We start from the raw sequence: 57,671 nt of genomic DNA on the forward strand, positions 1-57,671 counted from the left end.
TGGTCCGCGGTGTCGTCCTCGATCGCTGATGTCATGCTGATGCTGCCTTCCCAGCCGAAGGTGGGCGCCGGCCGGGTGGCGCAGACAGGACATTGAGGGGGCTTCTGACCAAGCTCCTATCAGGTCATGTTCCGCCCGGCCGGAGCCATGAGAACAGGTCCCGGCAGCCGGACAGAACAGCACGAGGACAGCCCAGCAGGGCGTCAGTCAGTGGTCGAGCCACGACCACCGGGACCTGAGTACCAGCATCAATGTCAGTGGTGAAACGTAAGGTCGCCCCTGATGCCCAAAAAGCCTGCAGAGCGCACGGACCGGTCCGCCGTGCGCTCCCTCCTGCGCCTGTGGCCCTATGTCCGACCCGTGCGGGCGCGCCTGTTCACGGCCGCCTTCGTGGCGATCCTGGCGTCCTGCCTGGGGCTGGTGATCCCGCTGGTACTGAAGTGGATGGTGGACGGTCCCGTCGCCGAACGCGATCCGGGCGGGGTGTGGCTGGGGGCGCTGTACCTGCTGCTGCTGGGTATCGCGGAGGCGCTGCTGTTCGGGCTCCGGCGATGGCTGGTGGCGCGCCCACTGGCCGGGGTCGAGGCGTCGATGCGGGCGGATCTGTTCCGCCATCTGCAACGGCTGCCGATCGCGTTCCACGACCGCTGGGCCTCGGGTCAGCTGCTGTCGCGCGGGACGACGGACCTGATGCTGCTCCGGATGTTCCTGGCGTTCCCGCTGACCTTCCTGGTCGTCAACACGGCCACGATCCTGGTCGGGTTCGTCATCCTGTTCGCCCAGGACTGGGCGCTCGGTCTGGTGCTGCTGGCGCCCGCGGTGCCGCTGGTGATCCTGTGCTCGCTGTTCGAGACGAAGTTCTCAGTGGTCGCGCGCCGGGCCCAGGACCAGGTCGGCGATCTCACCACGGTCGTCGAGGAGAGCGTGCTGGGCATCCGGATCGTCAAGGGCTTCGGCCGGCACCGCAGCCAGGCGCAGGCCTTCCGGGCGCTCTCGCACCGGCTGCGCACAACGGAGCTGGGCAAGGCCCGGCTGCTCGCCGGGATCTGGGCGCTGATCACCGCCCTCCCAGAGCTGGCGATCGGTGCGGCGCTGGTGCTGGGCACGATCCAGGTGGCGGACGGGACACTGTCCGCGGGCACGCTGGTGGCGTTCCTGTCCACGGCGCTCGCCCTGCGCTGGCCGGTGGAGTCGATCGGCTTCCTGCTGGCGATGAGCCAGGAGTCGGCGACCGCGACCGACCGGTATTTCGAGGTGCTGGACGTCGCGGAGGAGCCCGGGGCCGTCGCCGTACGGGAGAGCACGCCGGCCACCGCCCCGGGGATGGTGTTCGAGGGCGTCGAGTTCCGCTACCCGGACGCGGAGCCGGGCTCGCCGCCGGTCCTCGCCGGGATCGATCTGCACGTCCGGCCCGGTGAGACGCTGGCCTTGGTCGGGGGCACGGGGTCGGGCAAGACGACGCTGACCGCCCTGGTGCCCCGGCTGCACGAGGTGACCGGTGGGCGGATCACGCTGGACGGCGAGGACATCGCCACGATGGAGCGTTCGCGGCTGCGGGAGCTGGTCTCGGTGGCGTTCGAGGAGCCGACGCTGTTCTCCGCGACGGTCGGCGAGAACGTGACGATGGGCGCGGCCGAAACGGACGAGAAGCAGGTGCGCCGGGCCCTGTCGGTCGCCCAGGCCGACTTCGTGCACGAGCTGCCGCAGGGGCTGGACACCGAGGTCGGCGAGCAGGGCCTGAGCCTGTCCGGCGGCCAGCGCCAGCGCCTCGCGCTGGCCCGCGCGGTGGTCGGGGAGCCGCGCTTCCTGGTGCTGGACGACCCGCTCTCCGCGCTGGACGTGCACACGGAGACGCTGGTGGAGGCGGCGCTGCGGCAGGTCCTGGAGCGGACGACCGCGGTGGTCGTGGCGCACCGGCCCTCCACCGTGATGCTGGCCGACCGGGTGGCGCTGCTGTCCGGGGGCCGGATCGCCGCCGTCGGCACCCACCAGGAGCTGTTGCGCGACAACGCGGAGTACGCCTGGCTGATGTCGGGCGCGGGCAGCGAGCCCACCGCACGGCCTCCCGCCGGCCCGGTGGACACGTCCACAGCGCCGGTGCACGTGTCGGCCGCACCGGTGGACACGTCCGCAGCACCCGTGAACACGTCGGCCGCACCGGCGGACACGTCCGCGGCACCCGTGAACACGTCGACCGCACCGGCCCACACGTCCGCAGCACCCGTGAACACGTCAACCGCACCGGCCCACACGTCCGCAGCACCGGTGGACGAGCCTGCCGCACCGGTGGACGAGCCTGCCGCGCCGCACCCCGCCACTGCGGTGAGCGCCCCCGTACAGCAGGTCCCCGCCGAGGAGGGCAGTGCCCGATGACCACGACCACCGACAACGCCTCGCTCCCGGCCGCCGACGACGACGGGCCGCCGAAGAGCCGGGTCGCGCCCGCGCCCGGGCGCGTGGACGACCCGTTCGACCGGGACGACCTGCCCGCGCCGCCCGGGGCGACCAGGGCGCTGCTGTTCTCGCTGCTGGCCCCGATGCGGGGCCGGGTCGCGGTCTCGGCCCTGCTCCTGCTCGTCCAGCAGGTCGCGATGCAGGCGGGCCCGCTGCTGGTGGCGTACGCCATCGACAGGGGGGTTCCGGCGTTCCGGGACCACGACTACGGGCCGCTGATCGCGGTCGCCATCGCCTACACGCTCTGCTCCACCGCCGCGGGCGTCCTCCAGTACACCTTCGTCCGGGCCGCCGCACGGATCAACCAGGACGTGCTGCTCGATCTGCGCGGCCGGATCTTCCGGCACGCGCAGGCGCTCAGCGTCGACTTCCACGAGCGCTACACCTCGGGCCGGCTGATCTCGCGCTCCACGACGGATGTGGAGTCGCTGCGGGAGCTGCTGAGCGAGGGGCTCCAGGAACTGATCGGCGTGGTCCTGTCGTTCGTGTCGATCGCGTTGGTACTGCTCTGGCTGGACCTGGGGATCGGCGCGATCGCCACGCTCTCCTTCGTACCGCTGTATCTGATGGTGCGCCTGTACCGGCGGCGGGCGTCCGTCGCGTTCGCGGCGCGGTCGACGGCGATCGCCGCGGTGATCGTGAAGTTCGCGGAGACGATGAACGGCATCCGTCCGGTCCAGGCCTTCCGCCGCGAGCGGAGCAACGACACCGTGTTCACGGCGCTGAACACCCGCCACGAGCGGGCGAACGGCGACGCGATACTGGAGATGGCCCGCTATGTCATCGGTTCGCGGCTGATCGCGAACACGGCGGTGGCCGGCATGGTTCTGTGGGGCGCCTACCGGGTCGCGGACGGAACGCTGGCGCTCGGGGTGCTGGCGGCGGCGGTGCTGTACATGCGCCGACTGTACGACCCGATCGACCGGCTGGGCATGTTCCTCAACTCCTACGAGTCGGCGGCCGCTTCGCTGGCGAAGATCGCCGGTCTGCTGGCCCAGACGCCGAACGTCCCGGAGACCGACCGGCCGAAGGAACTGCCGCCGCGCCAGGGCGGGCTCCCGGGCCGGGAGGTCACGTTCGAGGGGGTGCGGTTCGCCTACCGTACGGGCGGCGAGGTGCTGCCCACGTTCGACCTGCGCATCCCGGCGGGCCGGACGGTGGCGGTCGTCGGATCGACGGGCGCGGGCAAGTCGACGCTGGCCAAGCTGCTGGCCCGCTTCTACGACCCGACCGAGGGCCGGGTCCTGCTGGACGGCACCGACCTGCGCGACCTGGACACCGCCGAGCTGCGCCGGGGCGTGGTGATGGTGACGCAGGAGGCGTTCCTGTTCTCCGGGACGGTCGCGGAGAACATCGCGATCGGCCGCCCGGACGCCACCCGCGAGGAGATCGAGCACGCCGCGAGGGCGATCGGCGCGCACGACTTCATCGCCGCCCTGCCGGACGGCTACGACACGGACGTACGCAAACGGGGCGGGCGCATCTCGGCGGGCCAGCGGCAGTTGGTGGCGTTCGCCCGGGCCCTGCTGGCGAACCCGGCGGTGCTGATCCTGGACGAGGCGACCAGTTCCCTGGACGTCCCCGGCGAGCGGGCCGTGCAGCGGGCCATGGACACGGTGCTGCACGGCCGCACGGCGGTGGTGATCGCCCACCGGCTCTCCACGGTGGAGATCGCGGACCGGGTGCTGGTGATGGAGCACGGCCGGATCGTGGAGGACGGCGCACCCGCCGAACTGATCGGCGGTACGGGGCGGTTCGCGGGGTTGCACCGGACGTGGAAGGACAGCCTGGCCTGAGCCGAGGATGCTCTCCTCAACTACCGAAAGGCGCTACTGCCGAAAGGCGTTGACGGCAAGTGGCGCTGTGGGGGGGAGCTGTTGTCTGCGTCCCCCTCCACGGGGCCCCGAACCGCGCCAGGTAGTGCCACACCTTCTTGACCGCCTGGGGGTCATGGAGGCCCGCGCGTGCTGAGTTTCCGACGATCCGGGGATCGAGCATGCCGTCGACCGCGATCCGCGTGCCCAGGTCGACGTATTCCTGGCCGCGGTAGTCGGGGTGACGTCGGAGTTCTTCCACCCCGAGTCGGAAGCCGGGGTGCCACTCCACCGGGCAGCCGAGACGCAGAGCCGCGTCCTCGACCGCCGTGCCTCGGTAGCAGGGGTCCAGTACCAGCGCCTCCACATCACATCGCAGGTGGACAGACGCGTGCACCTGCGCCTCGATGTAGTCGTCGAGCTCGTCCTGACGACCGGCGCGGGCAAGCTCGATAAGCCCCATGCGGGCCGCGACACCGAAATCCGACGGTTCGAGGAAACTGTCCGGGTAGCAGAACGTGCTCCGCGTCAGTGCCCGGGCCGTCAGCCGGAAGTGGGCCGAGCCGAACCGCGGCGCCCCGCCGACCGGCTTGCGGCGGAAGTTCAACGCCCCGTAGACGGGATGCTCATGAGCGGTCGCTTCGTCGTAGGCCCCGCCGAAGATCCGGCTCTCCCAGCGCCACCGGTCGCCGCCTGGACGCGCGGTCAGGCCGCCGTTGCTGGTCCCCGTGACGAACTGCGAGTGGTAGACGCCGGCCTCGGCCATAGCGTCCAGGATCGGCTTGCCGTGCAGCAGACGGTCCGGGTGGAAATTGAGGGTCACCCGCAGTGCCGGGTCCATCGGAGGGCCCGACGCCAGTTCCGCGACATGCCGAAGGGCCCGTTCCTGCACTGTCCGGAAGGCTGCGGAGCTCATCAGCACAGTGTTCCCCACCCCGATCAACCGGTGCACGCGGATTATCCACCGTCAGCCCGTTCCAGCGTGACGGAGCGTTGACCGATCACACCGGGGTCCGGGCGGCCTCGCGCTACTGCGGTGCGAGGGCTTTGAGCCAGTCCTCGACCGCGACGACATCCGCCCACTGCGGAAACAGCTTCTCGGTGAGCATCCGGTGCACCTCGGGGTCGGTGTCGAGGCAGCCGTCGGCCAGCACGGTGAGGCCGAAGTCCAGGTCGATGGCGTGCCACAGAGTGGACAGCACTACAGCACTGGTGGCGATGCCTGTGAGAACAAGGCTGTCGATAGCGCGGACCCTCAGTACCAGGTCGAGGTCACTGCCCGAGAACGCGCTCCCCCGCCTTTTGGTCACCACGACGTCGCCCGGCCGGGGCGCGACGTCGTCATGGATCTCGGTGCCAGGGGCACCCTCGCGGAAAAGCCCGGCCCGCACGACGTTGGCCATCACTCGGCTGCGAGGGCTGACCGGATCGCCGGGGCGCAAACCCATCACCACGTAGATCACGGGGATGCCGGCAGCCCGGGCACCGTCGATCGCCCTGCGCAAGCGCCGCAGATATCCGGAACCGTCGTCGGCGATGGCCACGACGTCCCGTTGGACGTCCATCACCAGAAGTGCGCTGTTCACCGTGCGTGCCACCTCTTCTCCGTCGGGAAACACGCGCAAGTCTGGTCGAGTATTCGGTATCCGCACCGCCTATGACGACAGCAGTTCCGGGGCGAGGTCACGCCAGGACTGGCGGGCGAAGACGTCGAGGCGGTCGGTGACCACCTGGACGGCGATGTGGTCGGCCCCGGCCCGGTGGTGCGCGGTGAGCCGGGCGGCGATCTCGTCCGGTTTCCCCCAGGCGAACAGCTCGTCGATCAGCCGGTCGCTGCCGCCACCGGCCAGGTCCTCCTCGGTGAACCCCCCGCGCAGCCAGGCCGTCCGGTAGTTGCGCAGGGCGAGGTAGGGAGCGAGCATGCCCCTGGCCATGGCACGTGCGGCCCCCGCGTCGGTGTGCGGAATGACCGTCTGTTCCAGCGCCAGCAGAGGCCCTTCGCCCAGCATCGACCTGGCCCAGGCGGTGTGGGCGGGGCTGACGAGGTAGGGGTGAACTCCCAGGGACCCGGCGGCTGCCAGCCGGGTCATCTGTGGCCCGTGCGCGCCGACGATGCGCGCGGTCGACGGCAGGGGAGGAGCCGCGGCGTCCAGCGCCTCCAGATAGGAGCGCAGCGCATGGTACGGATCGCGGTACCGGCCGGAGACCTCGGCGTGGCTCACGCCCAGGCCCACCAGCAGCCGGTTCCGCTGCCGCTCCGGCAGAGCGTGGTAGGCGGCGGCGAGTTGGCCGGGCGGCCTGTCCCAGATGGACACGCAGCCGGTCGCGACGGTGATGCGGCTCGTCGCGGACAGGACCACCGAAGCCGTGCGCAGGTCCCCGCGGGGGTTGCCGCCCGGGTTGCCGCCGAGCCAGATGGCCCCGTACCCGAGTTCCTCCAGCTCGGACGCGGCGTCCCGCGCCTCCTCGTGGTCCCCGTGCGTGAACGCCAGGCTCCAGATACCGATCGTCCCGAGACGCATGACGAAGCCTTCCCCCGAGTGTGGAAGCTCCGTTGTAGCCGTGCGGGCGGGCCCTGTCGCCCCGAAGGCCCTGCGCTGTCCGGAAGCCGACCGTCTGCGTCCGGCCACTCCGCCTTGACGGCGCCGCCCGACGGAAGGCGAAGGCCGGCCGGGACAGGTCGGTCGGGGCGCGGCCGCCCCCGGGCGAACGGATGCGCTGCCCGTGGAACTCACCCTGGCAGCAGCCGCACCGCCGCGTCCCGCAGCCGGGTGCGCTCCGTGCTCATGAAGCGGTGCAGTGTCCGCGAGCCGAAGGCCGTCCGCTGGGCGCTGCGGCGGCGTTCGGCGTCATAGGCGCGCAGGGCCCCGGCGATGCCCGCCGGGCCCGGGGGCGCGGCGGCGAGTGCGCGGCTCAGAGCCTCCGCGTCCAGGATCGCGGTGCACGCGCCCTGGCCGAGGTTGGGCGTCATGGCGTGGGCCGCGTCGCCGACCAGGGCGACGGGGACGGGCCGGTCCTCGGAGGACCCACGGAAGGCGGGCCGGGTGCCGGAGGAGGCACGCGACGCGGGCCAGGACCCGGAGGAGACACGGGAGTCAGGCCCGGCGTCGGAGGAGGCAGACGAGACGGGGCGGGTGCCGGTGGAGACGAAAGTGGGCAGCGCCGGGTAGAGGTGGAGCATCTCGTAGCGGATCCAGGTGGCCGGGTCGGTGGCGTCCAGGATGCGCGGGACCGGGTCGTGCCAGCCGGCGAAGGAGGCGCGCAGCTCCTCGGCGGTGGTGGCCTCGGGCACGGTGGCGTACCAGTTGGTGCGGCCCGGTTCGACCGGGGTCATCCCGAAGAAGCGTCCACTGCCCCAGGTCTCGCCGTGCACCGGGCTCTCGAAGTCGGCGACGCCGATCCAGGCGACGGTGCCGATCCGGCGGGGGCCGCTGCGGTCGCCGAAGCGGGCGGTGCGCACGGCGCTGCGGATGCCGTCGGCGCCGACCACCAGGCCCTGGCCGGCGGCGAGGGCTTCCACGTCGGTGACCCGCTCGCCGAGCTTGAGCGGTACGTCCCCGAAGGCGTCCAGGCCCGCCAGCAGGGCGTCCAGCAAGTAGGGCCGGGAGATGAGGAGTTCGGGGCGGCCCGCCTTGCGTTCGATGCGCTCCAGCGGGAGGCGGCCGATCGACGTCCCGTCCGGGGTGCGGATGTGCGCGTCGCGGTAGGGCACGGCGTGGTCGCGCAGCGCGTCACCCACGCCGAGCCGGTCGAGCGCGGACTGTGCGGTGGGGTGGATGCCGAAGGCCCCGCCGTACCGCTCCAGTTCGGTGCGCCGCTCCAGCACCGTCACCGTCCAGCCCGCGCGGCGGAGTCCGAGCGCGGTCGCCAGACCGCCGATGCCCGCGCCGACCACGGTCGCCGTTCCTGTCATGTCGCGCTCCCGAACTCGTTCGGACCGTACGGAGGAGGAACCGTATGGAGGAGAAACCGTACGGAGGAGGCCGCACGGAGAACCACCACATCCGTGGTACCACGGATGGGGTAGCCTCGACAAGGACAGACCGAGAACGCGGCAGCGGTACGGGAGTGAGGGAGCGCGCGTGAATCCGGATCGCCGGGACCGGCTGCGGGACGCGGCCGTCGAGGTGCTGGCCGGGGAAGGCGGGCGCGGGCTGACCCACCGGGCCGTGGACCGGGCCGCCGAGGTGCCGCCGGGGACTGCCAAGAACTACTTCCCGACCCGGGACGCGGTGCTCCGCGCGGCGGCCGAGCGGTGCCTGGAGCAGTACCTCGCACTCACCGCGCGGTTGGCGGCGACTCCGGGGCCGGTGGACCGCGAGGGGCTGACGACCCTCTTCCGCTCGCTCCTGGAGAACGTCGCGGGGCCGGGCCGCTCCCGGCTGCTGGCGGTGCTGGAGCTCCAGGCCGAGGCGGCCCGGCGCCCCTGGCTGTCCGCCATCCTCGACCCGATGGCGAGCGGGGACTTCGTGGGCATGGAGCTGGCCCAGCGCTCCGCCGGACTGCCCGTCACCCCGGAGCGGGCCGCCGTCGTCACCCTCGCGCTGCACGCGGCGATCCCGCACCTGCTGACGAACGGCCCGGCCACGCTCGCGGCGTCGGGGCTGGACGACGTGGACCGCTTCGTGCGCGACCTTCTGGACGCGGTGTACCCGCCGGGGGCCACCGACTGAGCACCTCGGCCACCCGCACCCCGCCCTGACGGGTCGGCGTGTTCCGGCGCGTGAATCTGGCCAGAACCCGACGCCGTCTCACCAGGCGGTCATCCCGCCCCTTCCCGCCCGCGGCGCTGTGGCGTCCTTCGCCCACGAAACCTGTGACCACCCTGTGAATACCGGGCTCCCCAACCCTTGGTAACACTGCGGCAATGATCGACGAAACGTCCGCTTAACGAACATGACCTTTCCGGCAACGAACGAAAACCGGCCAACTTATTGACGCGCTCCTGACAGGTGCGGTCATCTGCTGACACTCTTCACCCCGTTCTGCGCACCGCCTGCACCGTCCGGACGGCCCGTCCAGCGCCGCCGGTACCCCCCTCGCAGAAGGAGTCCGCGTGAGATCCACGCCCAGCCGTCGCGCCACCGCGACCGGCGCTCTGATCGCCGCAGCAGCCCTCATAGCCGTCGCCATTCCGTCCGGCGCCGCGACCGCCACCTCCGCTCCCTCCTCGGCCCCGCTCGGCGGCATCACCGCCGGCACGAAGGCCGACCCGGGCGCCCTGCCCGTCAAGCTCTCCCCCGCCCAGCGGGCCGAGCTGCTCAGCGAGGCGAACGCCACCAAGGCGGCCACCGCCGAGGAGCTCGGCCTCGGGTCCACGGAGAAGCTCGTGGTCCGCGACGTCGTCCAGGACCGCGACGGCACGACGCACACCCGCTACGAGCGCACCCTGAACGGGCTTCCCGTCCTCGGCGGCGACCTCGTGGTCAAGGCGTCCCCGGCCGGAGCGACCCAGGGCGTCAGCAAGGCGTCGAAGGCGACCAGCGCGCAGCTGAAGGCCGTCGGCCTCACCGCCGACGTGGCCCCTGCGGCGGCCGAGAAGCAGGCGCTCGGCGCGGCGAAGGCCGAGGGCTCGAAGGCGAAGAAGGCCAGCGAGGCCCCGCGCAAGGTGGTGTGGCTGGGCAGCGGCTCGCCGCAGCTCGCGTACGAGACCGTGGTCGGCGGACTCCAGCACGACGGCACCCCGAACGAGCTGCACGTCGTCACCGACGCCGCCTCCGGCGAGAAGCTCTACGAGTGGCAGGCCGTCCACAACGGCACGGGCAACACGCAGTACAACGGCCAGGTCACCCTGGGCACCGCGCCCTCGTACACCCTGACCGACACCACGCGCGGAAACCACAAGACGTACAACCTGAACCGGGGCAGCTCCGGCACCGGCACGCTGTTCTCGGGCCCGGACGACATCTGGGGCGACGGCACTCCGCAGAACGCCGAGACGGCCGGCGCGGACGCCCACTACGGCGCGGCCGAGACGTGGGACTACTACAAGAACGTGCACGGCCGCTCCGGCATCCGCGGTGACGGCGTCGGCGCGTACTCCCGCGTCCACTACGGCAACAACTACGTCAACGCGTTCTGGCAGGACAGCTGCTTCTGCATGACGTACGGCGACGGCAGCGGCAACGTCAAGCCGCTGACCTCCCTGGACGTGGCCGCCCACGAGATGACGCACGGCCTGACCTCGGTCACGGCCAAGCTGGTCTACAGCGGCGAGTCCGGCGGTCTCAACGAGGCCACCTCCGACATCTTCGCCGCGGGCGTGGAGTTCTACTCCAACACGGCCCAGGACCCGGGCGACTACATGGTCGGCGAGAAGATCGACATCAACGGCGACGGCACCCCGCTGCGCTACATGGACAAGCCCTCCAAGGACGGCGCGTCCAAGGACGCCTGGTACTCGGGCATCGGCAACGTCGACGTCCACTACTCCTCGGGCCCGGCGAACCACTGGTTCTACCTGCTCTCCGAGGGCAGCGGCGCCAAGACCGTCAACGGCGTCAACTACGACTCGCCGACCTCCGACGGGCTCCCGGTGACCGGCATCGGCCGGGACAAGGCGCTGCAGATCTGGTTCAAGGCGCTCACCACCAAGTTCACCTCGACGACCAACTACGCCGCTGCCCGCACCGGCACGCTCGCGGTCGCCAGTGAGCTGTACGGGGCCACCAGCCCCGAGTACGCGGCCGTGGCCCACGCCTGGGCCGGCATCAACGTGGGCGCCCGCCCCGGCGGCGGCGACCCCGACCCGGGCGGCAAGGTGTTCGAGAACACCACCGCGGTGGCCATCCCGGACGCCGGCGCCGCCGTCACCAGCGCGGTCACCGTCTCCGGCGTGACCGGCAACGCGCCGAGCACCCTCAAGGCGGACGTCAACATCACGCACACCTGGCGCGGTGACCTCGTCGTCGACCTGGTGGCCCCGGACGGCACCGCCTACCGGCTGAAGAACTCCTCCTCCGGCGACTCCGCGGACAACGTGGTGGCGACCTACACGGTCAACGCCTCGTCCGAGGTGGCCAACGGGGTCTGGAAGCTGAAGGTCCAGGACATCGCCCGTCAGGACACCGGGCGGATCAACAGCTTCAAGCTCACCTTCTGACCCCACCGGCCCACCGGCCGGCTTCTGACTCCACCGGGCCCACCGGCCCGCTTCTGACCCCGCCGGGCCCACCGGCCCGCGGGGAGCACCGACGGAACGGCCCGGGAGGGGTTCGCCCCCTCCCGGGCCGTTCGCCATGGTGTGGACGAGGGGACCAGCGCATGCGCTGGCCCCCGGGGCGAGCACTCAGCGCAGCAGCACGCCCGCACCCTCCCCCGCCGCCTCGGTCGGCAGCGCGACCAGGCCCAGTTCGGCGCTGGTGGCCAGCAGCGGGTGGGCGGGCAGGACGCGCACGGTGTAGCCGTACGGTCCCGTCCGGTCCAGCGCGAGCGGCCCCTCGTACAGCCAGCGGTCCTCCAGGTCCTGGCCGCCCGCCGGCTTCAGCGGGAAGGTCTGGGCGTCCGCGATGGCATCGCCCGAGTCGACCCGGCCCGCGACCACCTGGACCTCCACGTCGTCCGGGTCCAGGCCGCCGAGCGCGATCCGCGCCCGCAGCGCCAGGCTGGCGCCGAGCTCCGCCGAGCCGCCCGCCGCGGTGTCGGTCACCGACTCCACATGGTCGACGGAGACCCCGCGCCAGGCCGCCCGGACCTTGGCCTTCCACTGGGCGAGGCCCCGCGCGGCCCCGGGATCCAGGGCCCGCCGCGACCGGGCGGCGGGGGCGTACAGACGCTCCACGTACTCGCGCACCATCCGCCCCGCGAGCACCCGCGGTCCCAGAGTGACCAGCGTGGAGCGGACCATCTCGATCCAGCGGTCGGGCAGGCCCCCGGCCCCCCGGTCGTAGAAGCGCGGGGCGACGCGGTCCTCGATCAGGGCGTACAGGGCGTTCGCCTCCAGCTCGTCGCGACGGTCCTCGTCGGTCGCCGAGCCGTCGGCGGTGGGGATCTCCCAGCCGAAGGCCGGGTCGAACCACTCGTCCCACCAGCCGTCGCGCACGGACAGGTTGAGGCAGCCGTTCAGCGCCGCCTTCATCCCGCTCGTGCCGCACGCCTCCAGCGGGCGCAGCGGGTTGTTGAGCCAGACGTCACAGCCCGGGTAGAGCTTCTGGGCCATGCCCATCCCGTAGTCCGGGAGGAAGACGATGCGGTGGCGGACCCCCGCGTCGTCCGCGAACCGCACCAGCTCCTGCACCAGCCGCTTGCCGCCGTCGTCGGCGGGGTGCGCCTTGCCCGCGACGACGATCTGGACCGGGCGGGCCGGGTGCAGCAGGAGCGCCCGCAGCCGGTCGCGGTCGCGCAGCATCAGCGTGAGCCGCTTGTACGAGGGGACGCGCCGGGCGAAGCCGATCGTCAGGACGTCCGGGTCGAGCACTCCGTCGATCCAGCCCAGTTCGGCGGTGCCGGCCCCACGCCGGCGCCAGGAGGCGTAGAGCCTGCGGCGGACCTCGGTGACCAGCTGGCCGCGCAGCTCCCGGCGCAGGTCCCAGATCTCCTGGTCGCCGATGCCGCTCACCGCGTCCCAGCGGCGCGGGGCGCCGCCCCGCGAGGAGTCCTCGCCCTCCACCGGGCCGCCCGCCAGGACCTGGTGGGCGCGGTCCTCGCCGACCTGGCCCGCGCCGAGCCGGAACACCTCGGAGGCGACCCAGGTCGGTGCGTGGACCCCGTTGGTGACCGAGGTGATCGGCACCTCGGCGGGGTCGAAGCCCGGCCAGAGCCCGGAGAACATCTCCCGGCTGACGGCACCGTGCAGGGTGGAGACGCCGTTGGCGCGCTGGGCGAGGCGGAGGCCCATCACCGCCATGTTGAACAGCTCCGGCTCTCCGCCGGGATAGGTCTCGGTGCCGAGCCGCAGGATCTTCTCGACGCCGACGCCGGGCAGCTCGCCGTCGTCGCCGAAGTGGCGGGCGACGAGCCCCCGGTCGAAACGGTCTATCCCGGCGGGCACCGGGGTGTGGGTGGTGAAGACCGTCCCGGCCCGGACCACCTCCAGGGCGGCGTCGAAGTCGAGTCCGGTGGCGTTCAGTTCGCGGATGCGCTCCAGGCCGAGGAAGCCGGCGTGGCCCTCGTTGGTGTGGAACACCTCCGGCTCCGGGGTGCCGGTCAGCCGGCACCAGGTGCGCACCGCGCGCACTCCGCCGATGCCGAGCAGCATCTCCTGGAGCAGACGGTGGTCGCTGCCGCCGCCGTACAGCCGGTCGGTGACCTCGCGCTCACCCGGGGCGTTCTCCTCGACGTCGGAGTCGAGCAGGAGCAGCGGCACCCGGCCGACCCGGGCCAGCCAGATACAGGCGTGCAGCGAGCGTCCGCCGGGCAGGGCGAGCACCACCCGGGCGGGGGCGCCGTCGGCCTCGCGGACCAGGTCGAGCGGGAGCTCGTTGGGGTCGAGGACCGGATAGTGCTCCTGCTGCCAGCCCTCGCGGGAGAGGGTCTGGCGGAAGTAGCCGTGCCGGTAGAGCAGGCCGACGCCGATGAGCGGGACGCCTAGGTCGCTGGCGGCCTTGAGGTGGTCGCCGGCCAGGATGCCGAGGCCGCCGCTGTACTGGGGCAGCGCCGCGGTGACGCCGAATTCGGGGGAGAAGTAGGCGACGGCGGAGGGCAGTTCCCCTCCGGCGGCCACCTGCTCCTGGTACCAGCGGGGGCCGTTCAGATATTCGGCCAGATCTGCGGAGGCCTCGGCGAGGCGGCCGAGGTACTCCTCGTCCCCGGCCAGTTCGGCGAGCCGCCCGGCGGAGAGCGAGCCGAGCAGGCGTACGGGGTCGGCGTCCGCGGGCCGCCAGCCCTCGGGGTCGGCGGACCGGAAGAGCTCACGGGTCTCGGTATGCCACGACCAGCGCAGGTTGTGCGCGAGGTCGTGGAGAGGTCGGAGGGGTTCGGGGAGGACAGGACGCACGGTGAATCGACGAATGGCCTTCACGTACTCCACCTTTACAGGGGACTTGCGCATCCGGGCGGACGCACCACGGTGTGCGTCCCTTCCGTCACCCCTGAAGGTAGCGGCCGTCCGTGGCGCCCTGCCACGGCGCGCGGACGGCGCGCGAGGCCCCGGCACGGCCGGCACGCGCCTCCCCGCAGGGGCACCTCGTGCCCCGCCCGTGCTCCCCCGTCACTCCGCTCACCTGGGGGTTTGGCCGATTTCACCCCGTACGCAGCCTTGTGGACCTCCCTGCCACAGGGAAGGCTGCCGTGTGGCGCCGCAGAGCGGGTATCCGGAATCCGCGGAGGCGCTTCGGGCTCCCACGGGTTCCGGGGGCGTGCGCGCCGCGTGCGGCGGGGCCCGGGCGGTCGGCTACGACCGAGTAGTTAACACAGCGCCGGATTTCCCACCCGCGGACGCGGGGAAGGCTCCCCCGGTACGCGGCACGTCCCCACACGACCCGGCCCGCAGACCTTCTCCGTGCGTCCAGAAACATGCGCGAAACCCCCGCGACCCACCCATTCGAGTGCCATTCGAGTGAACGCGGACAGGAGCGGCCATGCCCACAGCCCGTCAGCAGACAGCCGAGCAGCTACAAAGGACAGATCCCCGTCCTCGCGGCACACGCGGTCGGTCCTCCGCGCCCGTGCCGTCCCCCGTGCACGCCGAGCTCCTTCAGCCCTCAGGTGATTCCATGATCGGTCGTATTCCCGTCCTGGACGTCCGTCCTCTCGTCGACTGCGGCAGACGGGCGGCGAAGGCCGTCACCGGTGAGACCTTCCAGGTCAGCGCCACCGTCTTCCGCGAAGGCCATGACGCGGTGGCCGCCAATGTCGTGCTGCGCGATCCGAGCGGACGGGTCGGGCCGTGGACCCCGATGTGCGAGCTGGCGCCGGGCACGGACCGGTGGGGGGCCGATGTCACTCCGACCTCCGAGGGCCGCTGGACGTACACGGTGGAAGCCTGGAGCGATCCGGTCACCACCTGGCGGCACCACGCCGCGATCAAGATCCCGGCGGGCATCGACACGGATCTCGTGCTGGCGGAGGGCGCGGCGCTGCTGGAGCGGGCCGCTGCGGGCGTCCCGAAGAAGCACGGCCGCGAGGCGGTGCTGGCCGCGGTGGACGCGCTGCGTGACACGGCCCACCCGCCGGCCGCCCGGCTGGCCGCCGCCCTGACCCCGGCCGCCGACGCCGTCCTGGCCCGGTATCCGCTGCGCGAACTGGTCACCCGCTCCAAGCCGCTGGCGGTGCGGGTGGAACGCGAGCGGGCGCTGTCCGGGTCGTGGTACGAGCTGTTCCCCCGCTCGGAGGGCGCGAAGCGGGTGCCGGTGGACCCGGCGGACACCTCGCCGGACGCGGAGACACGGCTGGTCAGCGGCACCTTCCGGACGGCTGCCGAGCGGCTGCCTGCGGTCGCCGCGATGGGGTTCGACGTCGTGTACCTGCCGCCGGTCCACCCGATCGGGACGACCCACCGCAAGGGCCCGGACAACAGCCTGACGGCCGGGGAGCACGACCCGGGCGTGCCGTGGGCGATCGGTTCGCCGGACGGCGGGCACGACGCGGTCCACCCGGAGCTGGGGACGCTGGAGGACTTCGACCACTTCGTGTCGGTGGCCCGCAATCTGCGGATGGAGATCGCGCTGGACTTCGCGCTCCAGTGCTCGCCGGACCACCCGTGGGTCAAGGAGCACCCGGACTGGTTCCACCACCGCCCCGACGGTTCGATCGCGTACGCCGAGAACCCGCCGAAGAAGTACCAGGACATCTATCCGATCGCCTTCGACAAGGACATGCGCGGTCTGGTGGCGGAGACGGTACGGATCCTGCGCTTCTGGATGGACCGCGGGGTGCGGATCTTCCGGGTCGACAACCCGCACACCAAGCCGGTGGTCTTCTGGGAGAAGGTCATCGGGGAGATCAACGGCGCCGACCCCGACGTCATCTTCCTGGCTGAGGCGTTCACCCGCCCGGCGATGATGCACACCCTGGGCGCGGTCGGCTTCCAGCAGTCGTACACGTACTTCACCTGGCGCGACACCAAGCAGGAGCTGACCGAGTACGTCACGGAGCTGGCCGGCGAGGCCGCCTCGTACATGCGGCCCAACTTCTTCGTGAACACCCCCGACATCCTTCCCGGCTACCTCCAGGAGGGCGGCCGCCCGGCCTTTGAAGCACGGGCGGTCCTGGCCGCGACGCTGGCCCCCTCCTGGGGCGTGTACGCGGGATTCGAGCTGTGCGAGAACACCCCGGCCAAGCCGGGGAGCGAGGAGTACCTGCACTCGGAGAAGTACGAACTGCGCCCGAGGGACTGGGAGTCGGCGGAACGCGAGGGCCGCACGCTGACGCCCCTGATCACCTCGCTGAACCGGATCCGCCGGCGTAACCCCGCTCTGCGGCAGCTGCGCGACGTCCACTTCCACCACACCGACAACGAAGCGCTGATCGCCTACAGCAAGCGCTCCGGAACGAACACCGTCCTGGTGGTCGTGAACCTCGACCCGCACCACACCCAGGAGGCCACGGTCTCGTTGGACATGGAGCGGCTCGGCCTGCCATGGCACGAGCGCGTACCGGTGCGCGACGAGCTCACCGGCGATACCTACCACTGGGGCAGGGCCTTCTATGTGCGCCTAGAACCGGGCATCACGCCCGCGCACATCGCCGTCCTGCGACCGTCCCCGCCGACCGGAGGGTCACCCACACCATGATCGTCAATGAGCCTGTCCACGACACGTTCGAGGACACTCCCGCCAAGGACCGCGATCCCGACTGGTTCAAGCGCGCCGTCTTCTACGAGGTACTCGTCCGGTCCTTCCAGGACTCCAACGGCGACGGAATCGGCGACCTCAAGGGCATCACCGCCAAGCTGGACTACCTCCAGTGGCTCGGCGTCGACTGCCTCTGGCTGCCGCCGTTCTTCAAGTCGCCGCTGCGCGACGGGGGCTACGACGTCTCCGACTACACCGCCGTCCTGCCGGAGTTCGGCGATCTCGCCGACTTCGTGGAGTTCGTGGACGCCTCGCACCAGCGGGGCATGCGCGTCATCATCGACTTCGTCATGAACCACACGAGCGATCAGCACGAGTGGTTCCAGCAGTCCCGCACCGACCCGGACGGGCCGTACGGCGACTACTACGTCTGGGCGGACGACGACAAGCAGTTCCAGGACGCCCGGATCATCTTCGTCGACACCGAGACGTCCAACTGGACCTTCGACCCGGTGCGCAAGCAGTACTACTGGCACCGCTTCTTCTCGCACCAGCCGGACCTCAACTACGAGAACCCGGCGGTGCAGGAGGAGATCCTGGCGGCCCTGCGCTTCTGGCTGGACCTGGGCATCGACGGCTTCCGGGTCGACGCGGTGCCCTACCTCTACCAGCGCGAGGGCACCAACTGCGAGAACCTCCCCGAGACCCACCACTTCCTCAAGCGGGTCCGCAAGGAGATCGACGCCAACTACCCCGACACCGTGCTGCTCGCCGAGGCCAACCAGTGGCCGGAGGACGTCGTCGACTACTTCGGCGACTACGAGCAGGGCGGGGACGAGTGCCACATGGCGTTCCACTTCCCCGTGATGCCGCGGATCTTCATGGCGGTGCGCCGCGAGAGCCGCTATCCGGTCTCCGAGATCCTGGCCAAGACCCCGGCGATCCCGAAGAACTGCCAGTGGGGCATCTTCCTGCGCAACCACGACGAGCTGACCCTCGAAATGGTCACGGACGAAGAGCGCGACTACATGTACGCGGAGTACGCCAAGGACCCGCGGATGCGCGCCAACATCGGCATCCGGCGGCGTCTTGCCCCCCTGCTGGACAACGACCGCAACCAGATCGAGCTGTTCACCGCCCTGCTGCTGTCGCTGCCCGGCTCCCCGATCCTCTACTACGGGGACGAGATCGGGATGGGCGACAACATCTGGCTGGGCGACCGGGACGCGGTGCGCACCCCGATGCAGTGGACGCCCGACCGCAACGCCGGGTTCTCCTCCAGCGATCCGGGGCGGCTCTACCTCCCCACGATCATGGACCCGGTCCACGGCTACCAGGTCACCAACGTCGAGGCGTCGATGGCCTCGCCGTCCTCGCTGCTGCACTGGACCCGCCGGATGATCGAGATCCGTAAGCAGAATCCGGCCTTCGGTCTCGGCGAGTACACCGAACTGCCCTCGTCCAACCCGGCGGTGCTGGCGTTCACCCGCGAGTACGGGGACGATCTCGTCCTGTGCGTGCACAACTTCTCGCGGTTCGCACAGCCGACGGAACTGGACCTGCGATCGTTCAACGGACGTCATCCGGTGGAACTGATCGGCGGGGTACGCTTCCCGGCCATCGGCCAGTGGCCCTACCTGCTGACCCTTGCGGGACACGGCTTCTACTGGTTCCGGCTGCGCAAGGACGCGCCGCCGGCCTGATGCCGGTCCCGCCCCGTGCGGGGCGGTTTCCGCCGTCCCGCACGGGGCACCCTGACGCCAGGGAAAGGCCTTGGCCCTTGCTTGCCCCTTCCGGCGTCTTCGGCCCTCACCGTTCCGCCGTTCGAGTCCGTAGAGACGCTCCTGACCCGACACGTCCCGCACAGCCGGACAGCCATTGCCGCAATCCGGGACACTCTTCGCATCCTGTGGTGTGCCCGGGGAAAGGACGCGATGCCATGTCGGAGGCTGCATCCACTCACGTCGCCCTGGCGAAGAGCACGAGGAACAGCGCAACGACCGGAGTGACGAAGGACGGGAACCTGCTGCCGTCCCTCGCCCCGCTGCTCCACGCCTGGCTGCCCCGGCAGCGGTGGTTCGCCGGCAAGGGCCGGCCGGTCACCGGCTTCTCCCTGGTCTCCGCCACCGAGATGCTGCCGCTGGACGGCACGGCGGGCCCGGGGCTGCTGCACCTGCTGGTGCGGGTCGAGCAGCCCTCCCAGCCGACCCGCCCGGCCGAGGACTGCTACCAACTGCTCCTCGGTGCAAGAACGTCACTTCCACCCCGCCTCGCGGGCGCCCTGATCGGCCGGGTCGAACGGGGCCCGCTCGCCGGACGGGCCGTCTACGACGCGCTGCACGACCCGCGGCTGGCCGATCTGCTGCTGGAGCGCTTCCGCCGCCCCGGGAGTCTCGGCTCGCTGCGCTTCGAGCGGACCGCCGCGATCCCGGCCGGTCTCGCGCCCCGGGTGCTGGACGCCGAACAGTCCAACTCCTCGCTCGTCTACGGGGACGCGTACATCCTCAAGATCTTCCGGCGGGTCTTCCCGGGCACCAACCCGGACCTGGAACTGCCGCTCGCCCTCAACGGCGAGGGGTGCGAGCGGGTACCGGCCCCCGTCGCCTGGTTCGAGGCGCCAGGACCCGAACCGCTCACCCTGGGCGTCCTCCAGCCCTTCCTGCACGGCGCGCGCGACGGCTGGCAGCTCGCGCTGGGCGCGCTCGCCGCGGGCCGCGACTTCCTCACCGAGGCCCGGGCGCTGGGCCGGGCCACCGCCGAGGTCCACACCGCGCTCGCCGCCGCGCTGCCGACCCCGGCGCTGCACGGCACCCAGACGCGGCAGCTCGTCTCCCGGATGGCCCAGCGTCTCGATGCCGCCGCCCAGGCGGTCCCCGCGCTCGTGCCGTACGTCCCCGGACTGCGCGCCGCGTTCGAGGCGGTGACGGACCTCGGGGTCCGGGGCAGCTGCTGGGCCCAGCAGCGGGTGCACGGCGATCTCCACCTCGGACAGACGCTGCGCTCCGCCGACGGGTTCTGGTCGCTGATCGACTTCGAGGGCGAACCGGCCCGCCCGCTCCCCGAGCGCCGCATGCCCGCGCCCCCCGTCCGTGATGTCGCGGGCATGCTGCGGTCCTTCGACTACGCGGCCCGCTCGCACCGCCCGTGGAACCCGGAGTGGGCGGCCCGCTGCCGTGCCGCCTACTGCGAGGGCTACGCGCAGGCGTCGGGCAGCGACCCGCGCGGGGAACCGGAGCTGCTGCGGGCCCATGAGACCGACAAGGCCGTGTACGAGGTGCTGTACGAGGCCCGGCACCGCCCCGACTGGCTGCCGGTCCCGATGGCGGCCATCCAGCGACTGGCCCAGTCCGCAGCGGCCTGAGCCGCACCCCGCGTTCCTTCCCGCCACCCCGCGTTCCTTCCCTCCACCCCGCGCTTTCCCCCTTCACCCTCCGAGGAGGCAGTCCCTGTGACCGCCCGCAAGCCGTCCCGCAAGGCATCCCGCAAGACCGCCGACGTGCCCGCCGAACTGCCCGTCGAGATCCCTGCCGAAGCGCCGGTCGAGGCACCCGCCGAAGCCGCCGACGACGTGGCGGCGGCGCCGACGCCCGCGACCGCCGCGACCACCACGAGGACCGCGACCGCCGGGCGTGCCCGGCCCCGGCGCGCCGACGCGGGCCCGCCGCGTCCCCGGCCGGCCGGGGACGGCCAGGGCGCCCGCCCCGCACCGGCCCTGGACGGCGCGGACCGCGGCCGGCTGCTGGCCGGTGACCACCACGCGCCGCACGACGTGCTCGGCGCGCATCCGATCCCCGGCGGAGTGCTGGTACGGGCGCTGCGGCCGTTCGCCCGGTCGGTCACGGTGCTGGCGACCGGGCTGCGGGCCGAACTGCACGACGACGGCGACGGCTTCTTCTCCGGTGTGCTGCCGGTGCCGGAGGCCCCCGCGTACCGGCTCGAAGTGGCGTACGACGACAACACCATCGAGGTGGAGGACGCGTATCGCTTCTGGCCCGCGATCGGCGAGCTCGATCTGCACCTGATCGGCGAGGGCCGCCACGAGGAGCTGTGGCGGGCGCTCGGCGCGGAGCCGATGGAGCACCAGGGGGTGGCCGGGACCCGGTTCACCCTCTGGGCGCCGAACGCGCGCGGCGTGCGGATCACCGGTGACTTCAACTACTGGGACGGCACGGGCTTCCCGATGCGTTCGCTCGGCTCGACCGGGGTGTGGGAGCTGTTCCTGCCCGGGGTCGGCGAGGGCGCGCTGTACAAGTACGACATCTGCCGCCCGGACGGTTCGCACACGGTGCGGGCCGACCCGATGGCCCGGCGCACCGAGGTGCCGCCCGCGACCGCCTCGATCGTCACCGCGTCGCACCATCAGTGGCAGGACGCAGACTGGATGGCCCACCGGGGCGACCGGCCGGTCCACGAGGCCCCGTTCTCGGTGTACGAGGTGCATCTCGCTTCCTGGCGGCCGGGTTTGACGTACCGTCAGCTCGCCGAGCAGCTCCCGGCCTACGTCAAGGACCTGGGCTTCACTCATGTCGAGCTGATGCCGGTCTCCGAGCATCCCTTCGGCGGTTCCTGGGGCTATCAGGTCACCGGGTTCTACGCGCCGACCTCGCGGATGGGCACCCCGGACGACTTCCGCTTCCTGGTGGACGCCCTGCACCGGGCGGGCATCGGCGTGATCATGGACTGGGTTCCGGCGCACTTCCCGCGCGACGACTGGGCGCTGGCCGAGTTCGACGGACGCCCGCTGTACGAGCACTCCGACCCGCGGCGCGCGGCGCACCCGGACTGGGGGACGCTGGAGTTCGACTACGGCCGCACCGAGGTCCGCAACTTCCTCGTCGCCAACGCCACGTACTGGTGCGAGGAGTTCCACATCGACGGGCTGCGGGTCGACGCGGTGGCCTCGATGCTCTACCTCGACTACTCCCGCGAGGACGGCCAGTGGTCGCCCAACGAGTTCGGCGGCCGGGAGAACCTGGACGCGGTCGCCTTCCTCCAGGAGATGAACGCGACGGTCTACCGGCGCAACCCCGGTGTCGTCACCATCGCCGAGGAGTCCACCGCCTGGGACGGCGTCACCCGGCCCACCGACGGCGGGGGCCTGGGCTTCGGGCTGAAGTGGAACATGGGCTGGATGCACGACTCGCTCCAGTACATCGCCAAGGAGCCGGTCCACCGCAAGTACCACCACGACGAGATGACGTTCTCGATGGTGTACGCGTACAGCGAGAACTACGTGCTGCCGATCTCGCACGACGAGGTGGTGCACGGCAAGCAGGCGCTGGTGGCGAAGATGCCCGGCGACTGGTGGCAGCAGCGCGCCAACCACCGCGCCTACCTGGGCTTCATGTGGGCCCATCCCGGCAAGCAACTCCTGTTCATGGGCCAGGAGTTCGCCCAGGGGGCGGAATGGTCCGAGGGGCACGGGCCGGACTGGTGGCTGCTGGACCCCTCCTACGGGGCGTCCGGCGACCACCGCGGGGTGCGCGACCTGGTCCGGGACCTGAACGCGGTGTACGGGGCGGTGCCCGCGCTGTGGCAGCGGGACACGGTGCCGGAGGGGTTCAGCTGGGTGGACGGCGGGGCGGCCGAGGACAACGTGTTCGCGTTCCTGCGGTACGACGCGGACGGCTCCCCGCTGCTGGCGGTCTCGCACTTCTCCCCGGCGGTCCGGAGCGACTACCGCCTCGGGGTGCCGGAGACCGGTACGGAGGGCTGGGTGGAGGTGCTGAACACCGACGCCGCCCGGTACGGCGGTGGCGACGTGCGCAACGAGGAGCCGCTGAAGGCGGAGGCGGTGTCCGCGCACGGCCGCCCGTGCAGCATCTCGCTGACGCTGCCGCCGCTGGCCACGGTGTGGTTCCGCCCGGCGTAGCACGGCCGGGGTGAACGGGCCCGGGGCCCGTACCGCGTCGGTGACGACGTGGTACGGGCCTGGTGCGGACCCCTCCCCCGTAGCCGGCGGGTCAGTGATCGGCGGCCATCACCTCGACGATGCTCGACCAGGAGTCGGGGCCGTGGCCCTTGGCGATCGCCCGGTCGGTGACGCCCTTGAGCGCGGCGAGCTGCGAGACGTCCAGGCCGCGGCCCTTCGCGGTGTGCAGGATGTGGTCGACGCTGGCCGCCATCATGGCGAGGTTGGCGCCCTCGCCCGCGTACGAACGCGTGTCGATGTCCTTCGCCGTCTCAGCGGCGATCGGCGGCAGGATGCCCGCGATCGTGTTGAGGTAGGGGGCGAGCGAGGCGCCGTCGATGCCCTCCGCCCGGGCCAGTGCGAAGGCGTGGACGAGGCCGCCCATGGCTCCGTAGAAGAAGTCCAGCATCGCCATGTCATAGGCGGCGGCGAGCCCGTGGTCCTCGCCGAGGAAGGTGGCGGGCGCGCCGAGCGCCTGGAGGGTGGTTTCGTGCGCCTCGAACGCGGCCCGGTCGCCGGAGTGGAACACCAGTGCGTCCGCAGAGCCGACCACGTCGACCGGCACCATGATCGCCCCGTCGAGGTACGCCAGGGAGTGCTTCTCGGCCCAGGCGGCGGTCTCCCGCGACCGGGCCGGGGTGTCCGACGAGAGGTTGACCAGGACCCGCCCTTCCAGCGCCCCGACCAGCGGCTGCAGGACCGCGTCGGAGGCGTCGTAGTCGACGAGGCAGACCACGACGAGTCCGCTCGCCCGCACGGCCTCCTCGGCGGAGGCGGCCCGCACCGCGCCCAGGGAGACGACGTCCTCGCCCTTCTCGGGGGAACGGTTCCAGACGGTGGTGGGATGGCCGGCGGCCACGAAGGCGCGGGCCAGGGAGCGGCCCATGTCACCGAGGCCGAGGACGGTGACGGGGGTGAGGTCGGAGGTGGGGGCAGTGGTCGTGTTCGCTCGCGTCATGGGGATCATGCTGGCCGGGCGAACCGCCCCTGACCATAACCCACTTGACTGTCAGATACGCACTTCGGGGAAAGCGTCCAGGTCAGTGCGGTTCAGGCAGGGGCAGTTCAGGTCAGGGGCGGTGCGGCTCTGTGCGATCAGGGGCGGTTCAGGTCGGTGGGGGCGGCCGGGGCGAGGACGTCCGCCAGCTCCTGGAGCAGCTTCCGCTTCGGTCGGGCGCCGACGATCGACTTCACCGGCTCGCCCGCCCGGAAGACCATCAGGGTGGGTGTCGCCAGCACGCCGTACCGGACGGGGATGCCGGGTTCCCGGTCGACGTCGAGCTGGACGATCTTGATTCGGTCGGCCTCCTGGCGGGCGATCTCCCCCAGCACGGGGGCGAGTTGGCGGCAGGGGCCGCACCAGTCGGCGGTGAACTTCACCAGCACGGGCAGCGCGGATGCCAGCACCTCCGCCTCGAAGGTCTCCTCGGTGACGTCGGTGACGGCTTCGGTCCGGATCATGGGTGTCCTCCCAGTTCGCAGCGGGGCGCCGGTCCACCGCGCAGGGCGGCCGACGCCTCCAGTTCGGCTCGGGCGAGCTGTGCGCCGACCTCGGCACGCACCGACGTGAGCTGGCCGATCAGCGCGTCCAGCTCGTCGAGCTTGCGCCGGTAGACGGCGAGCGAGGCGGGACAGGAGTCCCCGGCCGGGTGACCGGCGCGCAGGCAGTCGACGAAGGGCCTCGTCTCCTCCAGGTCGAACCCGAAGTCCTGGAGGGTCCGGATCTGCTGGAGGAGGCGCAGGTCGCCCTCGTCGTAGCTGCGGTAGCCGTTCTCCGCGCGCCGCGCGGGCAGCAGTCCGCGCGACTCGTAGTAGCGGAGCGTCCGCGTCGTCGTCCCGGCTCGTCTCGCCAGCTCCCCGATTCGCATGGGACGAACGTATTCCTTGACGCCGACGTCAACGCAAGGGCAACCGCAAGGGCACAACGCAAGGGCGTCGGCGCCGCGCCGTCAGTTGGCGCGGGCCGCCGTCCGCCGGCGTACGGCCCAGATGATGCCGCCGCCCGCGGCGACCGCCGCGGCCGCCATGCCGACGAGCGGGGCGGTGGAGTCCGAGCCGGTCGCGGCGAGGTTGCCGCCGGTCGTCTGCGGGGTCGCGCCCCCGGCCGTCGAGCCGCCCGTGTCGGCGGAGCCGCCGGTGGTGCCGGTCCCGCCGACGGTGCTCGTGGAGCCGGTGGAGCCGGTGGACCCGGAGCCTCCGGTGGACGGGGAGCCGCCCGTACCCCCCGTACCGCCGGTGGAACCGGTGGAGCCCGAGGTGTCCGATTCCTTGCCGGTGTCGATCACGATCCGCGCGGTGTCATTGGCCGCGTTCCGGTCGAAGGGCCGCTCCTGCCCGCTGAAGGAGACCTCGCCGGTGGTGCGGCCGACCGCCTTGTCGATGCGCAGGACGAAGGGGTAGCTCTCGCCGCCGTCCGCGTCCACCCAGGACTGCGAGGTCCCGCAGCTGTAGTGCGTCTTGGTGACCGCGTCGCAGTATCCGTGCGCCTTGACGACGGAGGTGCCCTTCGGGATGCGGATGTCGACGGTGGTCACGCTCTCGTCGATCTTCCCCTGCACCCGGGCGGGGCCCTTGTTGGCGAACTTCACCGTCGCGTCGACCTTGTCGCCGACCTTCCCCTTCAGCTCGGCGCCGGTCAGGCCGAAGTCGGCGGTGTTCGCCGCGGTGACGTCGGCCGAGGCGGCCGGTTCGGGGTGGTTCTTCCGGTCGGCGTCGGTGGCGGGGCCCTTCTCCACGAGGGTGAGCGGGTCGCCGGTGCCCTGGACCGGGTCGGTGGAGCCGCTGTCGCCCTGGTCCGGGTCCGGCTCGGTGACGCCCAGCGTCACCCGCAGGTCGTCGTTGAGCGCGGAGTCGAGCGCCTTGAGCGAGAGCGGCTTCTCCGTCCCGTAGACGACGCCGGGCTTCAGCGGCTGGTCGATCGTGCAGGCGGCGACGTGGGAGTCGGGCATCTCGTCGTGGGAGGGGATCGTGTAGTAGCTGCAGTTCTTGTACATCTCGTCGGCCTGGAGACCGGGCGACACGGCGTACGTCACGTAGGAGACGGGCACCTCCTCCGTCCCCTTGTTGAGGAAGGTCAGGGGTGTGGAGAACGCGCTGCCGGCCTGAACCCCCTTGATCGGTGCGATCGTTCCGACGCCGAGGTCCGGCTCCGGCTCGGTGGCGAGCGCCGGCACGGCGCCCAGCGCCACCATCGCCGCGGTGGCTACGGCGGCGGTCCCGCCGCGCAGGGTACGGCTGCGGGAAGGGGGGATGCGCATGGAAGTCCTTCGGTCGTGGGGGCTCGTGGGCGGACTGCGGTCCTGCACCTCTCAAGACCGGTGCCGGACGGGGAGGGTTGCGCGGTCCGGAGCAGTCGTGACAGAACACGGACACAAGGCACCAGTACCGGACATGGAGACCGAGGACACCCGTACCGGGGGTACGGGTGTCCTCGGGTGGGGGGCGCCGCAGTGGCTGTGAGGGATGAGGAATGTGGGAGCGGGGCGTCGGGTCAGACCTTCGCGGGCTGCTCCGCGGTGTCCCGCTGCTCGGGGACCTCGCCCGAGCCGCCTGCCGGCGCGTGGTCGTCGACGAGGGTCTTCTCGTCGAACGGGACCCGGCCGGCCAGCACCTCGTCGACCCGGTCCTTGTCGATCTCCTTGGTCCAGTGGCCGACCAGCACCGTGGCGACGGCGTTGCCCGCGAAGTTGGTCAGCGCGCGGGCCTCGCTCATGAAGCGGTCGATGCCGACGATCAGGCCGACGCCGTCGACGAGCTCGGGGCGGTGCGACTGGAGTCCGCCGGCCAGGGTCGCCAGACCCGCGCCGGTCACGCCCGCCGCGCCCTTCGAGGCGATGACCATGAAGATCAGGAGCGAGATCTGCTCGCTCGCGCTCAGCGGGTCGCCCATCGCGTTGGCGATGAACAGCGAGGACATCGTGAGGTAGATCGCGGTGCCGTCGAGGTTGAAGGAGTAGCCGGTCGGCACGGTGATGCCGACGACGGGCTTGCTGACGCCGAGGTGCTCCATCTTCGCGATCAGCCGCGGCAGGGCCGACTCGGAGGAGGAGGTGGACAGGATGAGCAGGAACTCGCGTCCCAGGTACTTCAGCAGCGAGAACAGGTTCACCCCGGCGACCAGGCGCAGGATCGCGCCGAGCACCACGAAGACGAACAGCGCGCAGGTGACGTAGAACCCGATCATGATGATCGCCAGGGACTTCAGGGCGTCGAGGCCCGTCTCGCCGACCACCGCGGCGATCGCGCCGAACGCGCCGACCGGGGCGGCCCACATGATCATGGCGAGGATGCGGAAGACGAGGCGCTGGATGTGGGTGATGCCGCGGATGATCGGCTCGCCGGTCGAGCCCATCGCCTGGAGCGCGAAGCCCGCGAGCAGCGCGACGAGCAGGGTCTGGAGGACCTCGCCCGCGGTGAAGGCGGAGACGATCGTGGTCGGGATGATGCCGAGCAGGAAGTCCACGGTGGACTCGCTCGCGCCCGACGCCTGCGCCTCGCCGGCGGCCCGCGCCTGCTCGGTGATGTGGAGGGTGGAGCCGGGCTCCAGGACGTTGCCGACGAGCAGGCCGATGGCGAGGGCCACGGTCGACATGACCAGGAAGTAGCCCAGCGCGAGACCGCCGACCGCGCCGACCTTGGCGGCCTTGCGCACCGAGCCGACGCCCAGGACGATCGTGCAGAAGATGATCGGCGAGATCATCATCTTGATCAGGTTCACGAAGCCGGCACCGATGGGCTTCAGCTCGACGGCCACCCCGGGGGCCGCGAAGCCCACCAGGATGCCGAGCGCCACGGCGGCGATCACGGCGATGTACAGGTAGTGGGTGCGGTCCCGTTGTTTGGCTGCCACAGCCATGGTGGGGCTCCTCGGCTCGGTCATAGCGCCCCCGTCCCTGGGGGCTTCGGTGACTATCCACTGAGCTGTGACCCCGGTCACCCTTGCGTTCATATCGTTCACGGTCGCTTTCCGGCCACCCGGAGAAGGCCCGGCGGGGCGAGGCAGACTGTGGGGTATGCGCCTCCCCCGTACCCGCCCCCGGTCCCTGGCGGGCCAACTCTTCGCCATGCAGGTCGTACTGATCGCCGCGGTGGTGGCCGGGTGCGCCGTCTTCGCGTACGTCTCGGGCAGCGCGCAGGCCGAGGAGACAGCTGCCCGGCAGGTGCGGGTGGCGGCGCTGGCGGTGGCCGACTCCCCTTCCGTACGGGAGGCCATCCGCACGCCGGACCCGTCCGCCGCGCTCCAGCCGTACGCGGAGCGGGTGCGCGAGGACACCGGGATCGCCTTCATCACGATCATGGACACCGAACGGGTCCGCTGGACGCATCCGGACACCGATCAGATCGGGGACACCTTCCTCGGGAACACCGCGAAGGCCCTGCGCGGGCAGACCTTCACCGAGACGTACACCGGCACACTGGGCCCCTCGATACGGGTGGTGACCCCGATCCGCGACAACGGGCGGATCGTCGGCCTGGTCAGCGCGGGCATCACCGTGGACCGGGTCTCCTCGCAGGTACGGGACCAGCTCGGCGCGCTCGCGCTGGCGGCGGGCGGGGCGCTGGCGCTCGGCGGGATCGGCACGTACGTGGTCAACGCCCGGCTGCGGCGGCACACCCACGGGATGAACGCGGCCGAGCTGAGCCGGCTGCACGACTACCACCAGGCCACCCTGCACGCGGTGCGCGAGGGGCTGCTGATGCTCGACGGGCGGCGGCGGATCGCGCTGATCAACGACGCCGGGCGGGAGCTGCTGGGTCTGGAGCCGGACGCGGAGGCGGTCGGCCGTACGGTCGACGAGCTGGCCCTGCCCGCGCCGCTGACCGGGGCGCTGCTGGCGTCCGAGGCGCGGGTGGACGAGCTGCACCTGACGGCGGAGCGGGTCGTCGTGGTCAACACCCGTCCGGTGGTGGGCGGTGAGCGGCGCGGCACGGTGGTGACCCTGCGGGACCACACCGAATTGCAGGCGCTGACCGGGGAGCTGGACTCGGAGCGCGGTTTCACGCAGGCGCTGCGCTCCCAGGCCCACGAGGCGGCGAACCGGCTGCACACCGTGGTGTCGCTGATCGAGCTGGGCCGGGTGGAGGAGGCGGTCGACTTCGCGACGGCGGAGCTGGAGCTGGCGCAGGTGCTGACCGACCGGGTGGTGGGGGCGGTGGAGGAACCGGTACTGGCGGCGCTGCTGCTGGGCAAGGCCGCCCAGGCGCACGAGCGGGGCGTGGAGCTGGTGCTCGCGGAGGACAGCCTGATCGACGACGGGGCGCTCCCGCCCTCGCTGGCCCAGCGTGATCTGGTGACGATCCTGGGCAACCTGATCGACAACGCGGTGGAAGCGGCTTCGGACGGCGCCGACGACGGCTCGGACGTCGGCGCCGCGACGGTGCCCGCGCCCCGGACGCCCGGAGGCCCGGTGGGGCGGGCCCGGGTCACCGTGACGGCGCTCGCGGACGAGCGGGAGCTGCTGCTGCGGGTCGCGGACACCGGAGCGGGCATCCGCCCGGAGGCAGCGGACGAGGTGTTCCGGCGCGGCTGGTCGACGCACGGGGCGGGGCGCGGGCTCGGTCTGGCGCTGGTGCGGCAGGCGGCGTACCGCAACGGGGGCACCGTGGAGCTGGACGCGGGTCCGGACGGCGGCGCGCGGTTCACCGTACGGCTGCCGCTGCCGGCCCGGGCGCCGGCGGGTTCACGGCCCGCGCCCGGGTCCGGGTCCGCGCCCGGGTCCGGGTCCGGGTCCGGGTCCACGCACCAGGAGGTCACGGCATGATCCGGGTCCTGGTGGTGGAGGACGATCCGGTGGCCGCCGACGCCCACCAGATGTACGTCGAGCGGGTGGAGGGCTTCACGGTCACGGCGGTGGCGCACACCCGGGCGGCGGCGGTGCGGGCACTGGAGCGGACGCCGGTGGATCTGCTGCTCCTCGACCTCTATCTGCCCGACGGGCACGGGCTCGGGCTGCTGCGCTCGCTGCGCGCCTCCGGCCACGGGGCGGACGTGATCGCGGTGACCTCGGCGCGGGATCTCGCGGTGGTGCGGGAGGGGGTGTCGCTCGGCGTCGTGCAGTACGTGCTGAAGCCGTTCACGTACCCCACGCTCCGGGACCGGCTGGTGCGGTACGCGGAGTTCCGGGCCGCCGCCGGGGAGGCGAGCGGACAGGAGGAGGTGGACCGGGCGCTGGGCGCGCTGCGGGTCGCGCATCCGGCCGCGCTGCCCAAGGGGCTCAGCGGCCCGACGCTGGAGTCCGTGACCCGGGTGCTGAAGGAGTCGCCGGAAGGGGTGACGGCGGCCGCCGCCGGGGAGCGGCTGGGCATGTCGCGGATCACGGCCCGGCGGTATCTGGAGCACCTGGTGACCGTCGGCAGCGCCACGAGGCGTCCGCATTATGGGCAGGTCGGCCGACCGGAACTGCACTACCGCTGGCTGGCCTCGGGGCGCTGACCGTTCGGCACGGGAAGGGCCGACAAGCGCTTGCCGGTCGGTTTCACGGCCGTGGCACGCTCCTCCGGAGGAGCAAAAGAAAGCGCTGGTGGGACGGTATTCGCGTACCGCCCGCCCGGTTCGCGACTGGAGGTTCCTACGAAGCGTGATCTGTGGGGAACGTACCGTAGCCAGGGCGGAAATGGACTTCTACGGTGGGCCCGTGCACCCCACCCCGCCATTCAACGCCCCTGCCGCGCGCCGTCTCCGTGAGGCTCTGGGGATGGCTCCCGGCCATGTCGCCTACGGGCTCGCCGCCCAGTACGGACTCCGGATCAGCGCAGAGACCGTCATCGCCTGGGAGCGCGGCCTCGCGACGCCCGGGGAGCGCGAGCTGACCGCCCTCGCCGGCGTACTCTGGTGCGCCCCCGGGGAGCTGCTGGCGGCCGCCGCCACGCTGCGCGAGCACCGGATGACGCGGGAACTGACCGTGGACGACCTGGCCCGCCTGCTGGGCATGACCGGCGCCTCGTACCTGCGGATGGAGGAGTCGGGGCGCTGGCGGGGCAACGAGAAGCAGTCGGCGGCCCTGTGCCGGGCGCTGGAGCTGACGGCCGCGCAGTTCCTGACGGCGACGGGCCGCGACGCGGAGCTGGCGGAGCTGCTGAGCAGCGCGGTCACCACGCGCTGGCAGGCGTACGTCCGCCCGGTCGCCAAGATCGTCCCGCTGGACCGGGCGCTGATCCAGGACGTGCTGGAACAGCTGCACGCCGACTACCAGGCCCTGATGGTCTCCACGCTGAGCTGGAGCAGCACGGGCCAGGAACGCGCCGGGTCGACGGGCGACGCGGGCCGGGCGTTCCTGTCCCGGGTGGTGGACCAGTTCTGGCGGACCGCCGGGGTGTGACCCCGCACGGGCCGCCCGTGCGGCCGGTGCGGCCCGTGCGGTTCTGGAGGGGCTGCCGCTGCCTGAAACACGACCACCGGAAGGGCGGCTAGAAGACCGACTCGGCCTCGTACATCCGCTCGGCGGGCACCCTCTTCAGCTGGGTGACGGCGTCGGCGAGCGGGACCATGGCGATGTCGTTGCCGCGCAGGGCGGTCATCCGGCCGAAGTCGCCGCGGTGCACGGCCTCCACGGCGTTCCAGCCGAAGCGGGTGGCGAGCACCCGGTCGTACGCGGTCGGCGTGCCGCCGCGCTGGACATGGCCGAGAATGACCGGCCGGGCCTCCTTGCCGAGCCGGGTCTCCAGCTCGATGGCGAGGCGGTTGCCGATGCCCTGGAAGCGCTCGTGGCCGTACTGGTCGATCGCGCCCTTGGCGTACGGCATGGAGCCCTCCGCCGGGTGCGCGCCCTCGGCGACGCAGATGACGGCGAACTTCTTGCCGCGCGCGAACCGCTCCTCGACCATCCTGACCAGGTCGTCGACCTGGAAGGGGCGCTCGGGCAGGCAGATGCCGTGGGCGCCGCCGGCCATGCCGGACTCCAGCGCGATCCAGCCCGCGTGCCGGCCCATGACCTCGACGACCATCACCCGCTGGTGGGACTCGGCGGTGGTCTTGAGGCGGTCTATGGCCTCGGTCGCGACGCCCACCGCCGTGTCGAACCCGAAGGTCCGGTCGGTGGAGGAGATGTCGTTGTCGATGGTCTTCGGGACGCCGACGACCGGCATGCCCGCGTCGGCGAGCATGCGGGCCGCGGTGAGCGTGCCCTCGCCGCCGATCGGGATGAGCGCGTCGATGCCGTAGCGGCGGGACAGCTCCTCGCAGTTCTCGGCGGCCTCGCGCAGCCGGTCGCGCTCCAGGCGGGCCGAGCCGAGGATGGTGCCGCCGCGGGCGAGGATGCCGCTGACCGCGTTGAGGTCGAGGGGGCGGAAGTGGCCGTCGAGCAGCCCCTTGAAGCCGTCCTCGAAGCCGATGACCTCGTCGCCGTGGCCGACCACGGCCCGGTGGACGACCGACCGGATCACTGCGTTCAGGCCGGGGCAGTCGCCGCCCGCGGTGAGAATTCCGATGCGCATCGAGGTGTGTCTCCTGCTCGCTAGTCGCGCTTTTCCGGGAGACCGACCGTGGCGGCCTCCGTGCCCTGAACCAGGACGATTGTCCCACGCCCGGCACGGGCCCCGCGCTTTCGGCCGGGCGCAGGGGGTAGGAGGGCCCTCGGCCGGTGGCCGCTGTGCCCGGCCGACCGGGCGAGGCCTCCGGCGGGCGGCATAGCGGCCCCCGCAGGTATCGTCAAGAGGCAATGCAGGCCAATGCCGCACCCGGCGGATCACCGGGCGGGCACGGGGGGCGTCACCGCACGTCCGGACGCCCTACGGGTCGCGGCACCGAACACGAGGACGGGAGAGCACGCGTGGCGCGCAGCGTGTACGTGACCGGGATCGACCGGGGGGACGGCCGGCAGGTCGTCGAGCTGGGAGTCATGGAGCTTCTGACGCGTCAGGTGGACCGGGTCGGCGTCTTCCGTCCGCTGGTCCACGACGGGCCCGACCGGCTCTACGAGCTGCTGCGGGCCCGCTACCGGCTCTCCCAGAGCCCGGCCTCCGTCTACGGTCTGGACTACCACGAGGCCTCCGCCGTGCAGGCGGAGAAGGGCACGGACGAGCTGGTCTCCCGGCTCGTCGAACGCTTCCACCAGGTGGCTCGCGACTACGAGGTGGTCCTGGTCCTGGGCAGCGACTTCGCCGCCACCCAGCTCCCCGACGAGCTGGCGCTGAACGCCCGGCTGGCCAACGAGTTCGGGGCCTCGGTGATCGCGGTGGTCGGCGGCAAGGGGCAGAACGCGGAGTCCGTCCGCGCCGAGACCCGTAACGCCTACCGCGCCTACGCGGGCCTCGGCTGCGATGTGCTGGCCATGGTGGTGAACCGGGTCGCCGCCGAGGACCGCGCGACGATCGCGGAGCGGCTCGCGGCCCGGCTGCCGGTGCCCGTCTCCGTCCTGCCGGACGACCCGGCGCTCTCGGCGCCCACGGTCGCCCAGATCACCGCGGCGCTGGACGGTACGGTGCTGCTCGGCGACGACTCGGGGCTCGCGCGCGACGCGCTGGACTTCGTGTTCGGCGGGGCCATGCTGCCGAACCTGCTGAACGCGCTGACGCCCGGCTGTCTGGTGGTCACCCCCGGGGACCGGGCGGACCTGGTGGTGGGTTCGCTGGCCGCGCACAGCGCGGGCACCCCGCCCATCGCGGGCGTCCTGCTGACCCTGAACGAGCGCCCCGGCGAGGAGATACTCACGCTGGCCGCCCGGCTCGCACCGGGGACCCCGGTCGTGTCGGTGGCCGGCGGCTCCTTCCCCACCGCCGGTGAACTCTTCGCCCTCGAAGGGAAGCTGAACGCGGCGACCCCCCGCAAGGCGGAGACCGCCCTCGGCCTGTTCGAGCGACATGTCGACACCGCCGCCCTCCTCGACCGGATCTCGGTGGCCCGCAGCGGACGCGTCACGCCGATGATGTTCGAGCACGAGCTGCTGGAGCAGGCCCGCTCCGACCGCAAGCGCGTGGTGCTGCCGGAAGGAACCGAGGAGCGGGTGCTGCGCGCCGCCGACGTACTGCTGCGCCGGGACGTCTGCGACCTCACGCTGCTCGGCGACGTGGACGTGATCCGGAAGAAGGCCGCCGATCTCGGCATCGATCTCGCGGACACCCAGCTGATCGACCCGCACACCTCGGAGTTGCGGGGCGTCTTCGCCGAGCGGTACGCCGAACTGCGCGCGCACCGCGGGGTGACGGTGGAGCTGGCCGTCGACGTGGTGGCGGACGTGAACTACTTCGGCACGCTGATGGTGCGGGAGGGTCTCGCCGACGGGATGGTGTCCGGGTCGGTGCACTCCACGGCGGCCACCATCCGCCCGGCGTTCGAGATCATCAAGACGAAGCCGGACGCGTCGATCGTGTCGTCCGTCTTCTTCATGTGCCTGGCCGACAAGGTCCTCGTGTACGGCGACTGCGCCGTCAACCCGGACCCGAACGCGGAGCAGCTCGCGGACATCGCGGTGCAGTCGGCGGTGACGGCGGCCCGGTTCGGCGTGGAGCCCCGGATCGCGATGCTGTCGTACTCCACCGGGACCTCCGGCTCCGGCGCGGACGTCGACAAGGTCCGCGAGGCCACCGAGCGGGTGCGGGCGGAGCGGCCCGAGCTGCGGGTGGAGGGGCCCATCCAGTACGACGCGGCGGTCGAGCCGTCCGTCGCGGCGACGAAGCTGCCCGGCTCCGAGGTGGCCGGCCAGGCGACCGTGCTGATCTTCCCGGACCTGAACACCGGCAACAACACCTACAAGGCCGTGCAGCGCTCGGCGGGCGCGGTGGCGGTCGGCCCGGTGCTCCAGGGTCTGCGCAAGCCGGTCAACGACCTGTCGCGCGGCGCGCTCGTCCAGGACATCGTCAACACCGTGGCGATCACGGCGATCCAGGCGCAGGGCGAGGAGCGCCCCGCATGACGACACCCACTCCCCCGGCCACTCCCCCGGCCACCGACTCCGGAAACGAAAGCACGGCAGCCCCTGTGGAACCGCACCGCGTCCTCGTCCTCAACTCCGGCTCCTCGTCGGTGAAGTACCAGCTCCTCGACATGCGCGACCGCTCCCGGCTCGCCTCGGGTCTGGTCGAGCGGATCGGCGAGGAGACCTCGCGCCTGGTGCACACGCCGCTGACCGGCGGCGGTGCCGAGCCCCGTGAGCGTACGGGCCGGATCGCGGACCACGACGCGGCGCTCAAGGCGGCGGCCGAGGAGCTGGCGGCGGACGGCCTCGGCCTCGACTCCCCCGAACTCGCCGCGGTCGGGCACCGGGTGGTGCACGGCGGGCTGCGGTTCACCGCGCCGACCGTGGTCACCGACGAGGTGCTGAAGGAGATCGAGCGCCTCGTCCCGGTCGCACCGCTGCACAATCCGGCGAACATCACGGGCATCGTCACGGCGCGGGCGCTGCGCCCGGACCTGCCGCAGGTCGCGGTCTTCGACACGGCGTTCCACACGACGATGCCGGAGGCGGCCGCGCGGTACGCGATCGATGTGGAGACCGCCGACGCGCACCGCATCCGCCGCTACGGCTTCCACGGCACCTCGCACGCGTACGTCTCGCGGAAGACGGCCGAGCTGCTGGGCCGGGCGCCGGAGGACGTGAACGTCATCGTGCTGCACCTGGGCAACGGGGCGTCCGCCTCGGCGGTCGCGGGCGGGCGGTGCGTGGACACCTCCATGGGGCTGACGCCCTTGGAAGGGCTCGTGATGGGTACGCGCTCCGGGGACATCGATCCGGCGGTCACCTTCCACCTGAAGCGGGTGGCGGGCATGTCGGCCGACGACATCGACGTCCTGCTGAACAAGAAGAGCGGGCTGGTCGGCCTCTGCGGCGACAACGACATGCGGGTGATCCGCCGCCGGATCGACGAGGGCGACGAGCGGGCCGCGCTGGCCTTCGACATCTACATCCACCGGCTGAAGAAGTACATCGGCGCCTATACGGCGGTGCTCGGCCGGGTGGACGCGGTGGCGTTCACGGCGGGGGTCGGGGAGAACGCGGCCCCGGTGCGGGAAGCTGCCATCGCGGGCCTGGAGGAGCTGGGCATGGCGGTGGACGCCTCGCTCAACGCCGTACGGTCCCCAGAGCCGCGGCTGATCTCGCCGGAGTACGCGCGGGTGGCGGTCGCCGTGGTACCGACGGACGAGGAGCTGGAGATCGCCGACCAGACGTTCGCGCTCGTCGGCCGGCCGTAGCCCGCGGGGCCTCGGAGGGGTCGACAACTGAGCACCCCCGCGCCCCTTTGTATCTTCCACCAGACGGAATATTCCGCAGTGAAACAAACCGATAGGATCCGCCTCATGCGCCGTTCCAAAATCGTCTGCACCCTCGGTCCCGCCGTCGACTCCCATGAGCAGCTCGTCGCTCTGATCGAGGCCGGCATGAGCGTGGCCCGTTTCAACTTCAGTCACGGTACCCACGAGGAACACCAGGGCCGTTACGACCGTGTCCGCAAGGCGGCCGCCGAGACCGGCCGCGCGGTGGGCGTGCTCGCCGACCTCCAGGGCCCGAAGATCCGGCTGGCGAAGTTCGCCGAGGGCCCGGTCGAGCTGGTCCGCGGGGACGAGTTCACCATCACCTCCGAGGACGTCCCCGGCGACAAGTCGATCTGCGGCACGACCTACAAGGGCCTGCCCGGCGACGTCGTCAAGGGCGACCCGATCCTGATCAACGACGGCAACGTCGAGCTGAAGGTCGTCGCGGTCGAGGGCCCCCGGGTGAGGACCATCGTCATCGAGGGCGGTGTCATCTCCGACCACAAGGGCATCAACCTGCCCGGCGCGGCGGTCAACGTCCCCGCCCTGTCCGGGAAGGACGTCGAGGACCTGCGCTTCGCGCTGCGGATGGGCTGCGACCTGGTCGCCCTCTCCTTCGTCCGGGACGCCGAGGACGTCAAGGACGTCCACAAGGTGATGGACGAGGAGGGCCGCCGGGTCCCCGTCATCGCCAAGGTGGAGAAGCCGCAGGCGGTCGAGCACATGGAGGGCGTCGTCATGGCGTTCGACGGTGTGATGGTGGCCCGCGGCGACCTGGCCGTCGAGTACCCGCTGGAGAAGGTCCCGATGGTGCAGAAGCGCCTGGTGGAGCTGTGCCGGCGCAACGCCAAGCCGGTGATCGTGGCGACCCAGATGATGGAGTCGATGATCACCAACTCGCGCCCGACCCGCGCCGAGGCGTCCGACGTCGCCAACGCGATCCTGGACGGCGCGGACGCGGTCATGCTCTCCGCCGAGTCCTCGGTGGGCGCCTACCCGATCGAGACGGTCAAGACGATGGCGAAGATCGTCGTCGCGGCGGAGGAGGAGCTGCTCTCCAAGGGCCTCCAGCCGCTGGTCCCCGGCAAGAAGCCCCGTACGCAGGGCGGTTCGGTGGCCCGCGCCGCCTGCGAGATCGCGGACTTCCTGGACGGCAAGGCCCTGGTCGCCTTCACCCAGTCCGGCGACACCGCCCGCCGTCTCTCCCGCTACCGCACGGCCCAGCCGATCCTGGCCTTCACCACGGACGAGGCCACCCGCAACCAGCTCGCCCTGAGCTGGGGCGTCGAGTCGCACGTCGTCCCGCACGCGGACAACACCGACGCGATGGTCGACCTGGTCGACGCGGAGCTGCTGAAGCTGAACCGCTACAACGACGGCGACACGATGATCATCACCGCCGGCTCGCCCCCCGGCGTCCCCGGCACCACCAACATGGTCCGGGTGCACCACCTGGGCGGCGAGCGGGACTGACCCGCACCCCGCACCGACAGGGCCGTGGGCGGTACTCCTGATCAGGAGTACCGCCCACGGCCCTGTGCGGCTCCCGGGCGGGACCGGGGGCGGGCGGCTGTCAGCCGTTGCCGCCGTCGAGGTAGTTCTTCAGCCCCGGAACGGTGAGCGTGCCACCGAACTGGCCGGCCTGGACCACCTTCACCTTGGTGAAGAAGGCGAAGGGCACGTTCAGCGGCGGCGGGGTCTGAGGGCTGAAGGTGATCGGGATGAGACCGAAGAGGTTGCCCTTCAGCTCCTCCGTGTACATCGTCACCTCGCCGTCGCGGATCGTCGAGGTGGATCCTGGCCGCGACTTCACATGGCCGGTCGTGCCCGCGGGGCCGACGGTCAGCTGGTGCAGGTCCTTGATGTCGATGGAACCGGCGGTGAACTTGAGCACCTTCTTGATGCTGCCGTCCGCCTTCTTCACCTCGACGATGCCGTGGTAGTCCAGGCCGTTGAGGGTGAGCAGCGTCGACTCCAGGATCCACGGGTCGGACGGGAGCAGCGGCATGCCGGGCTCCAGTTCGGCCGCGGCGAGCGCGTCCGGGTCGGGCTCGGGGCACGGGAAGCGGGGTTTGGCGCCGTCCGGGATGTCCTCGTCCTTCTTGGGGTCGAGTCCCTTGACGTCCTCGTCGAGTTCCTCGACGTCCTTGCCCGCCCTCCGGGCCGCCTCGCGGATGGCGTCGGCCGTCTTGTCGGACGTCTCCTGCGCCTTGTCCGCCGCGCTCCCGGCCGTGTCCTTCGCCGGGTCCTTCGCCGGGTCCTCCGGCTCGTCGGACGGCTTCGGGGCCTCGGTCGTCGGGCTCGGGGACGGAGTCGCCGGCTTCTCGGTCCCGGCCCCGTCGTCCGGCCCGTCGAAGAGGTCCTTGAGCGCGTCGCCGACCCCGAGCGGGTCCAGCGGGTTCTTCGACTTCGTGGGCGTCGGGGTCGCGGAGGGCGCCTCGGCGGGCGTCTCCCCGGCGGCCCGCGCCGGCTTGTCCGCGTCCGCGTCGGGCTTCGCCCCGTCGGCGGAACCGCCGGCCGAGGGCGAGGTCGTGGGCGTGGCGGTGGCGTCGTCGCCGGGCTTCGCGTCCTTGTCGGACTCGCCCTTGTCGGACTCGTCCTTCGCCGTGGCCGACGGGGACGGGGTGGCGTTCGGCGACTCGGACGCGCTCGGCTCGTCGGACCGGGTGACGCACGGTCCGGGCGCGAACGGGATGTCGGCGCGGTCGTCGGCCAGGGCCAGCCTGGGCGTCAGCCCCATGCCCACGAAGACCGCCGTCGGCATCGCGGCGAGCGCCAGGGCCTTCTTGCCGCTGGGCAGGTGGAGTTTGGTCAGCAGCGACTTCCTGGGGGCCGCGTGACGGGGGCCCCTGCGCTCGCGGAGGTCGTCGCCGGGGTGGGCGTTCACCTGCTGTCCGTCGTCACCCCGCACGATGCCTCCCGCCGTCGGCGCCGGCTGCCAGGTCGTACCCGGCGCCCTGCTGCTGCGGCACGGCCGCGGCGCGCGACTCGCCCGCGGAGCGCTCCTCGTCGGGGTGCTCGGCGAGCGGGGTCCCCTCGGCGTCCTCCGGCTTGCCCGGGGCCCAGGAGATGGACATGGCTCCGCCGACGAGGGCGAGGGCGAATCCGATGACGAAGCCGCCGATGTTGGCGACGGGGATGGAGATCAGCGCGAGCAGGATGGCCGCGACACCGGCGAAGACCCGCACGATGCTGTGGTACCACATCGTCAGGCCGAGCGTGATCAGCAGGACCCCGATGATCAGGGATCCGGCGCCGGCCGTGGTGGACATGGCCAGCGTCATGTTGCCGAGCGTCATGCTGGCGTACGGGAAGTAGGCGATGGGGATACCACCGGCCATGGTGAACAGTCCGGCCCAGAACGGCCGGTGACCCCGCCAGGCGCGGAAGCGTCGCCGAATGACGCGGATGTAGTGCTCGTTCTGCCCTGTGGACTCGGGGCTCATGGAAAACAGCTCCCTGGAACCGGTACTGCCGTGAGATGGGGAGGGTGGGCGACCGGAAGGCCCGGAGAGGACGTTCCGGTCACCCTGGCCGGAGTGCTAGAAGCACTCCTTGACGCCGGTGTGCAGCTTCAGCTTCAGGTCGCTGAGCTTGAAGGTGCCGGCGGTGGTCGCCCACGCCGTCTGCTTCACCTTGGTCAGGATGGCCCGGTCGGCACGTTGCGCGAAGCCGGCCTTGTTGGCCTCGGTACCGGGCTGGATGCCTATCCCGTTCGGCCGGTCCTTCTTCTTCAGTTCACCGGCCGCGACACCGATGTCGATGTTCTGGAAGTCGGCGTCGGCGTCCAGCTGTGCGACGTCCAGGTAGAGGTTGGTGGCCTCGACCGGCCGGTCCGGGTCGGTGCCCGCCGTCAGCTCAAGACTGACGCTCTTGCCGATGAAGGGGACCTTCGGCGTGACCACCGACTGGCACATGTTGGTGATCGTGGCGCTGCTGAAGCCCGACACCGCGACCGGGTGCGCGGCTTTCCTGCCCTTGAGGTCCTTGCCGACCGCGACACTGCCGTACTGGACGAAGTCGTGGCCGTCCAGCTTGTCGGTGCTGACCTTGAAGCTCTGCCCGGACACACTGAACGACGCGGCGAGCGCGCCCTGTGCGAGGCCGACGCCCACCGCCGCCGTGGCGGCGACGCTCGGCACCATGACCAGGGCGAACCGCTTCCATCTCGTCCCACCGCGAACCTGGGAACTCATATTTGCTCCTTCTTCTCGGACGTACATCTCCGGTCCGGGCGTCGTGCCCGTCCTGGGATGGGAGAAGTGCTACGTCCTCGGGAAGGAGAGCGCCCGCACTCGGAGACGTGTCCCGCATCCGATCCACCGGCGTTCACCCCCGAGCGACAACCACTGGCCGCGCTGTCCGCGCGGCCGGTCGGACAGGCCCCGCCCGGTGGGCGGGAACCCCCCTGTCCGCGGTCGGCCCACTGCCGCCGACCACTCGGTGGGGACCCAACAGACCCTCGGGCACCGGCTGGAGACCGGGCCGAGGCTATGGGACCGAGCGTGGCCGATCGTGGTGCATTCACGGCCGTGACACAAGGGGGATCATTACTGGCTAGTAACGGCCCGATAACCACAGGCGGACAGGGCGGCGTCACGCGGCGACACAGGGTGGCACGAAAGGGACATCCGAATGGCGGGAAACTTCCTGGAAACAGGACAGAATCACCGACGCGCCTTACTGCGAGTAACAGCTTGCATCTTTGTCAAGATTTGGTAAAGCGCGGTCTTCTCGCGTTCCTCTTTGGCGTCAGGACGGCAAAACGGCCGCGCCGCCCGGGGGGCGGTGCGGCCGTCTTGTCACATCGGAACAACCGGGCGCGTCCGGAGCGGACCTGAGGTGAACGAAAGCCCCGGGCTCAGAACAGGACGCGGGCCAGCGCGGTGCGCGCGGCGGTGACCCTGGGGTCCTCCGGGCCGATCACCTCGAACAGTTCGAGGAGTCGCAGCCGGGCGGCGTCGCGGTCGTCGCCCGCGGTACGACGGACCGCTTCGACGAGCCGGCCGAAGGCGTCCTCGACATGCCCGCCGACCAGGTCGAGATCGGCGGCGGCCAGCTGGGCGTTCACATCGCCCGGGCTGTCCGCGGCTTCCTTGCGGACCGCCTGCGGGTCCAGGCCCTGGACGCGGCCGAGCAACTCCGCCTGGGCCAGGCCCAGCTTGGCCTCCGGATTGCCCGGGTCGTCCGCGAGGACGTTCTTGTACGCCTGGACCGCGCCACCGAAGTCGTTGGCGTCGAGAGCGGACGCGGCGGCCTCCAGTACGGCGTCGTACGGGCCGGCCGGCACCTCGGCCGGGACCGCGTCCGCCGGGGCGGCGTCCGGGTCGACGGCGATCCCGGTCAGCCCGAAGCGCTCCTCGCCGACCTGGATCAGCTGATCCAGCGTCTCGCGGATCTGGGCCTCGGGAGCCGCGCCCTGGAAGAGCGGGAGGGCCTGCCCGGCGACGACGGCGAAGACCGCCGGGATGCCCTGGATGCCGAACTGCTGCATCAGCATCTGGTTCGCGTCGACATCGACCTTGGCCAGCAGGAAGCGGCCGTTGTACTCGACGGCCAGGCGCTCCAGCAGGGGGCCCAGCTGCTTGCACGGCTCGCACCACTCGGCCCAGAAGTCGATGACGACGGGGACTTCGGCGGAGCGCTGGAGGACATCGCGCTCGAATCCGGCTTCATCGACGTCGATCACCAGGGCGGTGGGCGCGACGGCGCCGGCGCCCCCGGTACGGGCGGCCTCCGCGCGGGCCTGCTCCGCCTTGGCCTTGGCCTCACCGGCCGCCTTGACAGCGGCGAGGTCGACAACACCGCTCATGGACATGTTCCTAGGCTGCATGCGTACATCCTCCCCCCTGAGCACACCGTTCCGGAAAGCGAGTGCGAGAACCGGACCGGCCCGGGCGCCCCCAACCGGTGTGCGGGGGGCGGACGGGCCGAGACGGTCCGGCTCCCCGGAGCGCCCGTGGGGCCCGGAGGAACCGGTCGGGCCCCTGAAAGACCCTGGCCAAAACTGACCGGACCCCGAAAGGCCCGGGTGGACCTTCCGGATCCCCATCCGGCCGGTCCGTGCGGCTCCGGGTCCCCACCCGGCGCCTGGGATCCCCGTGGAGACCCCGATGGTTGTCACTCGTTCGTTCCGTGGCGCAGGGGGCGATCCGGCCGCCTTCCTTACGCTACGACCCGTAGCGTAACTGCCGATCACCCCGCCCGGACAGGTGCTCCCGGTGATCTGTCTCACGGGTACCGGAGCACAACCGTCTCCCCTACCGGCCGGTATGGTCGCCGCATCATGAGCGACACCGACCCCCGAGCCACCCGAACAGGACGTCCGCGGAGCACCGCGGCCGATGCCGCGATCCTCGAAGCGACGCGGGCTTCCCTGGTCGATCTCGGCTGGTCGAAGCTGACGATGGGCGATGTGGCGACCCGGGCCGGTGTCGCCAAGACGACCCTGTACCGGCGCTGGGCGGGCAAGAACGAGCTGGTCGTGGACGCGGTCGCCGTCCTCTTCGACGAGCTGGAGCTGCCCGACCGGGGCAGCCTGGCCGCCGACGTCCAGGGCGTCGTGCTCCAGTTCGCCGCCCTGCTGGAGCGGCCGGAGGCCCGTACGGCGCTGATGGCGGTGGTCGCCGAGTCCACCCGCGACGAATCGTTGCGCCTGAGGATCCGCTCGGCGATCGTGGACCGGCAGAAGCGGCTGGTGCTGCTGGGCCGGGAACGCGCCCAGGCCCGCGGCGAGCTGCGGTACGAGGACGACTCCTCGACCGCCGCCCGCAACGCGGACCTGATCTTCGACGTGATCGCCGGGGCCGTGGTGCACCGCACGCTGGTGAGCGCGGAGCCGGTCGACTCCGCGTGGGCGAGCGGCTTCACCTCACTGCTCCTGCTGGGGCTGGCGGGCGCGCAGACCGGGTAGCCGGGGCCGGGACCGGGCGTACGCGGCGGCTCCCGCGACCCGGCGGGAAGCCACCGGGTCGCGGGGAGGGTGACGGGTCCTCAGAACCCCGGCGGCTCCGTGTAGGTGCCCCACTCCTCGCGCAGCACCCCGCAGATCTCGCCGAGCGTGGCCTCGGCCCGTACCGCGTCCAGCATCGGCGCGATCATGTTCGAGCCGTCGCGGGCGGAGGCGAGCATCGCGTCGAGGGCGGCGGTCACCTTGGCGTCGTCGCGGTGCGACTTGCGGTCCGCGAGCTGGCTGACCTGGTCGCGCTCGACCTCGTGGCTGACCCGGAGGATCTCCAGGTCGCCGGTGACCGAGCCGTGGTGGACGTTGACGCCGACGACCCGCTTGTCGCCCTTCTCCAGGGCCCGCTGGTACTGGAACGCGGACTCGGCGATCTCGCCGGTGAACCAGCCGTCCTCGATGCCGCGCAGGATGCCGGAGGTCATCGGCCCGATGGGGTGCTGCCCGTCGGGGTGCGCCCGGGTGCCGCGCTCCTTGATCTGGTCGAAGATCTTCTCGGCCTCGGCCTCGATCCGGTCGGTGAGCTGCTCGACGTACCAGGAGCCGCCCAGCGGGTCGGCCACGTTGGCGACGCCGGTCTCCTCCATCAGCACCTGCTGGGTGCGCAGGGCGATCTCGGCGGCCTGCTCGGAGGGGAGGGCGAGGGTCTCGTCGAGGGCGTTGGTGTGGAGCGAGTTGGTGCCGCCGAGCACGGCGGAGAGCGCCTCGACGGCGGTGCGCACCACGTTGTTGTACGGCTGCTGCGCGGTGAGCGAGACACCGGCGGTCTGGGTGTGGAAGCGGAGCCACTGCGCCTTGTCGGTCCTGGCGCCGTACGTCTCCTTCATCCAGCGGGCCCAGATGCGGCGGGCGGCGCGGAACTTGGCGATCTCCTCGAAGAAGTCCAGGTGCGCGTCGAAGAAGAAGGAGAGCCCGGGGGCGAAGGTGTCGACGTCCAGGCCGCGCGAGAGGCCCAGCTCCACGTAGCCGAAGCCGTCCGCGAGGGTGTACGCCAGTTCCTGCGCGGCCGTCGCCCCGGCCTCGCGGATGTGGTAGCCGGAGACGGAGAGCGGCTTGTAGGCGGGGATGTCGCGGGCGCAGTGCTCCATCAGGTCGCCGATGAGGCGCAGGTGGGGCTCGGGCTGGAAGAGCCACTCCTTCTGCGCGATGTACTCCTTGAAGATGTCGGTCTGGAGCGTGCCGTTGAGCACGCCCGGATCGACGCCCTGGCGCTCGGCGGCGACCAGGTACATGCAGAAGACGGGCACGGCCGGGCCGCTGATCGTCATCGAGGTGGTGACGTCGCCGAGGGGGATGTCCCCGAAGAGGACCTCCATGTCGGCGGCGGAGTCGATGGCGACCCCGCAGTGGCCGACCTCGCCCAGCGAGCGCGGGTCGTCGGAGTCCCGGCCCATGAGCGTCGGCATGTCGAAGGCGACGCTGAGGCCGCCGCCGCCCGCCGCGAGGATCATCTTGTAGCGCTCGTTGGTCTGCTGGGCATTGCCGAAGCCGGCGAACTGGCGGATCGTCCACGTGCGGCCCCGGTAGCCGGTGGCGTGCAGTCCGCGGGTGAAGGGGTACTCCCCCGGCCAGCCGATCCGCTCGAATCCCTCGTACGTGTCGCCGGGGCGTGGCCCGTACGCGGGCTCGACCGGGTCGCCGGAGAGCGTGGTGAAGTCCGCGTCACGCTTGCGGGCCTTGTCGTAACGGGCCTGCCAGCGGAGGCGGCCTTCCTCGATCGCGTCAGCGTCCATACCTCGAATTTACTAGGACGTCCTAGTAAATGTCGATGGCAAACCGCCCGGCGCTTTGCGCGCGGGGCGGTTCGGGGTGATCCGGGGCCCTCGGCTCAGGCCTTGGCGGTCACCGGTGCGGGGTCGGTGACCAGGGCGCGGGCCTCGCGGCTGACCTTCGGTTCGACGAAGAACGAGGCGAAGGGGATGCAGCCGGCGGCCAGCACCCACAGGAGCTTGCCGAAGGGCCACTTCGCCTTGGAGCCGAGATCGAACGCGAAGACGACGTAGACGATGAACAGCACGCCGTGGATCTGCGAGATCAGCATGGTGTCGCCGGTCTCGAAGCCGTACTTCGCGATGATCGCCACGGTGAAGACGAGCAGCCAGATGGCGGTGACGTAGGCCATCACCCGGTAGCGGGTGAGCACGTTCTGTTTCATGGCTACGAGCGTAACGGGACGACCGGCGCGATCTTCGCGCGGCCCCGGCCTCACCGGAGGCCCGCGTTCACTTCTCCTCGAAGTCCTGGGCCGCCACCCGGAGCGGACGCAGCATGGCGAAGATCTCGGCGCACTCCTCGGAGTCGTACACCCCGAGCCCGAAGTCGATCGCGACCAGGTCCCGTGTGGCCGCCTCGACGACGTCGCGGCCCTTGTCGGTGATGGACGCCAGCGTTCCGCGGCCGTCGTCGGGGTTCGGCCGCTTCCCGACGAGACCGGACCTGACCAGCCGGTCCACGGTGTTGGTGACCGAGGTGGGATGCACCATCAGCCGCTCCCCGATCTTGGACATCGGCAGCTCACCGGCCTTGGAGAAGGCGAGCAGCACCAGCGCCTCGTACCGCGCGAAGGTCAGCCCGTACGGCTTGACGACGGCGTCGACCTCGGCGAGCAGGATCTGCTGGGCCCGCATGATCGAGGTGATCGCCCCCATCGAGGGCACGGGTCCCCAGCGCTGCTGCCAGAGCTCGTCGGCGCGGGCGATGGGATCGAAGGCAAGACTGAGCGGCTTCGGCACGGCATCGACCTTACCGATTGGTCACATGCCGGTCAGCCCCGTCTCGCCTTTCGGTATCGGACATGCGTCCGGGGGCTGTCCTGCGGACCTCGGCGACCAACAGGAGCGTGCAGACGGTACCGATGATTCCGGATCCGGCGACCACCTGGTGCACGGGGAAGAACTCGGCCGCGAGCCCCGCCAGCGCCATCCCGAACCCCTGGACGGTCATCAGCCCGGCGGTGAGCAGCGTCATCGCCCGGCCGCGCAGCTCCCGGGGCACGGCGTCGACGAACCACTGGTCGAGCCCGATCACATAGGCGGCGCCCGCGCCGGCCAGGGCGAGGGCCGCCACGGCGAGCGGCAGCCCGGGGCGGACCACGTACACGAGGAGCGGAAGAAGGCCGACGGCGGCGACCGGTAGGACGATCCGGGAGCGGTTACGGGGGCTGAGGGCGGAGCCCACGAACAGCTCGGCCCCGATGTGCCCGGCGGCCATCGCGCAGAGCAGCAGCCCGAGCGCGGCGGGCGGAGCCCCGATCTCGTCGGCGTACGGGGCGGCGAGCGCCTCCGGGGCCACCACGAACATCGCGGGCAGCCAGAACAGCAGCGTCAGCGCCCGGATACGGCGGTCGCCCAGCACCAGACGGGCCCCGGAGAGCGACTCCTTGAGCAGGTTTTTGCCGCGGCCGCCGCCACCGCCACCGGCGCCGGCACGGGCGGGGCGGTCGCGGGTCCCGAAGCGGAGCAGCGCGGCCGAGCACAGGAAGGTCACCACGGTGACGGTGATCGCGCCGCGCGGGGACAGCACGGTGAGCAGCACCCCTCCGGCGCCGAACCCGATGAGCATCGCGCTCTGCGAGACGATCCGCAGCAGCGAACGGCCCAGTACGTAGAGGTCGCCCTCGCCGAGGATGTCGGTGAGCGCCGCCATCCGCGTCCCGGTGAAGACGGGCGCGATGGCGGCGACCAGGCAGCGCAGGGCGAGGAGTCCGGCGACCGGGGTGGCGGGCACCAGCATCACGGCGACGCAGGCCGCGCAGAGCAGGTCGCAGACGACCAGGACGCGGCGGGCCGGGTAGCGGTCGGCGACCCCCGCGAACAGCGTCCCTCCGATCATGTACGGGAGCAGCCCGAGCGCGAACGTCAGGGCACTGAGCAGCGGGGAGCCGGTGAGGTCGTAGACGAGCACGGTGAGCGCCAGCTCGCTGACGACGACGCCGAGCAGCGAGAGGAGGTGCGCGGCGAAGACGGCCCGGAACTCGGTGACGGCGAAGACGGCGCGGTAGCCGCGCGGGGCGTCGGCGGGGGCCTTGGGGGCGGTGGGCTCCCGGAGCGTGGGCCCGGGGCCCGGGTCATGGTGGGCGGCACGCTCCGGGGGCGGAGCCGGGACCGGTGCCGCCGGGGCGGGCGGTGTACGGGGTGTTTCCGCCGGGGCGGGTCTTTCGGTCGGCATGGGACGAGCCTGGGGCCGGAGCGCGGTCGGCCCTAGACTTTCGGCTGGAGACGAATGTTCGGGCGGCGGGGCGAGGGAGGGGCATGCCGTTCCAGCTGCACTTCGGCGAGAGCGATCTGCTGCGCTGCCGGTTCGCGCTGTCGCCGCTGTTCGAGACCCAGGAGGCGGTGCGCACCCTGCACCGCACCGGCCGCCACGGCTACCACCTGCCGTGGCTCCGCCGGATCCGGGAGGCGTCGGGGGCGCTGGACCTGGAGCCGCTGTGGCTGCTGATGCCGGCCATCGGTCACAACCCGGACTTCATCTGCCCGCCGCCGATCGGGCCGCTCGCGACGTTCGAGGAGGAGATCGCGGCCGTCCGGGCGGTCGATCCGGAGGTGGCGCGGGCCGACATGGCGCTGGCCCTGGCGGACCGGCCCGGCGGGACCGCGTCGCCGACGGGCCGGCGGCTGCTGGCCGATCCGGCGCGGGCCGTGCGCGAGCTCGCCGACCTGCTGGAGCGGGCCTGGCAGGCGTTGATCGAGCCGTACTGGCCCCGGCTGCGGGCGCTGCTGGAGGCGGACATCGCCTACCACTCGCGGCGGCTCGCGGACAGCGGGCTGGAGCAGCTGCTGGGTGAGCTGAGCCCCCGGCTGAGCTGGAACGGCTCGACGCTCACCGTGGCCGGGACCCAGGGCGACCACGAGCGGGTGCTGGGCGGGCAGGGGCTGGTCCTGATGCCGAGCGTCTTCGTCTGGCCGGAGGTGGTAGGCGGCCACGAGGAGCCGTGGCGGCCCGGGCTGATCTACCCGGCGCGCGGCATCGGCGGGCTGTGGAGCGAGTCCGGCGACCGGACCCCGGAGACCCTCGCCCGGCTGCTCGGCCGGGTCCGGGCAGACGTGCTGTGCGCCCTGGACGAACCGGCCGGGACGAGCGCGCTGGCCCACCGGATGGGCCTCGCCCCGTCGTCCGTGTCGGCCCATCTGTCCGTGCTGCGCGGGGCGGGGCTGCTGACCTCGCGGCGCTACGGACACCAGGTGCTGTACGAGCGCACCCCGCTGGGGATCGCGCTGACCGCCTCGGACTGACGCGCGCCGGCGGCCGTCGCACGCATAGGAATCACGGACGGTGTCGCACCGCCACTCTCCGTGACCGATATGTCACGATGGCCCACGCTCCCTGTGCTCCGTGTCCGTGAGTCATCACCGTCCGAGGGGTCTGGATGTCCGGCCGCAGAATCGTCCCCCGCGCTCTCCCCCGTACCGTCCCCGTCCTGGCCGCCCTCGCCCTGGCGACCGTTCTCACCGCGGGCTGCTCGACACCGGAACCGCGCGTCACCGGCACCGTCGACGCGGCGGACGAACTCGTCCGGGGAGAACCCGCCCCGGACGCGGCCTCCCCGTACTGGGTCGACCCGAACAGCGACGCGGCCCGACAGGTGCGCGCCTGGGAGAAGGAGGGGCGCGAGGCGGAGGCGAAGATCCTGCGGCGGATCTCCGGCCGGCCGGTGGCCGACTGGCCCGCGTGGGACGATCCGGCCCCCGGCATCCGGGCCGCCGCGAAGTCCGCCGCCCGCACGAAGAAGACCATCCTGCTGGTGGCGTACAACATCCCGCACCGCGACTGCGGGCTCTACTCCGCGGGTGGCGCGAAGGACGCGGACTCCTACCGTTCCTGGATCGGGGAGTTCGCCGACGCCATCGGCAACGCGCCCGCCACCGTGATCCTGGAGCCGGACGCCCTCCCCCACATCACCGACGGCTGCACCCCGCCCGAGCACCACGCCGAGCGCTACCAGCTCCTCTCCGAGGCGGTGGACACGCTCAAGGCCCTGCCGAACACCCAGGTCTACCTGGACGCGGGCAACCCGGAGTGGATCGACGAGCCGTCCAAGATGGCGCAGCCGCTGCGTCAGGCCGGCATCGACCGGGCCGACGGCTTCTCCCTGAACGTCTCCAACTTCCAGTCGAACGAGAGCGTGAAGACGTACGCGAAGCGGCTCTCCGACGCCGTGGGCGGCTCGCACTTCGTGATCGACACCAGCCGCAACGGCAACGGCCCCCTGTCCGGGGGCCGTGAGGAGGCCTGGTGCAATCCGCCGGGCCGGGGGCTCGGCACGCCGCCGACCACCGACACCGGCGACGACCGGCTCGACGCCTATCTGTGGATCAAGCGGCCGGGCGACTCCGACGGCACCTGCCGGGGAGGCCCGCCGGCCGGCGACTGGTGGCCGGAGTACGCGCTCGGCCTGGCGAGGCGCGCCGCCTCCTGAGCCGGTCGCGGCGCGCCCCCGGGGTCAGGCGACCTTGACCCACTTCGCCTCGGAGGGAACGCCGTCGGTGTCGGTGACGAAGAGCATGTACCAGCCGGGCGGCACCAGCGTGGGGTCGTCCGGCACGGTCACGCTCACCTTGCCGTCGCCCTTCTTCAGGCCCAGTTCGATGGAGCGCTGCTCCACGTCGGTGGTGTGGGTGACGGCGCTCGGCCGCATCAGCCGGGCCGTGGCGATCCGGTCGGCGTCGGCGCTCTCGTACGTGACCGTGGCGCCGCGCTCGGCGTTCTCGGGGCCGTTGCCGATCACCGGGCGCTCGTCCCCGCCCCGGTGCAGGGCGGGCGGGGTGTAGACCTCCATGCGCTGCTCGAACTTGCCGAGCTTGGTGTTGTCCTTGTCGCCGTAGAGCGAGTCGGAGCCGAAGGTCGCCACCCGCCCGTCGGGCAGCAGCAGCGCCTCGGAGTGGTAGTTGCGCCCCACCGTCGGCGCCGCCGCCTCCTTGAAGGTGTTGGTCTTCGGGTCGTAGGACTGCGCCTTCAGGATGTTGCTCGCCCCGCGGCCCCGGTAGTCCTCGGATCCGCCGCTGGTGAAGACGGTGTCGTCGGGCATGATCACGCTGTTCAGATAGCGCGTGCCCTGCGGCAGGTCGGGGCCCGGCTCGAAGGCCGGGTTCTCCTGCTTGAGGTCGATGACCGCCGTGCGGGCGGTGGACTTCTTCGACTCGCCGACCCCGCCGCCGCCGAGCACCATCACCTTCTGGTCCTGCACGGGCGGCAGCAGCAGCGAGGCCGCGGTCTCCAGCTGGTCGGTGTCGGTCAGTCCGGGCACCTTGGTGAAGGTGTTCTTCTTGATGTCCCAGATCCCGGGCTCGCGCCCCTTGTCCGCCGGGCCGTAACCGGCGTTGGCGCCCGGGTAGAAGAGCTTGCCGCCCTTGGTCAGGAAGAGCGCCGGGTAGGTCGGGAAGTACTGGAAGGGGCCCTCGGACCACTTCTTCGTCTTCGGGTCGTAGACCTCGTTGTCGCCCGGGAGGATCGCCCCGACGTCGTCGAGGCCGGAGACGGAGAGCACCCGGCCGTCCTCGAGACCGACGAGCGTCGGATACCAGCGGGCCTCCTTCATCGGGTCGACCTTGATGTACTTCTCCGCCGTCGGGTCGAACTCGTAGGCGGCACGGATCCCCTGGAAGTCCTGCTTGTCCATGGTGATCTTCTCGGCGAGGCCGTAGGAGTTGTCGGCGGCCTTGCCCTTCAGCCCGACGATCTCGTACTGGGCGGCGTCCGCCGCCACCGCCTCGGGTCCTTCGTCCACCGCCTCGACGAAGACCCGCTGCTCGGAGGCGGTCACCTTCGTCTTCCACGGCTTCATCTGGCCGCTCTCGAAGTAGTCGACCTCGAACTCGCGCTTGGCCTTGGGGACGGTGACGTCGAACTTGGCCACGTACTCGACGCCGGAGGGCGAGCGGAAGACCGTGCCCTTCTTGAGCTTCAGCGGCTTGTCCGGGTTCTCGTTCTTGACCCGCATGCCGCCGCCGGCCCGCTTCACCTTGTCGTCGAGCACCTCGTAGCGGGCGGTGCCGCCGGCGATCAGGAGGCGGCCGTCGGGGAGCTGGGCGTGGCCGCCGCAGAAGAAGTCCTCGGGGGTGGGGATCTTCTGGAAGGTGTTCTCGGCCGGGTCCCACAGCACCGTGTCGAAGGTGCCCGCGTCGAAGTGCGCCTCGTCGTTGCCGGAGCCCGCGACGATCAGCACCTTCCCGGTGTGCAGGAGCGCCGCGTGGATCGCGTTGGTCCGGTACTCCTTCGGGATGTCCACCCGGTCCCAGGAGCCGTACTCCGCCTTGTACTCCGGCTGGTCGATCTTGTACGCGTGGTACCTGTCCTCGGCGAAGGACAGGGCCGCGGGAGCGTTCAGCCCGGCGAGCAGCACCACCGCGCCGCCTCCCAGGAGCGTCTTCCTCATCTGCTTCGAGGGCCGGTAGGCCATGGGTCAGTTCCCTCCTGCGGTGGTGGTGGCGGTGGTGCCGGCGCTCGCCTTGGTGGCCGCCGGCGGGGCGGGGGCGGTGGTGGTGACGTACGCCGGTTCGGGCGGCGGGGGCGCCGGGACGGGGACGGCGCGCGCGGCCTCGGCGCGCCTGTCCTGCCGGACGGTCCAGGCCCAGACGGCGACCGGGGAGAGGGATATCGCAAGCCCCAGCGTCGCCCAGGTCCGCATCGCCACATGGGTGTGGTCCAGGTACACCGACGCGGCGAGCGAGGAGAGCAGGACCGCCGCCCAGCAGAGGTGGATACGGAAGGTGAGCAGCCGGTCCGGGGAGGTCTGCCCGCCCTTGGGCGTGACGACGAACCGACCGTCGGTGCGCAGCACGGCCGAGCCCAGCGACTTCAGGTAGATCGGGGCGGAGAGCGCGGACATGGCCATGCCGGCGAGACCGCCGGAACCCTCGGGCTCGTGCGGGGAGACGTTGTGCCGGCGGTTCCAGAGGTAGAGCCCGATCTGGAGGGCGGCGGCGTCGCTGTAGAGCATCAGCCAGATGGAGGCGGCGACCTGGGTGCCGGACGCCCCGAACCAGAGGAACAGCACGCAGCTGCCCACGCCGAGCAGCCAGTTGACCGCGGTCATCGGGTAGTAGACGAGCATCAGCGTGTAGCTGAGGAGGCGGCCGGGGGGCACCCGGAACAGCGCCTTGCCGTACTGCTTGAACAGCGTCTCGTACGTTCCCCGGGACCAGCGCAGCTGCTGGGTGAAGAAGTCCGTCCAGGAGGCGGGCCCCTCGCCCACGGCGAGCACGTCGGGGGTGTAGACGGAACGCCAGTAGTGCCCGGTGTGCGGGTTGCGGCGGCGGTGGATCTCGAAGCCGGTGGCCATGTCCTCGGTGATCGAGTCGTACAGGCCGCCGACCTGCCGCAGCGCGGCGATGCGCACGACGTTGTTGGTGCCGACGAACATCGGGGCGCCGTAACGGTTGCCCGCGCGCTGGATCAGGGCGTGGAAGAGGAACTGCTGCGACTCGGCGGCCTTGGTGACGGCCGAGTCGTAGTTCCCGTAGACCTGCGGTCCGACGACGAAGGCGACGTCCGGGTCGCGGAAGTAGCCCATCATCCGTTCCAGGAAGTTGGGCATGGGCACGTGGTCGGTGTCCACGGAGGCGAAGAAGTCGTAGTCACCGCCGTGCAGCGCGATCCAGGCGTTGTAGTTGCCGTGCTTCGTCTTCGCCTTGTGGACGCCTTTGTCACGGTTCCACTCGGGGACGCCGCGGCGGGTGAAGTGGTGGACGCCCAGTTCGGCGCAGAGCATCCGGGCCCCGGGGTCGTCGCCCTCGTCGAGGAGCCAGACGTCCAGCGGGCCGGGGTGCTTCAGGCGTACGGCGCCCTTGAGGGTGGCGCGGACCATGGAGAGCGGTTCCTTGCCGGGGACGTACGTGGTCAGGAAGGCGACTCTGGTGCCGGGCTCGGGCGTCACCGGGACCGGGTCCCGCGCGACGAGCGTGGCATGCGCGATGGAGACCACGTTGACCAGCATGAACAGCTCGATCAGCGCGATCGACACCAGCATCACGGTGTCGGCGACGACCAGCCAGCGCTCCCCGTTCTCCCGCTCGGTCCAGTGCGTGGGCCAGACCAGGTACAGCAGCAGGACGCCCGTGAGCACCGGGGCGAGGGTCATCAGCAGGACGGCTCTTATTCGGTGCTTCTCCGTCGAGAGCAGGCTCCTGTACCGCACCCGGTACCCCGTCGGTTCCGGCTCCGTGAGCGGACCCGCGAGCCGGCTGTAGGTGTCGTAGTCGTAGCCCTCCGACCGCACCGTGCCTCCCACTGTCGAACGGGTTGATATCCCCACAGAAGGGGACGGCTAACGGTGTGTCGACTTGGCGGGTCCGAGTGAGCGGTTTTTGGTCCGGAGCCGGAAAAGCCCCCGACCGTGTGGCGGCGGGGGCTTTTCGGGTGAACGCGGGCGGAGGCGGGACGTCCGCGCGGACGGTGCGTCAGGACGAGAGGTGACGCTCCACGGTCGCGACCTTGGAGGTCAGGCCGTCGGTGACGCCGGGGCGGATGTCGGCCTTCAGTACCAGGGAGACACGGCCGGCGCGGGCCTCGACGGCGGCCACGGCGCGCTTGACGACGTCCATGACCTCGTCCCACTCCCCCTCGACGGAGGTGAACATCGCGTCGGTGCGGTTGGGGAGCCCGGATTCACGCACGACCCGCACGGCGTCGGCCACGTACTCCCCGACGTCCTCGCCGACACCGAGCGGGGAGACGGAGAACGCGACGATCATGCGCTGACCGTGCCCTCGCGGCGGGCGCGGGCGGCGATGACGCCGTCGGCCTCGTACTGCTTGAGGAGCTTGTCGCCGTAGAGCCCGCCGAAGGGGATCAGGGACAGGACGAAGAAGAGGGCGACACGCTTGAGCGGCCACTTGGCCTTCATCCAGACGTCGAGCAGGAACACGGCGTAGATCACGAAGAGCACGCCGTGGATCATGCCGAGCGGCATCATCAGGAAGTCGATGTCCGAGACGCGGCTGAGGACCGAGCCGAAGAGGATCAGGGCGGGGAAGGACAGCGCCTCGGGAATCGAGATGAGGCGCAGCCGGTGCAGGGCGGAAGCGGTCTTGATGTCCACAGGGGCACCTTCGGTGGGAGGGTCGCGAGGGCTTGTGAACCCAGGCACAAGCCGCCCCCATTGTGGCATCGCTCCGGCGTGCCCCCGGCGGCGGGGGCCGCCCCGTCCGCCGGTGCGCGTATCGCCGCATAGCAGGGCCGGTCCGCGTGCGCATCAGGGGCGTAACGGTTCCGGAGCCTCTGGCCGGGGTGCGGCGGGGACGGCTACCGTCGTCGCGTGGCGATGTTCCGACTCCAAGGCAGCAAGACGCTCGCCGTCGATCTGACGGGTGATGCCGTCAAGGCGAAGAACGGCTCGATGGTCGCGTACGACGGCCGGATGTCCTTCAAGAAGATGTCCGGCGGCGGTGAGGGGCTCCGGGGCATGGTGACCCGCCGGCTGACCGGCGAGCAGATGACGGTGATGGAGGTGTCCGGGCAGGGCACCTGCTACTTCGCCGACCGGGCGAGCGAGATCAACCTGGTCTCGCTGCGCGGCGACACCCTGTACGTGGAGGCGAGCAATCTGCTGGCCACCGACGCCGGGCTGCGCACGGGCACGACGTTCACCGGGCTGCGCGGCGGGGCGAGCGGCAACGGCCTGTTCACCACCACGGTGGAGGGCACCGGGCAGGCGGCGATCACGTCGGACGGCACGGCGGTGCTGCTGCGGGTGTCGCCGCAGTATCCGCTGACGGTCGACCCCGGCGCGTACATCGCCCACCAGGGCCGGCTCCAGCAGAGTTTCCAGGCGGGGGTGAACTTCCGGACGCTGATGGGCGAGGGCTCCGGCGAGGCGTTCCAGATCCGCTTCGAGGGCGACGGCCTGGTCTATGTGCAGCCGAGCGAGCGCAACACCGTGGGGGGCGATGTCTGATGCCGTTCCGGGAGATCAACTCCAAGATGGTCGAGGCCACCCTGGCCCCGGGCCAGAAGCTGTTCAGCCAGCGCGGCGCGATGCTGGCGTACCGGGGCGAGGTGTCCTTCACCCCGAACCTCCAGGGCGGGCAGGGCGGCGTCGCGTCGATGATCGGCCGCCGGGTGGCGGGCGAGTCGACGCCGCTGATGACGGTCGAGGGCTCGGGCACGGTGATGTTCGGCCACGGCGGCCACCACATCCAGGTGATCGAACTGGCGGGCGACACCCTGTACGTGGAGGCGGACCGGCTGCTCGCGTTCGACGGGACGCTCCAGCAGGGCACGATGTTCATGGGCTCGCAGGGCGGGGTGATGGGCATGGTGCGCGGCCAGGTGACCGGCCAGGGCCTGTTCACCACCACACTCAAGGGGCACGGCGCGGTGGCGGTGATGGCGCACGGCGGGGTGATCGAACTGCCGATCACGCCGGGCCGGGACGTCCATGTGGACCCGCAGGCCTACGTCGCCCACCACGGTGAGGTCCGGAACAAGCTGTCCACGGCGGTCGGCTGGCGGGACATGGTGGGGCGGGGCTCCGGCGAGGCGTTCCAGCTGGAGCTGAGCGGCAGTGGTGCGGTGTACGTCCAGGCGTCGGAGGAGAAGCTTTGAGCACGCCCGTGGTCCTCGACCCGATGACGCTGCCGTCGGACGACAACGTCAACTCCTACACCTTCTGCGTGGAGCTCAAGGGGAGCCGGTGGTTCCTGCAGAAGGGCAAGATGATCGCCTACTACGGGCAGATCCAGTTCGACGGCATCGGACACGGCCGGTTCGAGCGGCTGGTGCGCTCCAGTTTCCACTCGCCGCTGCACGCGAGCGACTGGGTGGTGGCCGAGGGCAGCGGCAAGATGCTGCTGGCGGACCGGGCGTTCGATGTGAACTCCTTCGACCTGGAGGACGGGAACCTCACCATCCGGTCCGGGAACCTGCTGGCGTACCAGCCGACGATGGCGCTGAAGCAGTCGATCGTGCCGGGGTTCGTGACGCTGATCGGCACGGGGAAGTTCGTGGCCGCGTCGAACGGCCCGGTGGTGTTCATGGAGCCGCCGCTGCGGGTGGATCCGCAGGCGCTGGTGGGCTGGGCCGACTGCCCCTCCCCGTGCCACCACTACGACCACGGCTACATGACGGGCGTGATGGGCGGCATCCGGTCGCTCACGGGGATCGGCGGGACGTCGGGCGAGGAGCACCAGTTCGAGTTCGTCGGGGCGGGCACGGTGCTGCTCCAGTCGAGCGAGGCGCTGATGCCGGAGCAGGCGGCGGGCGTGGTCCCGAACGAACCGGGCGTTCCGGGTGGCGGGGGTCAACCCGGATCCGCTCCGCGCATGCCCGGCCAGCTGGGGGACCTCCAGCGTCGCTTCGGGTTGTGAGCGGTAGTCTGCGGAGTGTGACGTCGAACGCCTGCGCCCAGCCGTCGGTGCTTGCCGACGGGCCCCTCGGCACTCCCGCGGGCCGGGAGTGCCCGTCGTCACACACCCCAATTTCGTCCGGCTTTCAACTTCTTAGGTAGAATCCATATATGGAGACCGAGACGGCCACCCGCTGGCTGAGCGACGCGGAGCAGTGCGCCTGGCGCACCCACCTGGACGTCAGCAGGCTGCTGATGCACCAACTGGAGAAGGACCTCCAGCCGTTCGGCCTGACCATGAACGACTACGAGATCCTGGTCAACCTCTCCGAATCGGACGACCAGCGCATGCGGATGAGCGACCTCGCCGCCGCCACCCTCCAGTCCAAGAGCCGGCTCTCGCACCAGATCACCCGTATGGAGACCGCCGGGCTGGTCCGCCGCACCCACTGCGAATCGGACCGGCGCGGACTGTTCGCGGTCCTCACCGACCACGGCGCGGAGACCATGCGCAAGGTCGCCCCGCACCACGTCGCCTCGGTGCGGCAGCACTTCATGGACCTGCTGTCCCCCGAGGCGCTGGCCGACCTGCACGCCGCGCTGACCCCGATCGCGGAACACCTGCGCGGCAAGCGCGGCAAGCTGTAGGGCCCGGGACCGTCAGGCGGGGCGGGGCAGCCACAGCCGGAAGGCCGCACCGCCCTCCGCCGCCGCGTGCACCGTCAGCGTCCCGCCGTGGCGCGAGGCGACGTCCCGGGCGATGGCCAGCCCGAGTCCCGCGCCGCCGTCGTCCCGGCTGCGGGCGTCGTCGAGCCGGACGAACCGTTCGAAGATCCGCTCCCGCTCGTCCTCGGGGACGCCCGCCCCGTCGTCCCTGACCTCCACCCGTACGCCGCGCCCGTCGGCCGCCACCGACACCGCGACGCTCCCCTCGGCGTGCCGCTGGGCGTTGTCCAGCAGATTGCCGATCACCCGGGACAGCTGCCCGCGCGACCCGCTCACCTCGAACGCACCGCCCTCCGGCGCCTCGACGCTCACCGCGATCCGGTCCCCGGTCCGCTGCGACACCTCCTCCCGGACCAGCGCGCCCAGCTCCACCGTCGCGCTCCCGGGCTTCTCCCCCGCGTCGAGGCGGGCCAGCAGCAGCAGATCCGCCGCCAGCACCTGGAGCCGTACGGTGTCGGCGACCGCGCCCGGGAGGTCCAGCAGCTCCGGATGGGCCTCGGCCACCTCCAGCTGGGTGCGCAGCGAGGCGATCGGGGAACGCAGCTCGTGCGAGGCGTCCGCGACGAACCGGCGCTGGCGTTCCACGGACGCCTCCAGGACGGTGAGCGTCTCGTTCGTCGTCCGGGCCAGCGCCGCGATCTCGTCCCGCGAACCGGGCTCCGGAAC

General features: G+C 71.6%; 45 protein-coding genes (1 of these 45 running past the window's edge). 21 read left to right on the plus strand and 24 right to left on the minus strand.

Going from position 1 to position 57,671, the window contains the following annotated elements; all coding sequences use genetic code 11:
* Nucleotides 1–282 precede the first annotated feature (282 nt).
* Both D581_RS0119645 and D581_RS0119650 read left to right on the plus strand, forming a co-directional pair.
* The gene (locus D581_RS0119645) at nt 283–2,373 is read left to right on the plus strand and encodes an ABC transporter transmembrane domain-containing protein (protein ID WP_026290701.1); all 2,091 of its coding nucleotides are present in this window, start codon (nt 283–285) and stop codon (nt 2,371–2,373) included.
* On the plus strand, nt 2,370–4,250 hold the full coding sequence (locus tag D581_RS0119650; protein ID WP_018958918.1) for an ABC transporter ATP-binding protein: 1,881 nt from the start codon (nt 2,370–2,372) through the stop codon (nt 4,248–4,250). The genes D581_RS0119645 and D581_RS0119650 overlap by 4 nt, the downstream gene beginning before the upstream one ends.
* A gap of 16 nt (nt 4,251–4,266) precedes the next feature.
* Here D581_RS0119650 and D581_RS0119655 read toward each other — a convergent pair whose 3' ends face one another.
* From D581_RS0119655 to D581_RS0119670, 4 genes are all read right to left on the minus strand, one after another.
* A complete protein-coding gene (locus D581_RS0119655) occupies nt 4,267–5,184 on the minus strand; it encodes a DUF3626 domain-containing protein (RefSeq protein ID WP_051114614.1) in 918 nt (305 codons plus the stop codon).
* A 112-nt stretch (nt 5,185–5,296) separates the two neighbouring features.
* Nucleotides 5,297–5,866: an isochorismatase family protein gene (locus tag D581_RS0119660; RefSeq protein ID WP_018958920.1), complete on the minus strand. Its 570-nt coding sequence runs from the start codon at nt 5,864–5,866 to the stop codon at nt 5,297–5,299.
* 57 nt (nt 5,867–5,923) lie between these two features.
* Complete coding sequence (locus D581_RS0119665; RefSeq protein ID WP_018958921.1) at nt 5,924–6,790, minus strand: TIGR03620 family F420-dependent LLM class oxidoreductase; 867 nt, start codon at nt 6,788–6,790, stop codon at nt 5,924–5,926.
* 209 nt (nt 6,791–6,999) lie between these two features.
* Nucleotides 7,000–8,181 (minus strand): FAD-dependent oxidoreductase, encoded by a 1,182-nt coding sequence (locus D581_RS0119670; protein WP_026290704.1) that lies wholly within the window; start codon nt 8,179–8,181, stop codon nt 7,000–7,002.
* 169 nt (nt 8,182–8,350) lie between these two features.
* On the opposite strand from D581_RS0119670, the gene D581_RS0119675 reads away from it, so the two are divergent.
* Nucleotides 8,351–8,941, plus strand: coding sequence for a TetR/AcrR family transcriptional regulator (locus tag D581_RS0119675; RefSeq protein ID WP_018958923.1), 591 nt, complete (start codon nt 8,351–8,353; stop codon nt 8,939–8,941).
* Between the two features lie 383 nt (nt 8,942–9,324).
* Nucleotides 9,325–11,370, plus strand: a complete 2,046-nt coding sequence (locus D581_RS0119680; protein WP_018958924.1) for a M4 family metallopeptidase — start codon at nt 9,325–9,327, stop codon at nt 11,368–11,370.
* Nucleotides 11,371–11,556: 186 nt separating this feature from the next.
* Here D581_RS0119680 and glgP read toward each other — a convergent pair whose 3' ends face one another.
* Entirely contained in the window at nt 11,557–14,226 is a 2,670-nt protein-coding gene (glgP, locus tag D581_RS0119685; RefSeq protein WP_026290705.1) for an alpha-glucan family phosphorylase, read from the minus strand.
* A 694-nt stretch (nt 14,227–14,920) separates the two neighbouring features.
* On the opposite strand from glgP, the gene D581_RS0119690 reads away from it, so the two are divergent.
* From D581_RS0119690 to glgB, 4 genes are all read left to right on the plus strand, one after another.
* Nucleotides 14,921–16,939 carry an alpha-1,4-glucan--maltose-1-phosphate maltosyltransferase gene (locus tag D581_RS0119690; RefSeq protein ID WP_018958926.1) on the plus strand — a complete coding sequence of 673 codons (2,019 nt, stop codon included), beginning with the start codon at nt 14,921–14,923 and terminating at the stop codon, nt 16,937–16,939.
* Entirely contained in the window at nt 16,936–18,642 is a 1,707-nt protein-coding gene (gene treS, locus D581_RS0119695) for a maltose alpha-D-glucosyltransferase (RefSeq protein ID WP_018958927.1), read from the plus strand. Before D581_RS0119690 ends, treS begins: the two co-directional genes overlap by 4 nt.
* A 236-nt stretch (nt 18,643–18,878) precedes the next feature.
* Nucleotides 18,879–20,300, plus strand: a complete 1,422-nt coding sequence (locus D581_RS0119700) for a maltokinase N-terminal cap-like domain-containing protein (RefSeq protein ID WP_026290706.1) — start codon at nt 18,879–18,881, stop codon at nt 20,298–20,300.
* An 87-nt stretch (nt 20,301–20,387) separates the two neighbouring features.
* Nucleotides 20,388–22,811 (plus strand): 1,4-alpha-glucan branching enzyme, encoded by a 2,424-nt coding sequence (gene glgB, locus D581_RS0119705; protein ID WP_018958929.1) that lies wholly within the window; start codon nt 20,388–20,390, stop codon nt 22,809–22,811.
* Between the two features lie 91 nt (nt 22,812–22,902).
* Here glgB and D581_RS0119710 read toward each other — a convergent pair whose 3' ends face one another.
* The 5 genes from D581_RS0119710 to D581_RS0119730 form a co-directional block, all read right to left on the minus strand.
* On the minus strand, nt 22,903–23,808 hold the full coding sequence (locus D581_RS0119710) for an imine reductase family protein (RefSeq protein ID WP_018958930.1): 906 nt from the start codon (nt 23,806–23,808) through the stop codon (nt 22,903–22,905).
* Nucleotides 23,809–23,945: 137 nt separating this feature from the next.
* On the minus strand, nt 23,946–24,311 hold the full coding sequence (gene trxA / locus D581_RS0119715) for a thioredoxin (protein ID WP_018958931.1): 366 nt from the start codon (nt 24,309–24,311) through the stop codon (nt 23,946–23,948).
* Nucleotides 24,308–24,718: a MerR family transcriptional regulator gene (locus D581_RS0119720; RefSeq protein WP_018958932.1), complete on the minus strand. Its 411-nt coding sequence runs from the start codon at nt 24,716–24,718 to the stop codon at nt 24,308–24,310. Before D581_RS0119720 ends, trxA begins: the two co-directional genes overlap by 4 nt.
* A gap of 81 nt (nt 24,719–24,799) precedes the next feature.
* Nucleotides 24,800–26,107, minus strand: coding sequence for an LAETG motif-containing sortase-dependent surface protein (locus tag D581_RS0119725; RefSeq protein WP_018958933.1), 1,308 nt, complete (start codon nt 26,105–26,107; stop codon nt 24,800–24,802).
* A 233-nt stretch (nt 26,108–26,340) separates the two neighbouring features.
* A complete protein-coding gene (locus D581_RS0119730; protein ID WP_018958934.1) occupies nt 26,341–27,705 on the minus strand; it encodes a C4-dicarboxylate transporter DctA in 1,365 nt (454 codons plus the stop codon).
* 157 nt (nt 27,706–27,862) lie between these two features.
* On the opposite strand from D581_RS0119730, the gene D581_RS0119735 reads away from it, so the two are divergent.
* The 3 genes from D581_RS0119735 to D581_RS0119745 all read left to right on the plus strand — a co-directional run bounded on the left by D581_RS0119735 (nt 27,863) and on the right by D581_RS0119745 (nt 31,168).
* Entirely contained in the window at nt 27,863–29,611 is a 1,749-nt protein-coding gene (locus tag D581_RS0119735; RefSeq protein ID WP_018958935.1) for a sensor histidine kinase, read from the plus strand.
* Nucleotides 29,608–30,282: a response regulator gene (locus tag D581_RS0119740; protein WP_018958936.1), complete on the plus strand. Its 675-nt coding sequence runs from the start codon at nt 29,608–29,610 to the stop codon at nt 30,280–30,282. Before D581_RS0119735 ends, D581_RS0119740 begins: the two co-directional genes overlap by 4 nt.
* Nucleotides 30,283–30,463: 181 nt before the next feature.
* Complete coding sequence (locus D581_RS0119745) at nt 30,464–31,168, plus strand: helix-turn-helix domain-containing protein (protein ID WP_026290708.1); 705 nt, start codon at nt 30,464–30,466, stop codon at nt 31,166–31,168.
* Between the two features lie 88 nt (nt 31,169–31,256).
* Here D581_RS0119745 and D581_RS0119750 read toward each other — a convergent pair whose 3' ends face one another.
* On the minus strand, nt 31,257–32,282 hold the full coding sequence (locus D581_RS0119750; protein ID WP_018958938.1) for an ATP-dependent 6-phosphofructokinase: 1,026 nt from the start codon (nt 32,280–32,282) through the stop codon (nt 31,257–31,259).
* A 335-nt stretch (nt 32,283–32,617) separates the two neighbouring features.
* On the opposite strand from D581_RS0119750, the gene pta reads away from it, so the two are divergent.
* The 3 genes from pta to pyk all read left to right on the plus strand — a co-directional run bounded on the left by pta (nt 32,618) and on the right by pyk (nt 37,509).
* A complete protein-coding gene (pta, locus tag D581_RS0119755; RefSeq protein WP_018958939.1) occupies nt 32,618–34,699 on the plus strand; it encodes a phosphate acetyltransferase in 2,082 nt (693 codons plus the stop codon).
* A 65-nt stretch (nt 34,700–34,764) separates the two neighbouring features.
* Nucleotides 34,765–35,976 carry an acetate kinase gene (locus D581_RS0119760; protein ID WP_018958940.1) on the plus strand — a complete coding sequence of 404 codons (1,212 nt, stop codon included), beginning with the start codon at nt 34,765–34,767 and terminating at the stop codon, nt 35,974–35,976.
* Between the two features lie 105 nt (nt 35,977–36,081).
* Nucleotides 36,082–37,509, plus strand: a complete 1,428-nt coding sequence (pyk, locus tag D581_RS0119765) for a pyruvate kinase (protein ID WP_018958941.1) — start codon at nt 36,082–36,084, stop codon at nt 37,507–37,509.
* 100 nt (nt 37,510–37,609) lie between these two features.
* Here the strand turns inward: pyk and D581_RS0119770 are convergent, their stop codons facing one another.
* The 4 genes from D581_RS0119770 to D581_RS0119785 form a co-directional block, all read right to left on the minus strand.
* A complete protein-coding gene (locus D581_RS0119770; RefSeq protein ID WP_018958942.1) occupies nt 37,610–38,947 on the minus strand; it encodes a hypothetical protein in 1,338 nt (445 codons plus the stop codon).
* Nucleotides 38,937–39,482, minus strand: coding sequence for a DUF6114 domain-containing protein (locus tag D581_RS0119775; RefSeq protein WP_018958943.1), 546 nt, complete (start codon nt 39,480–39,482; stop codon nt 38,937–38,939). The genes D581_RS0119770 and D581_RS0119775 overlap by 11 nt, the downstream gene beginning before the upstream one ends.
* Before the next feature lie 96 nt (nt 39,483–39,578).
* On the minus strand, nt 39,579–40,232 hold the full coding sequence (locus D581_RS0119780; RefSeq protein ID WP_018958944.1) for a DUF6230 family protein: 654 nt from the start codon (nt 40,230–40,232) through the stop codon (nt 39,579–39,581).
* Between the two features lie 665 nt (nt 40,233–40,897).
* Nucleotides 40,898–41,869, minus strand: coding sequence for a tetratricopeptide repeat protein (locus D581_RS0119785; protein WP_026290709.1), 972 nt, complete (start codon nt 41,867–41,869; stop codon nt 40,898–40,900).
* Between the two features lie 453 nt (nt 41,870–42,322).
* Between D581_RS0119785 and D581_RS0119790 the strand changes: the two genes are divergently transcribed.
* On the plus strand, nt 42,323–42,949 hold the full coding sequence (locus D581_RS0119790; RefSeq protein ID WP_018958946.1) for a TetR/AcrR family transcriptional regulator: 627 nt from the start codon (nt 42,323–42,325) through the stop codon (nt 42,947–42,949).
* Nucleotides 42,950–43,029: 80 nt separating this feature from the next.
* Here the strand turns inward: D581_RS0119790 and icmA are convergent, their stop codons facing one another.
* The 4 genes from icmA to D581_RS0119810 form a co-directional block, all read right to left on the minus strand.
* A complete protein-coding gene (icmA, locus tag D581_RS0119795) occupies nt 43,030–44,730 on the minus strand; it encodes a coenzyme B12-dependent isobutyryl-CoA mutase large subunit (protein WP_018958947.1) in 1,701 nt (566 codons plus the stop codon).
* A gap of 95 nt (nt 44,731–44,825) precedes the next feature.
* Complete coding sequence (locus D581_RS0119800) at nt 44,826–45,152, minus strand: DUF3817 domain-containing protein (protein ID WP_026290710.1); 327 nt, start codon at nt 45,150–45,152, stop codon at nt 44,826–44,828.
* Nucleotides 45,153–45,219: 67 nt separating this feature from the next.
* On the minus strand, nt 45,220–45,729 hold the full coding sequence (locus D581_RS0119805; protein WP_018958949.1) for a MarR family winged helix-turn-helix transcriptional regulator: 510 nt from the start codon (nt 45,727–45,729) through the stop codon (nt 45,220–45,222).
* Between the two features lie 10 nt (nt 45,730–45,739).
* Nucleotides 45,740–47,164 carry an MFS transporter gene (locus D581_RS0119810; RefSeq protein ID WP_026290711.1) on the minus strand — a complete coding sequence of 475 codons (1,425 nt, stop codon included), beginning with the start codon at nt 47,162–47,164 and terminating at the stop codon, nt 45,740–45,742.
* An 83-nt stretch (nt 47,165–47,247) separates the two neighbouring features.
* Here D581_RS0119810 and D581_RS0119815 point away from each other — a divergent pair, with 83 nt between their 5' ends.
* Together D581_RS0119815 and D581_RS0119820 are read left to right on the plus strand one after the other, a co-directional pair.
* Nucleotides 47,248–48,231, plus strand: a complete 984-nt coding sequence (locus D581_RS0119815) for an ArsR/SmtB family transcription factor (protein WP_018958950.1) — start codon at nt 47,248–47,250, stop codon at nt 48,229–48,231.
* Between the two features lie 134 nt (nt 48,232–48,365).
* On the plus strand, nt 48,366–49,415 hold the full coding sequence (locus D581_RS0119820; protein ID WP_018958951.1) for a glycoside hydrolase family 6 protein: 1,050 nt from the start codon (nt 48,366–48,368) through the stop codon (nt 49,413–49,415).
* A gap of 24 nt (nt 49,416–49,439) precedes the next feature.
* Here the strand turns inward: D581_RS0119820 and glxA are convergent, their stop codons facing one another.
* The 4 genes from glxA to D581_RS0119840 form a co-directional block, all read right to left on the minus strand.
* Nucleotides 49,440–51,395: a radical copper oxidase GlxA gene (gene glxA, locus D581_RS0119825; RefSeq protein ID WP_018958952.1), complete on the minus strand. Its 1,956-nt coding sequence runs from the start codon at nt 51,393–51,395 to the stop codon at nt 49,440–49,442.
* Nucleotides 51,396–51,398: 3 nt separating this feature from the next.
* Nucleotides 51,399–53,213: a glycosyltransferase family 2 protein gene (locus D581_RS0119830; RefSeq protein WP_199787818.1), complete on the minus strand. Its 1,815-nt coding sequence runs from the start codon at nt 53,211–53,213 to the stop codon at nt 51,399–51,401.
* A 181-nt stretch (nt 53,214–53,394) separates the two neighbouring features.
* Nucleotides 53,395–53,688 (minus strand): MTH1187 family thiamine-binding protein, encoded by a 294-nt coding sequence (locus tag D581_RS0119835; protein WP_018958954.1) that lies wholly within the window; start codon nt 53,686–53,688, stop codon nt 53,395–53,397.
* Nucleotides 53,685–54,035: a DUF3817 domain-containing protein gene (locus D581_RS0119840; protein WP_007448011.1), complete on the minus strand. Its 351-nt coding sequence runs from the start codon at nt 54,033–54,035 to the stop codon at nt 53,685–53,687. Before D581_RS0119840 ends, D581_RS0119835 begins: the two co-directional genes overlap by 4 nt.
* A gap of 222 nt (nt 54,036–54,257) precedes the next feature.
* Here D581_RS0119840 and D581_RS0119845 point away from each other — a divergent pair, with 222 nt between their 5' ends.
* From D581_RS0119845 to D581_RS0119860, 4 genes are all read left to right on the plus strand, one after another.
* Nucleotides 54,258–54,890, plus strand: a complete 633-nt coding sequence (locus tag D581_RS0119845; RefSeq protein ID WP_018958955.1) for an AIM24 family protein — start codon at nt 54,258–54,260, stop codon at nt 54,888–54,890.
* Entirely contained in the window at nt 54,890–55,540 is a 651-nt protein-coding gene (locus tag D581_RS0119850; protein WP_018958956.1) for an AIM24 family protein, read from the plus strand. The genes D581_RS0119845 and D581_RS0119850 overlap by 1 nt, the downstream gene beginning before the upstream one ends.
* Complete coding sequence (locus tag D581_RS0119855) at nt 55,537–56,301, plus strand: AIM24 family protein (RefSeq protein WP_026290713.1); 765 nt, start codon at nt 55,537–55,539, stop codon at nt 56,299–56,301. The genes D581_RS0119850 and D581_RS0119855 overlap by 4 nt, the downstream gene beginning before the upstream one ends.
* A gap of 149 nt (nt 56,302–56,450) precedes the next feature.
* Complete coding sequence (locus D581_RS0119860) at nt 56,451–56,927, plus strand: MarR family winged helix-turn-helix transcriptional regulator (RefSeq protein ID WP_018958958.1); 477 nt, start codon at nt 56,451–56,453, stop codon at nt 56,925–56,927.
* 12 nt (nt 56,928–56,939) lie between these two features.
* On the opposite strand, the gene D581_RS0119865 is transcribed toward D581_RS0119860, so the two are convergent.
* Nucleotides 56,940–57,671, minus strand: the 3' portion of a protein-coding gene (locus tag D581_RS0119865; RefSeq protein WP_018958959.1) for a sensor histidine kinase. Its footprint extends 729 nt past the window's final position; 732 of the gene's 1,461 nt are visible here — the last part of the coding sequence; its start codon lies beyond the right edge, outside the window; its stop codon occupies nt 56,940–56,942.

The sequence above is a fragment of the Streptomyces sp. CNB091 genome (assembly GCF_000377965.1).

Coding starts and splice junctions, on each gene's coding strand:
- D581_RS0119645 (WP_026290701.1), top strand. CDS start 283: ATGCCCAAAAAGCCTGCAGAGCGCACGGACCGGTCCGCCGTGCGCTCC.
- D581_RS0119650 (WP_018958918.1), top strand. CDS start 2,370: ATGACCACGACCACCGACAACGCCTCGCTCCCGGCCGCCGACGACGAC.
- D581_RS0119655 (WP_051114614.1), bottom strand. CDS start 5,184: ATGAGCTCCGCAGCCTTCCGGACAGTGCAGGAACGGGCCCTTCGGCAT.
- D581_RS0119665 (WP_018958921.1), bottom strand. CDS start 6,790: ATGCGTCTCGGGACGATCGGTATCTGGAGCCTGGCGTTCACGCACGGG.
- D581_RS0119670 (WP_026290704.1), bottom strand. CDS start 8,181: ATGACAGGAACGGCGACCGTGGTCGGCGCGGGCATCGGCGGTCTGGCG.
- D581_RS0119690 (WP_018958926.1), top strand. CDS start 14,921: ATGATCGGTCGTATTCCCGTCCTGGACGTCCGTCCTCTCGTCGACTGC.
- treS (WP_018958927.1), top strand. CDS start 16,936: ATGATCGTCAATGAGCCTGTCCACGACACGTTCGAGGACACTCCCGCC.
- D581_RS0119700 (WP_026290706.1), top strand. CDS start 18,879: ATGTCGGAGGCTGCATCCACTCACGTCGCCCTGGCGAAGAGCACGAGG.
- D581_RS0119710 (WP_018958930.1), bottom strand. CDS start 23,808: ATGACGCGAGCGAACACGACCACTGCCCCCACCTCCGACCTCACCCCC.
- trxA (WP_018958931.1), bottom strand. CDS start 24,311: ATGATCCGGACCGAAGCCGTCACCGACGTCACCGAGGAGACCTTCGAG.
- D581_RS0119720 (WP_018958932.1), bottom strand. CDS start 24,718: ATGCGAATCGGGGAGCTGGCGAGACGAGCCGGGACGACGACGCGGACG.
- D581_RS0119725 (WP_018958933.1), bottom strand. CDS start 26,107: ATGCGCATCCCCCCTTCCCGCAGCCGTACCCTGCGCGGCGGGACCGCC.
- D581_RS0119730 (WP_018958934.1), bottom strand. CDS start 27,705: ATGGCTGTGGCAGCCAAACAACGGGACCGCACCCACTACCTGTACATC.
- D581_RS0119735 (WP_018958935.1), top strand. CDS start 27,863: ATGCGCCTCCCCCGTACCCGCCCCCGGTCCCTGGCGGGCCAACTCTTC.
- D581_RS0119740 (WP_018958936.1), top strand. CDS start 29,608: ATGATCCGGGTCCTGGTGGTGGAGGACGATCCGGTGGCCGCCGACGCC.
- D581_RS0119745 (WP_026290708.1), top strand. CDS start 30,464: ATGGACTTCTACGGTGGGCCCGTGCACCCCACCCCGCCATTCAACGCC.
- D581_RS0119750 (WP_018958938.1), bottom strand. CDS start 32,282: ATGCGCATCGGAATTCTCACCGCGGGCGGCGACTGCCCCGGCCTGAAC.
- pyk (WP_018958941.1), top strand. CDS start 36,082: ATGCGCCGTTCCAAAATCGTCTGCACCCTCGGTCCCGCCGTCGACTCC.
- D581_RS0119775 (WP_018958943.1), bottom strand. CDS start 39,482: ATGAGCCCCGAGTCCACAGGGCAGAACGAGCACTACATCCGCGTCATT.
- D581_RS0119780 (WP_018958944.1), bottom strand. CDS start 40,232: ATGAGTTCCCAGGTTCGCGGTGGGACGAGATGGAAGCGGTTCGCCCTG.
- D581_RS0119785 (WP_026290709.1), bottom strand. CDS start 41,869: ATGCAGCCTAGGAACATGTCCATGAGCGGTGTTGTCGACCTCGCCGCT.
- D581_RS0119790 (WP_018958946.1), top strand. CDS start 42,323: ATGAGCGACACCGACCCCCGAGCCACCCGAACAGGACGTCCGCGGAGC.
- icmA (WP_018958947.1), bottom strand. CDS start 44,730: ATGGACGCTGACGCGATCGAGGAAGGCCGCCTCCGCTGGCAGGCCCGT.
- D581_RS0119800 (WP_026290710.1), bottom strand. CDS start 45,152: ATGAAACAGAACGTGCTCACCCGCTACCGGGTGATGGCCTACGTCACC.
- D581_RS0119810 (WP_026290711.1), bottom strand. CDS start 47,164: ATGCCGACCGAAAGACCCGCCCCGGCGGAAACACCCCGTACACCGCCC.
- D581_RS0119815 (WP_018958950.1), top strand. CDS start 47,248: ATGCCGTTCCAGCTGCACTTCGGCGAGAGCGATCTGCTGCGCTGCCGG.
- D581_RS0119820 (WP_018958951.1), top strand. CDS start 48,366: ATGTCCGGCCGCAGAATCGTCCCCCGCGCTCTCCCCCGTACCGTCCCC.
- glxA (WP_018958952.1), bottom strand. CDS start 51,395: ATGGCCTACCGGCCCTCGAAGCAGATGAGGAAGACGCTCCTGGGAGGC.
- D581_RS0119835 (WP_018958954.1), bottom strand. CDS start 53,688: ATGATCGTCGCGTTCTCCGTCTCCCCGCTCGGTGTCGGCGAGGACGTC.
- D581_RS0119845 (WP_018958955.1), top strand. CDS start 54,258: ATGTTCCGACTCCAAGGCAGCAAGACGCTCGCCGTCGATCTGACGGGT.
- D581_RS0119850 (WP_018958956.1), top strand. CDS start 54,890: ATGCCGTTCCGGGAGATCAACTCCAAGATGGTCGAGGCCACCCTGGCC.
- D581_RS0119860 (WP_018958958.1), top strand. CDS start 56,451: ATGGAGACCGAGACGGCCACCCGCTGGCTGAGCGACGCGGAGCAGTGC.